Source organism: Candidatus Eisenbacteria bacterium (assembly GCA_035577985.1).
Taxonomy (GTDB): domain Bacteria; phylum Desulfobacterota; class Binatia; order DP-6; family DP-6; genus DATJZY01.
The window spans coordinates 1-55,756 of sequence record DATJZY010000026.1; the positions used below are offsets into that span (position 1 = coordinate 1).

Below are 55,756 nucleotides of genomic sequence, written 5' to 3' on the forward strand. Positions count from 1 at the left end.
TACGACCTCTGGTGCACTCGGGTCACGACGGCGCTCCCGCAATGGCTCGTCCAGGCGATCTTCCTGGGCGCCATGGCGACGCACGTGGGCGAGGCGCTGTACGCCGCCCGGCTCGCGCGCGACGCCGGGCTCGGGGATGCGGCCCCGGGCTGGTTCTGGCAGACGCTCGCGCTCGGCTTCCCCTCGCTGCGCCTCCTGCGGCAGAAGATCTCCTAGCGCAGGGTCTCGATCCACGCGCGCAGCTCGGGCAGCGTGCGGCGCGTCCAGCTCGCAGAGCCGCGGACGCGACAGAACTCGGCGTAGAGATGGTCGAGCAGCTCGACCGCGCTCTCCATGTCGGCGATGCGCAGGAAGAGGTCGTTCTCGAACGCCGCGCGCGGGTCGTCGTGGGCGCTCTTGTCGTGGTCGCCGAGCTGCGGGCAGCGCAGGCTGTCGTAGGTGAGCATGCCGCCGTCGAGCGACAGCTCCCAGCGCCGCTCGCCGCGCAGGATGACGATCTTCGCCTGGTCGAGGAGCTTGCCGCGCCGCAGTCCGGCGCCGATCTCGGCCCGGAGGTCCCCCGTCCCCGCCACGGTGAGCCGCGGCTTGTCGGGCCCCGTGCCGGCGAGCGTCACGCGGTCGCCGAGCTGCAGCTCGATCGTGTGGCCGTCGCGCTCCATCCGGCCGCCGCCCTCCTCGATCGTGTGCACGAGCCAGGTGAGGAACTCACGTCCGAGAAAGCGCTTCGACTCGACGACCGCGACGAAATCCTCGTTCATTCGCGCATCTCCTCTTCGTCCTCGTCCTCGTCGGCCTCGACCGGGGGGAGCGGGAGGCGCGGCACCTCGGAGGGCGGGGCGGCCGCCGTCCCCGTGAGGCTCGCCGGCTCGACGGCGCGGACCGCGTCGACGTGATGCGGCTCCAGACCCACGTGCTCGGCCGCGAGGTACGGGATCAGCGGGACCGGTGTCACGCCGAACGTGCGGCGGAAGCAGTCGCCGAACGCCTCGCGCGCGGCCCGGAGCTTGCCGCTGAAGTAGACCCGACCCGCCTCGAGATTCCACACGACGTCGAACAGGCGCGGCGTCGGCAGCGCCCGGGCCACCAGGCGCTGGGCGATCTCGTCCTTGATCTCACGGCGCTCGGCCGCCCCGAGCTTGCCCACGCCACGCTCCGCCTTGCGCTCGTTCTCGAGCCGCCGGCGCTCCAGCATGAGGAGCTTCGGCGGCACGAGCCGCTTGTCGTAGCGAAATCCCAGGACGAGGTAGTGGTGGAAGAAGAGGTCCGCGGCCGTGAACTCGACCAGCAACGGATCGTGGATCGTGACCCAGCCCCACGCCTGCCGCGCGTCGCCCACGCCGGGCTCGCTCTCGCGAAACGCGTGCTTCGTGACGGCGCGCGCGATCGCGTCGCGCTCGACGCGCGCCGGCTTCGCGGCGACGAAGCGGACGACACTCGTGCTGGCGGAGAGGAGTCCCACGGGGGCGGCGGTGGTAGCACCGACGTCCCGTCGCGTGCAACCTCAGCCGCCGTCGAGCGCGGCGTCCCACGCGCGCCGCTCGGCGGGATCGTCGGGCTCGGGCGGCGGCGTGTCGTCGTCGCGCGCCGCGAGGTAGCCGTGCGGCAGCGTCACGCGCTGCACCCGGTTGTCCTTCACCCGGTTGTGCCGGACCGTGCGCAGCGGAAACGGCTCGCTCGGATCGAGGCGGGCGAGGATGGCGTCCATCTCGCCCAGCGACCCGATGCGCATGAGCGCCGCGCGCGCCGCGGCCGAGTGCTGGAAGCCGGTCGTGTACCAGGCGCACCACTTGCGCATCTGGCGCATGCCGTTCGCCGTTCCGAAGAACTCGACCAGCATCTCCGCGTGGCGGCGCATGAGCGCGAGGATCGTGCCGAGGACGGGCTGCGGATCCGGCTCGACGCCGTCGAACACCTGCGCCAGCTCGCGGAAGAGCCACGGGCGGCGCAGGCACCCGCGGCCGACGATGACGCCGTCGCACCCGGTCTCGCGCATCATGCGGAGCGCGTCCCAGCACTCCCACACGTCGCCGTTGCCCAGCACGGGAATGCCGACGCTGCGCTTGAGGGCGGCCACGGCGTCCCAGTCGGCCGCCCCGGAGTAGAGCTGCGCCGCCGTGCGCGCGTGGAGGCCGATCGCCGCCGCGCCCTCGGCCTCGGCGACGCGCCCGGCGTCGACGTACGTGAGCAGCCCGTCGTCGATGCCCTTGCGCACCTTCACGGTGACCGGCACCCGCCCCGCGCCCCGCACCGCCGCCCGCACGATGCGCGCCAGCAGGCGCGGCTTCACGGGAATGGCCGCTCCGCCGCCGTGGCGCGTCACCTTGGGAACGGGGCAACCGAAGTTCATGTCGAGGTGGGCGACGCCGTCGTCCACGAGCGCGCGCGCCATCTCGCCGACCTCGTCCGGGTCGTGCCCGTAGATCTGCACCGAGCGCGGCGATTCGTCGGGGCGGCTCGAGGCGAGCAGGTGCGTGCGGTGGTTCCCCTCGAGGAACCCGCGTGCGTTGATCATCTCCGAGACGTAGAGCCCTGCGCCGAACTCGCGGCACAGGCGGCGGAAGGGGTAGTTCGTGACCCCGGCCATCGGCGCCAGCACGACCGGAGGCCACACCGAGAGGCCGGCGAGCCGCAGGGGCTGGAACTCACCGGGCCGGGCCGTGGGGACGGTCGTATTCTCGGGAAGCGCGGCGCGCATGAGGCGCCCGGCAGCGTAGACGCGGCGGAGTGCGCGGGCAAACCGCCGTTGACAGGCGCCGCCCGTCGCGTCACGACCCTCGCGTGGGCATCTCCTACGACGCGTTCGCGCCGCACTTCGACGCCTGGCAGCGCTCGTTCGGGTGCGCATACGACGACCTGATCCTGCCCCGCATCGTCGACGTCCTCGGGCGCCACGCGCCCGCCGCCCGGCGCATCGCCGACCTCGGCATCGGCACGGGCGACCTCGCGATCGCGCTGGCGCGTCGCGGCTACGATCTGGTCGGTGTCGACGTCGCGCCGGCGATGCTGGCCGTCGCGCGGGCGAAGGCGGCCCGGGCGGGCGTCCGGCTGACGCTCGTCGAGCAGGATCTCCGGGCGCTGCGCTTGGAGCCGCCGGCCGACGTCGTCCTCTGCGTGTACACGGTCGTGAACCAGCTCACGGCCGACGGCGATCTCGATCGCGCGCTCGCGTCGATCCATCGCAGCCTCGTGCCGCACGGACTCCTCGTGTTCGAGCTCAACCTCGCCGCGAGCTACGAGCGCTACTGGTCGGGCGAGGAGACGGTCGACGTCGGCGACGCCGTGGTCGTGCGGACGCACCGCCGCCGCGAGGGCTCTGCGGTGATCGAGGCCGACGTGTCGATCCGCCGGCGCTCGTGCGGCGGCTGGGACGAGGTGCGCGACCACATCGCGCAACGGCCGTACGGCGACGACGAGGTCGAGGCGGCCCTCGTCCGCGGGGGCTTCGATCGGGTCGCGTGCGAGCGCTACGACCCCTTCGACGAGAACGCGCAGCCGACGAAGGCCCTGTGGACCTGCCGGCGGGTCTAGGAGCCCACCAGACCGGTCACGGCCTTTCTCCGGGCGCCCATCATCTGCTATGCGCGCCGCCCATGAGTGAGATCCCATGAAGATCGCGGTTCCGAGGGAGATCGTCCCCGGTGAGCGCCGCGTCGCGCTGACGCCCGACGCGACTGCCGTGCTCGTGAAGGCCGGCCTCGAGGTGCTCGTCGAGGCAGGTGCGGGCGTCGGCGCGTTCCACGCCGACCCGGCGTTCGAGAAGGCCGGTGCCCGGATCGTTCCAGACGCGGCCACGCTCTACGGGCAGGCCGACGTCGTGCTGAAGGTCCAGAAGCCCAGTCTGGACGAGGTCGACCGGCTGCGCGAGGGCGCCGTGCTGGTCGCGTTCCTCCAGGCACTCGGCAGCCCGGACCTCGTGCAGCGGCTCGCCGCGCGGCGGATCACGAGCTTCGGCATGGAGGGCGTCCCGCGCATCAGTCGCGCGCAGAAGATGGACGCCCTCTCGTCGCAGGCGAACCTTGCGGGCTACAAGGCGGTCCTCATCGCGGCCGCATCCCTCGCGAAATTCTTCCCCATGCTGATGACGGCCGCGGGAACCATCTTCGCCGCTCGGGTGCTCGTGATCGGCGCCGGCGTAGCCGGGCTGCAGGCCATCGCGACCGCGCGCCGGCTCGGCGCGCAGGTGTGGGGCTACGACGTCCGGGCCGCGGTGAAGGAGCAGGTCGAGAGCCTCGGCGCCAAGTTCCTCGAGTTCGACCTCGGTATCGCCGACGCCGAGGACAAGGGCGGCTACGCGAAGGCGCTCTCGGCCGACGCGGCCCGCCGCCAGCAGGAGATGCTCGCGGAGCGGACGAAGGACTTCGACGTCGTCGTCACGACCGCGCTCGTGCCGGGGAGGCCCGCGCCGCGCCTCGTCACGAAGGAGACGGTCGCGGGCATGCGGCCCGGCTCGGTCATCGTCGACCTCGCGGCCGAAGCGGGTGGCAACTGCGAGCTGACGGAGGCCGACGCGGTCGTCGTCAAGCACGGCGTCACGATCCACGGTCCGACCAACCTTCCGGCGACGATGCCGGTGCACGCGAGCCAGCTGTACGCGCGCAACGTCACCGAGTTGCTGAACGAGTTCGTCAAGAAGGGCGAGCTGGCGCTCGACCTCGACGACGAGGTCATCAAGGGCACCTGCGTCACGCACGACGGCAGGATCGTCAACGACGCGGTCAAGGCCGCGGTGGCGGGGAAGACGGCATGACGACCGAGCTCGACGTCGGCCTCTACATCTTCATGCTGGCCGGGTTCCTCGGCTACCACATCATCACCCGGGTCCCGCCGCTCCTGCACACGCCGCTCATGTCGGCGACCAACGCGATCGCGGCGATCTCGCTGGTCGGCTCGCTCGTGGTCGCGGGCAGCGACTACAGCAACGTGCCGAACGGCTGGGTGTGCACGCTCCTGGGCTTCATCGCCGTCACCTGCTCGTCGACGAACGCGGTCGGCGGGTTCCTCATCACGGACCGGATGCTGCGGATGTTCAAGACCGCCGAGGACCGGGCGAAGGGTACGCGTCGGCCGGTCGAGCTGCAGGCGCTCGGTGTCGTGGTGGCTCTCGTCGGCAGCGTCGTCGCCGTTCTCTACGCAGCCAAGCCCGCGGGCATGGAGATGGGGGAGTTCGTCCGCGCACACGTGGCCGAGGCGGCGCTCCGCTATTGCTACATCGTCTCGGCGGCGATGTTCGTGCTCGGTCTCAAGGGCCTGAGCTCGCCCAAATGGGCGCGCCGGGGAATGGCGCTCGCAGCCCTCGGGATGTTCATCGCCGTCGTCGGCACGCTCTTCCACCCTCACATCGTCACCTACCGGTGGATCGCGCTCGGGTTCGCGATCGGGGCGGTGGTCGGGGGCACGATGGGGCTGCGCATCCCGATGACCGCCGTCCCCCAGCGAACCGCGATATCGCACTCGCTCGGCGCGCTGGCGGCGTGCCTCGTCGGTGTTTCCGAGTATTTCCGCTACCAGGGGCAGCTCGACCGTGTGACCCTGACGGCCCTCGACTTCGAGGTCGTCGTCGGCGGGCTCACGTTCACGGGAAGCCTGATCGCCGCCGCCAAGCTCCAGGAGCTGCTGCGCGGACGGCCGATCACGTACCGGGGGCAGAACGTCATCAGCCTCGCGCTCCTCGCAGTCATCGTTGCGTCCGGGGCCTACCTCGTCGTCACCCAGGCAGCGACGGTCTTCTTCTACGTGATGGTCGCGATGTCGTTCGTATTCGGGCTGCTCCTCGTCATCCCGATCGGCGCGGCGGACATGCCGGTGGTGATCGCGCTCTTGAACTCCTACGGCGGGCTCGCGGACGCGGCGATGGGCTTCGTCCTGATGAACAAGATCCAGATCATCACGGGCTCGCTCGACGGCACCTCGGGCTTCCTGCTGGCGCTCCTCATGTGTCGTGCGATGAACCGCTCGGCGGTGAACGTCCTCTTCGGCGCCTTCGGCACCGCGTCCGACGAGGACGTGGCTGCCGCCGCCGAGGCGAAGGGCACCGTGCGCAACATCACGGCCGAGGAGACGGCCGTCCTGTTCGAGACCGCGCGCAACCTCGTCATCGTGCCGGGCTACGGCATGGCCGTGGCGCAAGCGCAGCACGCGGTCGCCGAGCTGGGGAGCATCCTCAAGGAACGCGGCGTCGACGTGAAGTACGCGATCCATCCGGTCGCCGGGCGCATGCCGGGGCACATGAACGTGCTGCTGGCCGAGGCCAACGTCCCGTACGATCAGCTACACGAGATGGAGGCGATCAATCCATCCTTTCCCGACACCGACATCGTGCTCGTCGTCGGAGCCAACGACGTCACGAATCCGGCCGCCAAGCAGAACAAGTCGAGCCCGCTCTACGGAATGCCGATCCTGGAGGTCGATCGCGCCAAGTCGATCATCGTGCTCAAGCGCAGCATGCGACCGGGGTTCGCCGGCGTCGACAACGATCTCTACTACGACGAGAAGTGCATGATGCTCTTCGGCGACGCCAAGGCGAGCATCACGAAGCTCATCACCGAGATGAAGTCGCTGCTGTGACGCCGGCGCCGGCGAACGCCGGACCTGCGACGCCGGGCGGCGTCGATCCCCCTTGCGTATGCCGGCCCCGCCTGCTCCGATGCGCGCACACCGGAGCGGAGGGACGTCATGCTGAAGGTGCACCACCTCAACAACTCGCGCTCGCAACGCATCCTGTGGTTGCTCGAGGAGCTCGGCACGCCGTACGAGATCGTGAAGTACCAGCGCATGGCGCCGATGCCGCTGGCGCCGCCCGAGCTGAAGCAGGTCCATCCGCTCGGCAAGTCGCCCGTCATCACCGACGGCAACAAGACGATCGCCGAGTCCGGCGCGATCGTCGAGTACATCCTCGACACGTACGGAAACGGTCGCCTGCGCCCGCAACCCGGCACCGACGACCACTGGAAATACATCGAGTGGATGCACTACGCGGAAGGATCGGCGATGGGGCCTCTCCTGCTGGCACTCTTCACGAGCCTGCTCGGCGACGGCGCCGCGCCCCTGCGTCCGTACATCGACTCGCAGATCGAGAACCAGCTCTCCTACATGGAGAACGCGCTCGGGAGCCACGACTTCTTCGTCGGGAACGACCTCACCGGCGCCGACATCCAGCTCCTGTTCGTCCTCGAAGCCGCGGGCGAGCGTCTGACTCCCTATCCCAAGCTCGTGGCCTATCGCGACCGCATGCACGCGCGCCCGGCCTACAAGCGCGGCATCGAAAAGGGTGGTCCGTATCAGTTGATGGGTCGTTGACCACGCGGGACCAGCGGGTCCATAGTCCATCCCGTGTGGGCTTTCCGCTGGCGGCCGGTCACGCTACGCGACGCCGCGAGAATCCCTGCCGTGCGTGCTCTGCCTCTCGTGACCCTCGTGGCGCTCCTCTTCGTCGCCGCGCACGCGGCGGAAGCGGCGTTCTGCAAGAAGCGAAACGGGGCCGTCTTTTCGCGCGACGCGTGCAAGGCCAAGGAGACGGAGGTGGACCTCGCCGCGGTCGGCGGCGCCCCGAAAGGCGACCCCGGCGCACCGGGCAAGAGCCAACCCCGACTTCGCGCCGTGGACGCGAACGGCGTGCAGGTCCCCGGTACCTTCGACACGCTGCTCCAGTTCGTCTTCCGGCTGCCGGGACGGCGACCCTTCTCCTTCGCCTTCGGGCCGAACGGTTTGGTCGGCGGGATCGTGTGGTTCGACGGCCCGACCTGCACTGGTGGGCGTTGGATCTCGTCACAGCCCATCCTGTTGTACGACGTGGCGTTCATCGACGGCACGACGGCATACTACCCAGGCGATCCAGTCGAGATGCATGCCATCATGTCGTTCGGGCTCCGCACGGTTCCCGAGCAGTGCACCGGCGTTGGCAGGACGTACATCGCGGCGGCTGGCCTCTGCTGCACTGTAGCCTCGGGCTCTATCACCGCAGGGCCGCCGACGCCCGTCGACCTCGGGGGCTTCGTGCCACCGTTCCGCGTGGAGGTCGAGGAGTGACGGGTCGCGAGCGTCTGCTGCTCGTCGCCGTCGCCGCCGCGCTCGTGGCGACGCCGCTGCGCGCATACGCCGTTCTGTGCAGAGCGAAGAACGATGCGGTCTTCGTGCGCGAGGCGTGCAAGCGAAAGGAGACGGTCGTCGACTTGTCCAAGGGCGATCCCGGTCCGAATGCCGTCTCCACGCTTCGCGCCTACGCAGTCGACGCGACCGGCAAGCGGATCGGGTTCGTGAGCGCCACCGGCTACATCGTGATGACGCGCGGAAACGTCGGCATCCGTGCAATCGCGACCGTCGACGGGTTCCTGAAAGTCGGAGGGCTCTACTTCGAGGCGCCCGGCTGCGCCGGGACGCCGCTCGTGCCGGCGTCCAGCAGCGTGGTCTATCTGCCGCTCGTCATCGTGGGCGCGAGCGGCTACTACGGTGGCGGCTCCGTCGCGACACGAACTCTGCAGTCGGCCGCGGTGAGCACGACGGCGCAGGGCTGCATGAGCGCCGGCCAGACCTACGATCCCGCGAGCGGCGTGTGCTGCTCGAACTTCACGTCTCCCTCGCAGGTGTCGGCGGCCGTCGCGATCCCGATCGACATCAGCGAATTCGTGCCGCCCTTCGGCGTGGAGCTGGAGCGATGAGACGTACCTGGGCCGTCCTCCTCCTCGCAGTGAGCCTCGCGGCGTCGCCCGCCGCGGCGGAGATCTTGTGCAAGGCGCGCAGCGGACGACTCTTCATCCGGGCGAGCTGCAAGAAGCGCGAGACGCCCCTCGACCTGCCCAAGGGGCAAGCTGGCGATCCGGGAGCGCCGCCGGGGGCCCCTGTTCGCGTGGTGGACAATGCGGGCCTGCAGGTCGGAGAGTTCGCGGAGCCGGGGCGTGACGACGACGACACGAGCGTCGTCTTCGAGCACGACGGTCATCTGGTCCGGTTCATCACCAGACCCGCGGGCTTCCCTTCCTTCGGCAGCTTGTATCACCTCGTCGCCCAGTGCGCCGACGCGCCTTTCATGGGGGCCAGCAGCACCGTGGCATTGGTGCGGTTTGGATTCGTCATCGGCTCGGCTGGCTTCTATGCGGGCGATCCTGTGGAAATGAAGGCGATCGTCTCCCAGGAGTACACCCCCCCGAACGGGAGCTGCGGCATGGCCGAGACCCTGCCCAACGGCAACTGCTGCCAGAACAGCAGCATGCCGATCATGCAAATCGTTGGACCTGCGACGAAGGTGTTCGATCTTCCCTCGCTCGGCCTGACACCCCCGTTCCACCTGCAGCCCTGACCCGACCGCACGACTACCGGACGCGCGCGTAGCGCGTTCGATCCTCCACCCCGGCTTCACGGAACGCCTCCACCCGCTCACGGCACTTGTTGCAGTCGCCGCAGTGGAGCCCGTCGGTACCGGGCCGCGCGCACGAGAGCGTCAGCTCGAGCGGAAGCGAGCGGCCGCGCCGGATGACGTCGGTCTTCGAGAGGCCCCGGTAGGGCGTGACGATCGTGAGGCCCGCGCGGAGACCGTCCGACGCGACGCGGGCGAGCCCGGCGAAGAACTCCGCCGTCGCATCCGGAAACGGGTTGCCGGCGAGCGAGCCGAGGGCGAGCGTCGGCCACCCTTCGATCGCCGCGAGCACGAGCGCCTTCGCCAGGAGGATGAGATTCCGGCCGCGCAGCTCGACGGTGTCGTCCGGCGCGTCCCAGTCGGGCGTGCCGACGCCCGTCATGCTCCAGTGGGCGCCGTAGACGTCGCCCATCGGAAGATCGAGATCACGGATCGGCGCGATGCGCTCGTCGCCGACGGCCGCGATGAAGCGGGCGAGCGCCTCTCGCTCGGCCGTCTCCCAGGCATGACCCGCATGGACCACTATGGGGACGGCGCGGCCGGTCTTGTGCGCCATCTCCACGAGCAGGACCGCCGAGTCGAGGCCCCCGGACGAGAGGACCGCCACGGGACCTCGCACATCCGACATCGCGGGGCGATTATCGGCACGACCGGAGAGGGTCAAGGCGGGCATTCCCACTGCTCGGCGTTCGTGTATTCTTCCGCCCCCGTGACTGACCGTTCTCCGCAGTACGTGGTCGCGGTCGTGGGGGGAGCCACCGCCGGTGCCGAAGCCGCCGGCTTGCTCGCGGCCCGCGGCATCACCACGGTCGTCTTCGAGCAGAACCCCCGTCCCTACGGCAAGATCGAGGACGGCCTGCCGCGTTGGCACGTGAAGGTTCGCAAGAAGGAGTACGAGACCATCAACGCCCGTCTCGCACGCCCCGGCGTCCACTTCGTCCCCAACACGAAGATCGGACGGGACATCGATTTCGCGGAGCTCGCCAAGGGCTGGGGCTTCTCGGCCGTCGTGCTTGCGAACGGTGCCTGGCGCGATCGACCGTTCCCGATCGACGGTGCCGACCAGTACGTCGGCAAGGGCCTCGTCTACCAGAACCCGTTCATCCACTGGTTCAACCACTTCACCGAGCGTGACTATCGCGGGCCGCAGTACGAGATCATCGACGGAACGATCGTCGTGGGTGGCGGCCTCGCCTCGATCGACGTCATGAAGGTCCTGCAGCTCGAGGGCGTGCGCCGCGCGCTCGCCGAGCGCGGCATCGACGAGGACTTGAAGAAGCTCGAGGCCGAGGGCGTTCCCGCCGTCCTCGGCGAGCATGGGCTCTCCTGGGAGAAGCTCGGGCTCGCGGGCGCGACGCTCTTCTACCGCCGACGGATCGAGGACATGCCCCTCGCCGAGATCCCCGAAGGGGCGGATCCGGCGCGGATCCAGAAGTGCGAGGCGACCCGCCACAAGATCCTCAAGAAGGCGATGCAGAAGTACTGCTTCGCGGTGTCGCCGCTGCGCCAAGCGGTTGGCCTGCTGGTCGAAGGAGGACGGCTCGTGGGGCTGCGCTTCCAGCGCACGCGCGTCGAGGGCGGGAAGGCGATCCCCGTCGACGGCGCCATCGAGGACGTCCATGCGCCGCTCGTCGTGAGCTCGATCGGCAGCGTACCCGAGCCGATGCGGGGCATCCCCATGAAGGACGTCGTCTACCAGTGGGCCGACGAGCAGCTCGGCCGGCTGGCGGGCTACGAGACCGTCTTCAGCGTCGGGAACGTCCTCACGGGCAAGGGCAACATCATCGCCTCGCGTCGCCACAGCGCCTCGGTCAGCGCGCACGTGATCGAGCAGTTCCTCGGCGTCGGCAACGGCAAGCACAGGGAGGAAGAGGCCGTATTCGCAGCCGCGACGGCGGCGGTCGGCGCGCAGGCGAGCCGGATCGCCGACCACGTGACCGGCGGCAAGCCGCTCGAGCCCACTCTCGCCGACGCGATCATGGCCAAGGTGCGCGCGCGGCAGGAGGCCGTCGGGTACACCTGCTCGTACCGCGAGTGGCTCGAGCGCGTGACGCCGCCCGACCTCGCCTGAGTTGCCGATCGCCCCGAGCTACCGGCCCGCGCCGCACGTCCTGGAGCTGGGCGACGGCTTCTGGGACGTCGTCACGCCGGCGCGCTTCCCGCAGCACGTGCGCCGTCATCGCAGCCAGCGCTGGGCCGACCGGGTCGGCCTCGGCACGCTCGACGACGCGGAGTGGGAGGCGCACTTCGCCGGTTTCGCGTCGCTCCCCGACAACCTGACCGAGCGCCTCTCGCTGCGCTACCACGGCCACCAGTTCCGCGCCTACAATCCACACCTGGGCGACGGGCGTGGCTTCCTGTTCGCACAGCTCCTCGACGATGACGGCCGTCTCCTCGACCTCGGTACCAAGGGCAGCGGCCAGACGCCCTGGTCGCGCGGCGGCGACGGGCGGCTGACGCTGAAGGGCGGCGTGCGCGAGGTGCTCGCGACCGAGATGCTCGAGGCGCTCGGGGTCTACACCTCGAAGTCGCTCTCGTTGTTCGAGACCGGCGAGGCGCTCGAGCGGGGCGACGAGCCGTCGCCCACACGATCGTCGGTGCTGGTGCGCCTCTCGCACTCGCACGTGCGCTTCGGCAGCTTCCAGCGCCACGCCGCCCTGCGCGACGAGGCCCGCGTGGGCCGGCTCCTCGCGTACGCCGCGAGGCACCTCGTGCCGGAGGGTGGCGAGACCCCGCAAGGGTTTCTGCGCGCGGTCGTGCGGCGCAGCGCGCGTCTGGTCGCGAGCTGGACGGTCGCCGGCTTCGTCCACGGCGTGCTCAACACCGACAACATGAACGTCACCGGCGAGAGCTTCGACTACGGCCCGTATCGCTTCCTGCCCACCTTCGACCCGGAGTTCGTCGCCGCGTACTTCGATCACACGGGGCTCTACCGCTTCGGGCGGCAGCCGGCGATCGTGCTGTGGAACCTCGAGCGCCTGGCCGAAACCTTGACGCTCGTCTCGCCGGCGGAGCCGCTTCGCCGGGCGCTCGCGCACTACGAGACCGACGTCCACGAGGCGATGGCGGCGCAGCTCACCGCCCGGCTCGGGCTCGTCCCCCGCGGCCTCGACGACGACGGCGCCCTCGTCGCGGCGACCTTCGGGTGGCTGCGCGAGAGCGGCATCGTTTTCGACGCGTTCTTCTTCGACTGGTACGGCGGCGAGACGAGCGCGGGCCGGGCGCTCGCCGGGCCGCGCGCCGCGCGCTACGGCGAACCGGGGTTCGGGGCGTTGCGGCGCCGGCTCGCGACCTACGACCCCGCGCACCCCGCGAGCCTCGCGCTCCCCTACTACCGGCGCGACGAACCGTGTAGCCTCCTCTACGACGAGATCGAAGGGATCTGGGCGGCGATCGCGGAGCGCGACGACTGGTCGCGCTTCGACGCGAAGCTCGCGGCGATCGGCGAGCTGCGCGCGTCGAATCCGGATCTCGCGGAACGAGGACGAGCGACATGACCGAGCACGAATACCAGGAGCACGCCGCGGGTTGTCTCGCGACGGTGGCGCGCTGGATCGACCGGATCGACGACGACGCGCTCGACCGCGCGACCGGCGACGGCCTCGTCGCGATCGAGTTCGAGGACGGCACGAAGTACGTGCTGAACCGTCAGGGTGCCGCGCACCAGATGTGGTTCGCGGCCGGCGCGCGCGCCTGGCACTACGACTGGGACGGGGCCGCGTGGGTGGACGACCGCGACCGGCATCGCCTGTACGAGCGCATCGCCGAGGTCGTGGGTGCGAAGCTCGGCCGGACCGTTCCGCCCGTGGGGTGATGCTGGGCCTCGCATCGGAGACGTCGCCCGCGTGGGTCGCGCGGGCGCTGGCGCATCTGGACGAGATGCTGGTCGATCACGCGCATTGCGAGAAGAAGGCCGCCTCGACCGCGGTGAGCCTGCTCTTCCGCTATCCGGAGCGCAGCGAAATGCTGCCCGTGCTGTCTGCGCTCGCACGCGAGGAGCTGAGCCACTTCGAGCAGATGCTGGAGCTCCTCGCCGCACGGGGCATCGTGTACCGGCGTCTCGCCCCGGCGCCGTACGCGACCGATCTCCTCGCCGCCGTCCGTTCCGAAGAGCCGGAGCGTCTGCTCGACACGCTCCTCTGTCTCTCCCTCATCGAGGCCCGAAGCTGCGAGCGCATGAAGCTGCTGGCCGAGCACGTGCCGGACCCGGAGCTCGCGGTCTTCTACCGGGGTCTGCTCGCGAGCGAAGCGCGCCATCACCAGGGCTACGTCGAGCTCGCCGCCGGCGTCGCCGGCGACGCGGCTGCGCGCGCGCGGCTCGGCATGCTCGCCGCGCACGAGGCGAGCGTCATCGCCGCGGCGCCGCCGCTCGCGCGCATGCACGCGTGAGCGGTTGACTCCCCGCGGTCGACTCTCTAGGAAAACCGCCGCTCATGCCGACGCTCGTCACCGAAGGAGTCCGCGTCACGGTCGAGTCGACGTACCTCGCCGATCGCTCGCAGCCCGACCAGAACAGCTTCGCGTTCGCCTACATGGTGACGATCGCGAACGAGGGACACGCGCGCGTGCAGCTCATGCGGCGCCACTGGATCATCACCGACGGCAACGGCGAGGTGCGCGAGGTCGAAGGGCCGGGCGTCGTCGGCGAGCAGCCGGTCCTGGCCCGGGGCGAGGTGCACCAGTACACGAGCGGCGCCGTGCTGACGACGCCGGTCGGCACGATGGAGGGCACGTACGAGATGCACGAGCCGGGCGGGCGCGTCTTCAGGGCGGCGATCCCGCGCTTCGCGCTCCAGAAGCCCGGCGTGCTCCAGTGAGATAGTCGGCCCCCCGCTCCCAGAGCGCCTCGAAGCGGGCGAGGTCGAAGCCACTGCCCGTCACGAGCCAATCGAAGTGCGGGGGCTTCAGCGTCGTGTCGCCGAAGTGCCCGATGACGTCCAGGTGATCCCCGTGCGCGGCGTGCAGCAGCTCGCCGTGCACCTGCGAGAGCGTCGGCACGACACCGTCGCTGTCGGTCGGATCGGGGAGGGTCCCGTAGGCCGCCCGCAGGGTCTCGACCGCGGCGGAGGCGAGCGCGGGCAGGCACGCATCGGGATCGCTCGCGGCCGCGTGGAGCGCCCGATAGACCAGGTGCGAGACGTGCGCCGTCGGATCGAGGCCGGGCGTGAGCCATGATCCGAGGCTCGGCGGCGTCGCGCGCGAGGCGATCGACCCGTAGCGGACGCCCGGGCGGTCGCGCGTCGTCGCTTCGAACGTCTCCATGGCGTCGGGCATGAGCTGGGTCAGCAGCCCCTGGTCCGAACGCACGTCGGTGAAGAACTGCGTGATCGCCTGCCGGCGCTCGGGAGTGAACTCGTCGAGGAGGTCGCGGAAGAGCTGATCCAGGAGCGCACTGTTCGGCCCGAGGTTGTCCAGGCGTGCGTACGCCGCGCCGAGCCCGAGCAGCGCCGAGAGCGGCAGATGTCCCAGACGCAGCGCGCGGATCGTCCCGAGCGACAGCAGCTCGAGGAGGTTCGCGCCCAGGCGCGTCGCGAAGAACGCGGCGACCGGCGTACCGCGATGCGGAGTCGAGACGCACAGGACGGCGGTCACCCGCTGCGCCATCGCCTCGACGTCGTACTCGGTCGGCAGCACGACACCGGGCGCGAGCAGGAGCCGGCAGTCGAGGCCGCCGCTCGAATGGCCCACGAGATGGATCGGCGCCTGGTCGGCGACCTCGATGTGCAGCGTCTCGAGGAGCCGCGCGGCTCGCCTGGGCAGCGACGCCGTCGGGTGCGTGCGCACGACGTGGAGGATCGGCTCGAAGCCGCGCGCCACGTACGCGTCGTGCAGGTAGGTGTGGACGTGTCCGAAGTAGGCGAGGTCGCCGAGGTTCGCGAACCCGAAGAAGCCCGGCACGAGGACGACGTGGACGCGGCTCATCGCGATCCGACCAGGGCCTCTTCGGCCGAGAGCCCCGGAATGCCGACCGCCTGGACGTGGCGCGCGTTGTCGCCGTCCTCGTAGCGCGGCAGGCGTCCCTCGTCGTGCCAGAGGCGGTAGGCGAGGGCGGCGGTGAGCACCCGCACCGGGTAGTCGCGCGGCACGTTCTGCAGGTAGGGCTGCACGGTCACGAAGTCGTGCGCGCCGTACTGGCGCATGATGGTCGCGAGCCCGCCGTTGCGCGGCCCGATGTTGTACGCGAGCAGCGTGAGGAACGGCTCGCCGTGCATCTGGTCGTAGTACAGCCGCAGGGTCGCGGCCGCCAGATAGGCGTTGTGGCGATGGTCGCGCACGTCGAGCTCGGTCACGCCGAGCTGCCGTTTGACCTGCGCCACCGCCTCGGCGGGCGGCGCCGTGATCTGGAAGAGCCCGCGACCGCCGTCGGCGCTGTCGCGCGGATTGAACGACGACTCCGCGCCGGCGATGCCCATCAGCACCTCGGCGTCGACGGCGAACGCATCGGCCGCCTCGTGCACCACGGCGTCGACCTCGCGCGAGCGCTCGAGCATGTGCTCCCAGGCCTTCGGCTCGGTGCGGCGGTAGGCGGCGTACACCTGGTGCGCGAGCGTCGTGCGCTGCGCTTCGGTCGAGCCCCCGACGGCCTGGCGCAGGCTCGTCACGTCGGCGCGATACGCGGGATGGAACGTCCAGACGACGGCGGCGAGCGCCAGCCCCGACGCGACGGTGAGCGGCGCGCGGGGATCATGCGCGGCGAGCCAGCCTCGCGCCGCGAGCCAGCCGCGGAGCAGGAGGGCGACCGCGACCCCGATCGCGAGCACGGTGGCCGCGAACGGCAGCAGATGCGACCACAGCCGATCGCCGGCGAAGCGCGCCGACACGTGCCCCAGCGCCATGGTGACGACGATGAGCGCGGTCACCAGGATCGCCAGCGCTTCGCCCGCCCCGTGCAGGCCGATCTGCCAGACGGGACCCGTCGCACGACGCCGTCGCTTCCGCGCGCGTCGTCGCCGTCCCTTCACCGCCGCTCCCGCCACCCCGCCTCCGTGCCCGAGGGCGTCCCGCCCCTGGGCGCTCCTACGTTCGCGATGCCGCGAGCCGGAGGACGTCCGCGTAGCTCGTCGCCACGCACGCGTCGGCGAGGATGCCGCGCTCGCGCAGCATGCGGTGCATGCGCGGCAGGTTGTAGTGCGGGACGGTCGGCAGCAGGTGGTGCTCCAGGTGGTAGTTCACGCGGTTGGGCGCGATGAGCAGGCGCTCCCACCAGCGCGCGACGGTCGTGCGCGTGTTGTTCATCTCGTCGGCCGGATCGGGGATCATGGCGTGCTCGGCGATCGAGCGGATCCGCATGACGAGGCTGTAGCTCGTGAGCCACGCGCCGATCCACAGGAGGTAGAGCAGGGGATGGCCGCACGCGGTGAGGATCGCGAGCAGGACGGCGTTCGTGATGAGAACGCCGTGGAACGCGTCCAGGCCGGCGTCGAAGTTCCGCTTCACGCGGCCGCGGCTGAGCCCGAGATCGCGGCGGACGGTCGCCTTGAGCCGCTTCCAGCCCGTCTGTCCGGAGAGGTCGCGCCACACCTTGCGGCGCAGGCTCGCGGTCGTGATCGGGAACGGGTTCGCGAGCCCGAGGTCGGGATCCTCGTCCGTCCAGTTCTTCGCGTGATGCTGCAGGTGATAGGGCCGGTACGGGGAGAGATCGCTCCAGATCGGATATGCGCACAGCCAGTTGCCGACGAGATCGTTCGTGCGGCGATCCTTGAAGAGCGAGCGATGCGCGGCCTCGTGCATGAGGACGGCGAAGCCGAGCTGCCGTGCTCCGATGACGAGCAGGGCGACGACGACGGTCAGCGGATTCGGCCAGCGCGCGACCAGCGCGAACGCCACGGCGACGAGCCCCCAGTTGAGGGCGACCGACCCCCAGCTCCGCACGTCGCGCATGGCGAGGAGGTCCTTGATCTCCTCGCGGGAGAGCGCCTCGCGCCAGGCCGGCCGCTCGGGGTTCACGGTTCGATGATGACCCATGCCCTCGGACATCGTCAATCCTGCCGCCCGCGGAGCTGGATGAGCTCGATCTTGTAGCCGTCCGGATCTTCGACGAACGCGATCTCCGAGCCGCCGTGCTTCATCGGACCCGGCTCGCGGACGATCTTGGCGCCCTTGGCGCGCAGGTCGGCACACGCCGTGTAGATGTCCTCGACCCCGAGGGCGACGTGCCCGAACGCGTTGCCCAGGTCGTAGCGCTCGGTGTCCCAGTTGTGGGTGAGCTCGATCACGGTGCTCCGGTCCTCGTCGCCGTACCCGACGAAGGCGAGGGTGAACCGGCCGTCGGGGTAGTCCTTGCGGCGCAGGAGCCGCATCCCCAGCACCTCGCAGTAGAAGCGCAAGGAGCGTTCCAGGTTCCCCACGCGCAGCATGGTGTGGAGCATGCGCACGACTCCCGGTTACCAGAGCGGACCGTGTGACACCACCGCGTCCCGTGGTAAGCTGCGGCGCGTCAATCGCACACCGCCCCGAGGAGAGACCCGGCCATGGCGACTGATTTCTTCAACGATGACATGCGCTTGTTCATCGACCACCGAGTCGATTGGGCGCGCCACTTCCGGCTGAAGCGCGGCGGCGACGTCGACGTCGCGGCCGAGGTCGACACCTACAAGACGATCCTCCAGACGACGGGCGACATCTGCGCCGAGATCGCCGCGGGGGCCCGCGAGCACTGGCACGAGGAGGTGGGGCTCCAGAACGGGAAGGTCATCCGGCCGCCGCACATCGACGCTGGCTACGAGAAGCTGCGGAAGGCGGGGCTCATCTGCCTCACGCTCGATCCCAAGTACGGCGGCTACGCGCTGCCGGCGATCGTCAACTGCGCGTATCTCGAGATGGTGTCGCGCGCCGACACGAGCCTCATGACCATCATCGGTCTCCAGGCCGGCGTCGCGCTCGACATCGAGAAGTACGGCAGCGACGAGATCAAGGACCGCTATCTGCCGAAGTTCGTCGCCGGCGAGTACCAGGGCTCGATGGACCTGACCGAGCCGCAGGCGGGATCGGACCTCGGCAACATCGCGACCAAGGTGCGCAAGGAAGGCGAGCGCTACTTCATCGACGGCGAGAAGATCTTCATCACGAACGGCGGCTCCGAGATCCACCTGGTGCTCGCCCGCGACGCGGCGACCGCCGACCAGTCGAAGGGCACGACCAACGGGCTCAACCTGATGCTCTGTCCGCGCGTCCTCCCCGACGGGAAGGTGAACGGCCTGCGGACGTCGCGCGTCGAGAAGAAGATGGGCATCCACGGCTCGCCCACCTGCGTGATCGAGCTCGACCACGCCGAGGCCTTCCTGCTCGGCAAGCCGGGCCAGGGCTTCAAGGCGATGCTCGACCTCATGAACAACGCGCGCCTCGGCGTCGCCGCGCAGGCGCTCGGCGTCGCGCAGGGCGCCTACCACGAGGCGCGCGCCTACGCCGAGACCCGCGTGCAGTTCGGGCAGCCGATCATCGAGCAGCCGCTCGTGAAGTCGATGCTGACCCTCATGGTGATCAACATCCAGGCCGCGCGGGCGCTGCTCTATCACACCTCGGCGATCATCGATCAGGCCGACGCGTTGAAGACCTACCTCGAGTCCGATCGCTGCAAGGGCGATCCGGATCGCGCCAGGCTCCAGCAGGAGCTCGAGCACAAGCTGGCGCTCATCCGCTTCTACACGCCGCTCACGAAGTACTTCTCGACCGAGATCTCGAACAACGTGACGCGCGCCGGCATCCAGGTGCACGGCGGCATCGGCTACATGGCCGAGTCGCCGGCGGGGCACTACCACTCGGACTCGATCATCACGACGATCTACGAGGGCACGTCCGAGATCCAGGCCAGCTTCGCGCTGAAGGAGATGGCCAAGGGTGCGCTCTTCACCGCCCTCGACGAGACGCGCGACGAGCTCGAGTGCCTGCGCGCGAAGTTCCCCGAGCTGGTGCAGCAGGTGTTCGACGGCATGCGCTTCATCACCGAGGCGTCGACCGCTCTCATGGGCGATCCGCAGTACGCCCTCCTCAACGCCAAGCGCGTCTCCGACATGGTCGTCGACGTCGTCACGAGCGCCGAGCTGCTGCTGCAGGCGCAGTACGCCGACGTGAAGATCGACGTCGCCGGCAGCTTCATCCGCCGGCACATCCCCGCCGTCGAGATGAACGCGCGCCGGATCCGCGGCGGCGATGCGACCCGCATCAAGCGCTACGACCGCATCCTCGGCATCGCCGGATGAGGCGCTCGCGCCGCGGGCGGCGAGGTGGTAGCAGTCGATCACCGGTGACGGAGGTGGGGGCGATGAGGATGCGGAGCGCGATCCGGGTCGCCGTGGCGCTGGTCGTCGCGGCGGCCACGACGGCCGACGCCGCGGTGATCTGCCAGAAGAAGTCCGGCGCGATGTTCGTGCGCGACGCCTGCAAGAAGAAGGAGACGCAGGTCGACCTCGCGACCTTCGGCGCCGTGGGGCCGCCCGGACCTCCCGGCAAGCCGACCGCCATCTCGTTCGCCGCCCCGGCGAATACGCCGGCGGCCACGATCTTCGACAGCGGCAAGCTGAGCCTCGTCGCCTCGTGCTCGGCGATGGGGCTCGTGACGCTCGTGGCGACGACCGCGGTCGACAACGCGAGCCTCCGCTCGTACGGAAACTCGTTCGATGCGGTGACGAACGACTTCGACGCCGCGGCGCCGCTCACGATCGGCGACGACGTGACCGAGCATCGCTCGCTCGTCTACACGGAGCCGGGCGGGCAAGTCGTGACGGTACAGTACCAGATCAGCGACTCGAACCCGGCGAACATGTCGACGCCGCTCGGCGGGACGGTCGCGTGCCTCGTCTCCGGCATCGCCTTCCAGTCGCCCTGACGGCGGCACGTCTCAGCGCCAGTCGCCGCGGAGCGCGAGCACCTGCGCTTCCAGCGCCGGCGCCGTCGCCAGCTCGGGGGCGACGGGGGCGCCGCACACGACCTCGATCCGCGACCAGACGCGGCGGAAGGGCCGTCGCATGGCGGCACCGCCGAAGCGGCTGAAGAAGCTGCCCCAGAGCCCACGCAAGGCCATCGGGATCACCGGCACGGGCGTGCGCGCGACGATGCGCTCGATCCCCGGCCGGAAGGGATTCATGTCGCCGGTCGTCGTGAGCTTGCCCTCCGGGAAGATGCACACGAGGTCGCCCTCCTCGAGCGCGTGTGCGACCTCGTCGTAGGCCCGCTCGAGCCGCGCCGGGTCCTCCTTGCGGGGGGCGATCGGGATTGCGCGCCCGGTGCGGAAGACGAAGTGCAGGATCGGCAGCCTGAAGATCGCGTGGTCCATGACGAAGCGCATCGGCCGGCGCGACGCCGCCGCGATGACGAGGGCGTCGACGAAGCTCACGTGGTTCGCCACCACGACGGCGGGGCCGCTCTGTGGCAGGTGCTCCAGGCCGCGCTGCTCGACTCGATAGACCGTGTGGACGAGCAGCCAGATGATGAAGCGCATGAGGAACTCGGGGATCACGGTGAAGATGTAGATCGCCACCAGCGCGTTCACGATCGCCGTGAACAGGAAGAGCTGCGGGATCGTGAAGCCGTTCGTGCGCAGCACGATCCCGACGCCCGCCGCCACGACCATGAAGAAGGCGCTCACGATGTTGTTGGCGGCGATGATGCGCGAGCGATGCCTCGGCTCGCTGCGATGCTGCACGAACGCGAGCAGCGGTACGATGAAGAAGCCGCCGAAGACGCCGATCAGGAGGAGGTCGGCGGCGACCCGCCAGTGGCGCGGGCTGGCGAGGAACCCGGCGACGTCGAGCGGCGTCGTGCGGGCGGCGGCGAGGTGGGTCGCCCACGCCAGGTCGAGGGCGAAGAGCGTCAAGCCGATCGATCCGAAGGGGACCAGGCCCAGCTCGATGACGCCCGACGACAGGCGCTCGCACAGCATGCAGCCGAGGCCGATGCCGATCGAGAAGACGGTGAGGAGGAGCGTCACGACGTGCTCGTCGCCGCCCAGGAGATCGCGCCCGAGCCCCGGGAACTGGGCGAGGAAGAGCGCGCCGTAGAACCAGAACCACGAGATGCCGAGGATCGACAGGAAGACGCTGTGCACCTCGCGGGCGAACCCGACCATGCGCCACGTCTCGGTGACGGGGTTCCAGCGGATGCGCAGCGACGGATCGTCGGCGGATGCGGCCGGTACGCCGCGGCTCACGAGCCAGCCGGCGACCGCGGTCCCGATCGTCGCGACCGAGACGACGATCGGGCCCCAGCCGGCGATCGCGACCAGCACGCCGCCGAGGATCGTCCCCACGAGGATCGCGACGAACGTGCCCATCTCGACGAGGGCGTTGCCGCCGACGAGCTCGTCCTCGCGCAGGTGCTGCGGTAGGATGCTGTATTTGACGGGCCCGAAGAGGGTCGAGTGGACGCCCATGGCGAACAGGGCGACCAGCAGCACGGGAACGCTGCGGAGCTGGAACCCGATCGCCCCCACGCACATGATGCCGATCTCGAGCAGCTTCACGGCGCGGATGATGCGCGACTTCTCGAGCTTGTCGGCGAGCTGCCCCGACGTCGCGGAGAACACGAAGAACGGGAAGATGAACACGCCCGCCGCGAGATTCACGAGCACGTCGGTCGAGAGCGCGCTCTCGGCGGCGCCGAAGGCGAACAGGATGACGAGCGCGTTCTTGAAGAGGTTGTCGTTGAGCGCGCCCAGGAACTGCGTCCAGAAGAACGGCGCGAACCGGCGCGTGCGAAGCAGCTCTCCCTGGCTCATCCTCCCCCCGGCAGGCCCGTTACAACGGCGGTCGGGGTCGGATGCAAGCCGCCGGACGGGGCCGCCGTCGCGCGGGGCGGCCCCGTCCGGATGTGCTCAGCCCTTGCCTTCGTACTTGAACGACACCTTCACCTTCGCGCGATAGGCGCGCACCTTGCCGCCTTCGAGCTGCATGTCGAGCTCGGAGACCTCGGCGATGCGGAGATCGCGCAGCGACTTCGACGCACGGTTCACGGCCGCCAACGCAGCCTTCTCCCACGACTCGGTGCTGGTGCCCACCAGCTCGATCACCTTGTATACGCTCTCGGCCATGGTTCCCTCCATGGGAGCTTGGCGCCCGGGATTGAGCGCTGTAGTGACGCCGCCCTCATAGTCCCACTGCGGGTCGCTCGCCAAGTATGTAGACTCGGGTCGTGCACGACATTTTCCGCGCGCGCTTCGGCCACGAGCCGGCGGTGGTCGCGAGCGCTCCCGGGCGCGTGAACCTCATGGGCGAGCACACCGACTACAACGGTGGCCAGGTGCTCCCGACGGCGATCCCGCAGCGGACCACGATCGCGCTCGCGCCGCGCCGCGATCGCCGGGCGATCCTCCACACGGCGCTGGGGGACCGATCGCACGCGTTCGGGCTGGGCGAGGAGACCCGGCGCAACGCCTGGAGCGACTACGTCGAGGGATGCACGTGGGCGCTCGGGCGCGGCGGGTTCGCGATCGCGGGGTTCGAGGCCACGATCGTCTCGACCGTGCCGGCCGGCAGCGGCCTTTCCTCGAGCGCCGCGCTCGAAGTGGGCCTGCTGCGCGCGCTGCGCGAGGCGTTCGCGCTTCCGCTCGACGACGTCGCGCTGGCGCGCCTCGCGCACGACGCCGAGTCGATCTTCGTGGGCGCGCGCGTCGGCACCATGGACCAGATGGCGGCGAGCCTCGCCGACGAGCGGACGGCGCTCTTCCTCGACAGCCGGACGCTCGCGTTCGAGCGGGCGGCGATCCCGCCGTCCGTCGAGCTCGTCGTGCTCGACTCGGGCGTCCGCCATGCGATCGCGGGCGGCGACTACAATGCACGCCGCGCCGAGTGCGAGGACGCGGCCCGCCGGCTGGGGGTGTCCGCGCTCTGCGACCTCGCGCTCGCCGATCTGGATCGGCTCGCGACGCTGCCGACGTCCCTCGGGCGGCGGGTCCGGCACGTCGTCACCGAGCACGCACGCGTGCGCGACGCCGTGACCGCGCTGCGCGCCGGCGACGCGGAACGACTGGGCCAGCTCTTCCTCGCGTCGCACGCTTCGCAGCGCGACGACTATCAGGTGTCGGTGCCCGAGGTGGACTGTCTGGTCGAGCTCGGCTGGGAGGATCCCGACGTCTACGGCGCGCGGCTCACCGGCGGCGGGTTCGGCGGCGCGGTCGTCCTGCTGGCGCGTCCGGGGACGGCCACGCGCGTCGCGGCGCGCGTCGGCGCGGCCTACGCGCGCGCCATGGGCCGGACGGCGACGGCGCTCGTACCGCTCACCAGCTGACGCGAAGGTCGCGCGCTTCCTCGACCAGCGCCAGGTACTCGGCGCGCGGGATCTCGATCGCGCCCAGCGAGCGGAGGTGCGGCGTGGCGAGCTGCACGTCGAGGAGCTGGAAGCCGCGGGTGCGCAGATGCTCCACCAGCTCGGCGAGCGCCACCTTCGAGGCGTCGCGCGCCAGGTGGAACATCGACTCCGCCGCGAACAGGCCGCCCATGGCGACGCCGTACACGCCGCCGACGAGCTCGCCCTGCCGCCACACCTCGACGCTGTGCGCCCATCCCATCTCGTGCAGGCGGACGTAGGCGGCGAGCATCTCGGGCGTGATCCAGGTGGGGCCGTGCGACGTCGCGCAGCCACGAATGACGTCGGCGCACGCGGTGTCGCGCGTGACGGCGTAGCGCCCGCGCCGTCGCAGGCGGCGCAGGCTGGTCGAGGCGTGGAAGCCGGAGAGGGGAATGATCGCGCGCGGGTCGGGCGACCACCACAGGAGGCGCCCGCTCTGGTCGGGCCAGGGGAAGATCCCGGCGCGGTACGCGGCGAGGATCGTCCCGGGCTCGAGGTCCGCGCCGGCGCCGAGGATGCCGATGGACGGCGCCTCCTCGGCCGGCGGAAACGCCCAGCGGCTCGGCGGGGGAACGATCGGCACGGCCCGCCCGGCTACGACGCGAGCAGGCTCCGCGCGATCTGCGACACCTGGATCTCGTCGGTGCCGGCGTAGATCTGCAGGACCTTGGCGTCGCGGCAGAGCTGCTCGACGCGGTACTCGGCCATGTAGCCGTTGCCGCCGAAGAGCTGCACCGCTTCGAGCGCCACCTCCATCGCCGCCTGCGCCGAGTAGAGCTTCACCGCCGACGCCTCGGCGAACTCCATCTGCTTGCCCTGCACCGACATCTCGATCTGGCGGAACACGATGTTCTGGAGGTTCATGCGGACGACCTCCATCTTGGCGAGCTTCAGCTGGATCAGCTGGAACTCGCCGATCGGCTTGCCGAACGAGAGGCGCGTCTTGGCGTAGTCGAGGCAGAGCTTCAGGCACTCCTCGACGATCCCGAGCGCCATCGCGGCGACACCGGTGCGCTCCATCGTGAACGTCGCCTTGGCGCCCTGCCGGCCCGGCACGTCCTCGGTCTCGCCGAGCAGGCGATCCTTCTCGCAGAACACGTCCTCCAGGAAGAGCTCCCCGGTCGGCGAGGAGTGGAGGCCCATCTTGCGCAGCGGCTTCGACTGCGTGAGCCCCGGCATACCCTTCTCGACGACGAAGTGCAGCACCTTGCGATGCTTCGCCTCGGTCGCGCCGTCGTCGAGCTTGCAGATGAACACGATCGTGTCGGCGTACGGCCCGTTCGTGATGAACGTCTTGTTGCCGTTCAGCACGTAGCCGTCGCCGTGCCGCTTGGCGCTCGCCTTCATGCCGCCGAAGGCGTCCGAGCCCGACCCGGGCTCGGTGATCGCCCACGCGCCGACCTTGTCGAGCGTGAGCAGATCGAGCGCCCAGCGCTCCTTCTGCCGGATCGTGCCCTTGGAGAGGACCGACTGCGCCGCGAGGCCCACCGAGACGCCGAGCGCCGTCACCATGCCCGGGCAGTAGCGGCAGAGCTCGATGACCGGGATGACCTGCATGGCGGGGTCGTGGCCGCCGTCGGCGTCGGCCCGCCGCTCCTTCTTCTTGCCCGCCTTCTCGGCCGCGATCTGCGACTGGAAGCGCATGCGCGCCGCCTCGTCGAGACCGAACGTCTTCATCATCTTGCGCAGGATGTCGTACGGCGGGAGGTCGCCGTGCTCGAGCTCCTCCAGGTGCGGGACGATCTCGGCCTCGATGAACCGCCGGATCATGTCGCGGATCATCACGTGGCTCTCGTTCCACTCGATCATGTGCGCACCCTCCCGAACCGAGGATCATGCTTCGGTTGCGAGGGAGATGCCAGCGCCGTAAGTCTGCGGGATGCCCTACCGTGGCGTCATCTTCGATCTGGGCGGGGTCGTGTGCGGGTCACCGCTCCACGCCATCGCCGCCTACGAGCAGGCGCGGGGGATCCCGGCCGGGTTCGTGAACCACGTCGTCGTCACGACCGCGCCCCGCGGCGCGTGGTCGCGCCTCGAGCGCGGCGAGCTCGACCTGGCGGGCTTCTTCCCCGCCTTCGAGGCGGACTGCACCGCGGCGGGCCAGCAGGTCGACGCGCGCGCCATGATGCTGATGGTGGCGGAGGCCGCGACACCGCGCCCGGCGATGCTGGAGGCGATCCGCCGGCTGCGCGCCAAGGGCTTTCGCGTCGCCGCGCTCACCAACAACTGGCGCACCGAAGGCGACGACACCTCGCAGCTGCGCCCGCACTTCGACGTCGTGGTCGAGTCCGCCGTGGAAGGGCTCCGCAAGCCCGATCCGCGCATCTACCACCTCGCCTGCGAGCGGCTCGGCGTCGCGCCCGAAGAGGCCGTCTTCCTCGACGACATCGGCCTCAACCTGAAATCGGCGAAAGCGATCGGCATGACGACGATCAAGGTCGCCGATCCCGACGACGCGCTCGCCGAGCTGGAGGAGATCCTCGGCTTCGAGCTGCGCAGCGCCGGCGGCCCCGTGCAGCGCGTGACGTATCGCACGCCCGACGGGATCGTGCTGGTCGGCGAGGCGCACGGCGATCCGACCGCGCCGCCGGTGGTGATGCTCCACGGCGGCGGGCAGACGCGGTACGCCTGGGGCGGGACGGCGGCGGCGCTCGCGGCGGCGGGCCGCCACGTCGTCAACATCGATCTGCGGGGGCATGGCGACAGCGGGTGGGCGCCGGACGCCGACTATTCGCTCGACGCCTTCGTGCGCGACCTGGTCCTCGTCGCGCGCGAGCTGAACCATCCGCCCGCGGTCGTGGGCGCGTCGCTGGGCGGGCTCACGGCGCTCCTCACGGCGGGGGAGATCGCACCGGACCTCGTCTCGGCGCTCGTGCTGGTCGACATTGCGCCGCGCATGGATCCGGTCGGCGTCGACCGCATCATCAGCTTCATGACCGGGAACCCCGATGGGTTCACATCGCTCGAGGAGGCGGCCGACGCGGTCGCGAGCTACCTCACGCACCGCCCGCGGCCGCGCGATCTGCGCGGTCTCCAGAAGAACCTCCGGCTCGGTGCGGACGGACGCTGGCGCTGGCACTGGGATCCCAAGTTCATCACCGGCGATCGGCGTCCCGGCGCCACGCGCGACCCCGAGCGGCTCGAGCGCGCCGCCAAGACGCTCGGCATCCCCGTGCTGCTCGTACGCGGACGCCTGAGCGACATCGTGAGCGAGGAGGGCGCACGCGCCTTCCTCGGGATCGTGCCGCACGCCGAGTTCGTCGACGTGTCGGACGCCGGGCACATGGTCGCCGGCGACAAGAACGACGTCTTCACCGAGGCGGTGGTGCGGTTCCTGGTGCGGGAGCCGGCTCCGACCGCGGCGTGATCGTGACCGGTACGCGCACCGGGTTGTCGGGTCCCGACAGGTCGGTCCCGTCGACCTGGCGTAGCGCCACTTCGAGGACATAGGCGCCCGGACGCTTCGGCGTCACCAGGCGCGCCGTCTGCGCCAGCCACTCCCCCGCCGGCACGTCGCGGCGAAGCTCGATGGGGTGCGGCGCCTCCACGTCGCCGTCGTCGCCGACGCGTCGCCACGCGAGCTCGAAACGGACCGAGAAGGGACGCCCAGGGTGGCCAGGAAGGGCGGCGGGCAAGCCCGCGGCCCCGAGGTTCATCGCCCGGAGCGTCACCGGGACCAGTCGCTCCGCCTCCGCCGAGGGCACGAGGGTTGCCGACACGCCGATCGTCGCCGGTACCCGTGGCAGCGCGCGCAGCGGCGTTCCGAGCGGGGTCAGGTTGCGCTGCGGCGTCGCGGCGAGATGCGCGAACCAATCGGGGTGGTGGGACGTCGGGTCGAGCTGGACGAGCACGAAATCGCCGTAGCGCGTGACCTCGCGAACGCGAGGATGGCGAGTCAGCTCCGCCAATGCTTGGTCGTGTCGATCCGGCCACTCGCTGGCGGGCCGCACGAGGATCCAGCGGAGGCCGGTCGCGTCGACGAGGTCATCGAGCGCCGCCGGGGCGGGGAGCTGCTTCACGAGCGCTTCGACGAGGTCCAGATGCGCCGGCACGTAGCCGGTGTAGAAGTCGATGCTGGGCTGACGGTGCACCATCTGTCCGACGACCGCGGACCCCTGGTCCGCCGCGCTCGGCCATTCGAGGAGGGGACCCGGTGCCACGCGCTGCACATGGGCGGCGATGCTTCGATACGTCTCGCGATCGCGGTCGAGCGTCGGCGCGCGCTGGTAGGCGATCGGCGCGAAGCGCGATCGGCGAGAGACGAGGTCGTTCGCGCGCTCGACGTCCTTTCGGAGCCCCGCGTCGCCCGGCGGTGGGCCGACGCGTAGGATGGTGGTCGCGACGACGAGCGCCGTGGCGAGCCGGCCCCATGCGCGCGATCGGCGGCGGCTTGCATCGAGCCCGTACGCGACCAGCACCGTGCTGGCGAAGAACGTGAGGGCGAGCGAGCGGACGCGCTCGCGGATGAAACGCGCGGGCGTCCACTGGAGCCACGTCGCGGGCAGCGGGATCGCCATCCCACCGACCCTGGCGTACTCCGGGCCCGCCAGAAGGAAGCCGACGCCACCGATCGCGAGCGCGGCGACCGCAACGGTGCGCGCGGAGGGGCTGCCGCGGATCGCAGTCACCACCCCGAGCACGACGAGCGGAATCACCACGAAGACGTACGGCGGGGAGATGAGACAGAGAACCCAGAGCTTCCGCGGATCGACCCTGGCGACGTCTCTGGCATCGAGGCAGAGCACCCGATCGCCCGAGAGTATCAGGCAGAGCGCGGTCTGCGCCGCGACGTCGAGCGCACCCGCCGGGACGCCCGCGGGGCCGGCGGTGTCGGTCTCGAGGTGCTTGGTGCCCCAGCGGCTCGCCGTCAGCTCCAGGTCCCCCGCCGCCTCGGGTCGCGCGAGATACGGCGCGGAGACCACGAGCAGGAACACGGCCCCGACGCCCCATGCGGTCGCCGCTGCGAGCCCATAGCGACCTCGTCCCGACCGCTTGCGCAGCAGCTCGCCGGCTCCCCACAGGGCAGCCGCCACGGTCAGGTACACCGCCATGTGGTACGAGCTGAAGAGGCCGGCCACGAAGACGGCGCTCGCCGCCATCCAGCTGCGCCAGGTTTCGCGTTCCCGGAGGCGGCGGAGCACGAGCGCCGCGAGCGGGAAGTAGAGGTACTGCATCTGGAGGACGTGCAGTCGGCCGGGCGACGGTTGTCCGAGCGCGTAGAGGAGCCCGACCGTGAACGCCGCGGCTCGCGCGACGCCGAGCTTGAGCGCCAACGCCTCCATGGCGATGGCCGCGAGGGGATAGGAGAGGAACGCGGTCAGATTCGCCGCGACGATCGAATCACCGGTCGCCCATCGCAGCGGACCGAAGACGAGCTGGCTCGACAGGAAGTGCTCGGATCCCGCGAGCTGCGCCGGCGCGGGGTAGTTCACCGGCGGGTCGAAGAGCGTCCCCGGGGCCGAGGTCAGCGCGTGCCAGCACCAGTCGAGCACCCACGCGATCAGCCAGCCGTCCTGCGCGTAGTCGGCGGGCACCGCGTCGCGGAGCCGCAGCAGCCACGGCAGGCCGAGCGCGGCGAACACGACGGCATAGACGACCGCGTCCTTGCCGAGAACCGCCGCCGGCGCAGGGGAACCGGCGCGCCCGTCGGAGGCGGCTCCCGCGCCGGACACCGGCTACTCTTTGACCTTCAGCCGGCTCTCGTTGTCGCGGATGAAGGCGCGGATGTCGTCCGCCATGTCGAGCAGCCGCAGCCACTGCTCCTTGTAGAGCGTCACCGGGAATCGCCCGAGCCCGTAGACCGAGACGCCGCCCTTCTCCGAGACGCGCAGCGAGCCGCCCCGGCCCTGCGCCTTTTTCAGACGCTCGTTCTCGGCCCGCAACCGCTCGAGCTCCGCCTGTGCGTCCTCCGCCATGCCGCCGCAATAGCAACCGGCGGGCTCGCGAGCCAGCCCGGGCCGTCCGGCCCGGTCAGATCGTCATCACGTGGACGAGATTCGTCGGGCCGGGGCCACCGAACGGCCAGCTGCCGGTGAACACGACCTGTCTCCCGGCGGGGACGAGACCCGTGGCACGGACCACGTCGCCGTATTGCGTGAACACGGTCGCCGCGTCGCCGAACCGTGGCGACGGACACGCCACGACCCCCCACGCGAGCGAGAGGCGACGGCGGACGTCCTCGTCCGGCGTCAGCGCCAGGATCGGCACGGGCGGGCGATGCGAGGCCACGCGACGCGCCGTCGTGCCCGAGCGGGTGGGGACCACGATCGCGTGCGCGCCGATGCGCGCCGCCATCTCGCACGCCGCCCCCGCGAGCATGCTCGCGACGTCGGTGGCGACGGCGCCCGTGCGCGGCGTGAGAATGCGCTCCGCCTCGCCGAGGATCCGCCGCATCACGCCGACCGCCTCGACGGGATGGCGTCCGATCGCCGTCTCTTCGCTCAGCATGACGACGTCGGTGCCGTCCAGGACGGCGTTCGCGACGTCGGTCGCCTCGGCGCGGGTCGGGAGCACGCTCTCCACCATCGAGCGGAGCATCTGCGTCGCCGTGATGACGGGCTTGGCCGCCCGGTTGGCCGCGGTGATCAGCTCCTTCTGTACGATGGGGACCCGCTCGATCGGGATCTCCACGCCGAGGTCGCCGCGCGCCACCATGACGGCGTCGGCGGCGTCGACGATCTCCGCCATGTGCTCGACCGCCTGAGCCTTTTCGAACTTCGCGATGGTGGGGATGCCGCTGGCGCGCACCTCGTCCAGATCCGAGGCACGGCGCACGAACGAGAGCGCGACCCAGTCGACGCCTTGCGAGACGCCGAAGCGCAGGTCGTCGCGGTCCTTGGCCGTGAGCGCGGGCACGTCGTCCAGGCGCGAGGACGGGAGGTTGATGCCCTTGCCGGCCGGGACCTCGCCCCCCACGACCACCCGCGCATGGCCGGCGTCGATCACCTGGAGCTGGGCCATGCCGTCGGCGAGCAGCACGGGGTCGCCGGGGCGAACGCTCGCGGGGAGGGCGATCTCGACGACGTCGCCGGGATTCCCCTTCACGGGACGGGTGAGGCGCAGCTTCGGCCCCGCCAGATCCTGCACGATGGCGACGGGCCGGGCGCCGGCGACGCGGCGGATGGTCGCGATGGACGCGCCGTGCTCGGCGTGCGTGCCGTGCGAGAAGTTCAGGCGGAACGCGTCGACGCCGGCGTCGACGAGCGCGCGTATCGCCGTCTCGGTGGTGGTCGCCGGCCCGAGTGTCGCGAGGATGCGGGTGCGCACGAGGCGGCTCGCCGCCTCAGAGCGGTCCGCGGACCTCGGTCTCCTCGGCGCCGCCTTCCTCGCGCTGCTCGATCGGCACGTAGCGACGCGAGTCGGCGCCCGTGTAGATCTGCTTCGGGCGCGCGATGCGTTGCTCCTCGTCGGTGAGGAGCTCCGCCCATTGCGCCATCCACCCGGCCGTCCGGGGGATGGCGAACAGGACGGGGAACATCTCGACCGGGAAGCCCATCGCCTCGTAGATGATGCCCGAGTAGAAGTCGACGTTCGGGTAGAGCTTGCGCTTGACGAAGTAGTCGTCCTGCAGCGCGATGCGCTCGAGCTCGATGGCGATGTCGATGAGCGGGTTCTTGCCCGTCACCTCGAACACCTCGTAGGCGATCTGGCGGACGATCTTCGCGCGCGGATCGTAGTTCTTGTAGACGCGATGGCCGAAGCCCATGAGGCGGCGCTCGCCGGCCTTCACCTGCTTGATCAGCTCGGGGATCTTGGCGACCGAGCCGATCTCGTGGAGCATGTGGACGACCTCCTCGTTGGCGCCGCCGTGCCGCGGACCCGAGAGCGCCGCCGCGGCGGCCGAGACGCACGAGTAGGGATCGGCGAGCGCCGAGCCGACCACGCGCATGGTGCTGGTCGAGCAGTTCTGCTCGTGGTCGGCGTGCAGGATGAAGAGCACGTCGAGCGCGCGCTCGAGGATGGGGTTCGGTTTGTAGCGCAGCTCCGTCATCTTGAAGAGCATCGACAGGAAGTTCCCGGTGTACGAGAGCTCGTTGTCGGGATACACGTACGGGAGCCCGCGGTTGTGACGGTACGCGAACGCCGCGATGGTCGGCATCTTGCCGATCAGGCGCCGCGTCTGCATGCGGCGCGACTCGACGTCGGTCACCTTGCGCGCCTCGGGGTAGAACGTGGAGAGCGCGCCGACCGTCGCGATGAGCATGCCCATGGGGTGCGCGTCGTACCGGAAGCCCTCCATGAAGCGTTTCAGGTTCTCGTGCACGAGCGTGTGCACCTTGATGTTGTGCTGCCACATGGCGAAGCGGGACGCCGACGGCAGCTCGCCCTTCACGATGAGGTAGGCGACCTCGAGGTGGCTCGACTTCTCCGCCAGCTCCTCGATCGGGTAGCCGCGGTAGCGCAGGATGCCCCGGTCGCCGTCGATGTAGCTCACGCGCGACTTGCAGGCGGCCGTGTTGCCGTACGAGGCGTCGTAGCTGACGAGCCCGCCGTCCTCCGGGCCGGTCTTGATCTGCGAGAGGTCGGTCGCCCGTATCGCTCCCTGCTCGATCGGGATCGTGTACGACTTCCCGGTCCGGTTGTCGGTGACGGTGAGCGTGTTCTCGGCCATGCGCCTCTTATAGCGCCGGCCGACAGCCTAGACGAGCGCCCCCCGGGACGGAAGCGACCGCCCGGTCCGTCGCGCTACGACGCGACCGCGCGCCGGCGCATGCCGGTGGCGACGTCGACGATGGTGCGGGTGTCGAGCGGGAACTCGAGGAAGACGTGCGCGATCGAGAGGAAGAAGAGCGCCATGAGCCCGATCCGGTAGTCCGCCGCGTAGACGGCGAGCGAGGCCGCGTAGACGACGCCGATCACGGCCATGCGGGCGCGGCTCATCTCGTGCCAGCGGATGATGCCGGTCTTCGAGAACCAGTTGAGGTAATGGTACGTGTACGCGAAGGCCAGGAAGCGGCCGATCGCGACCACGGCCGGCCACTCGCCGCGCCCCGGCACGAGGAGCGCCATGGCGTCGATCAGGCCGCCGAAGGGCTCGACGCCGGCGCGCGTGTACGGGCTCGGGTCGTACCCGGCGGCGGCCGGCTGCACGAGGAGAAGCGCGGCGCCGCACACGACGTACACGGCGAACGACGCGTACCCGGAGCGGCTGTGCGCCTTCATGCTCCCCGCCAGGATGAAGACGCCGGTGAAGACGTAGACGTGGACGACGGTGGTCAGCAGGAAGAGGAAGAGGATCCCGGCGGGTGGCCAGGACAGGACCGGGACGGCGAGGGCGACGGCGGTGACGAGCGCCGACGCCTTCGCAATGGGGTTCCGCACGTACGCCGCCGCGACGCCGCTGCCGAGCGCCGCGAAGGGCGCGCCGTCCCACGGCAGCCACGTCGTGTACGCGGCGACGAAGGCGACGACACCGAGCGCCGCGAGTGGAATCCAGTCGTGGCGGCCGGTCGTGTAGAAGCCGCGATCGTGCAGCCAGGAGATCTGCGTCAGATAGTGCAGGGGTCCCAGGACCGCGTAGGCGAGCAGGAACATCTCGAACGGCAGCGTGCAGGCGAGGGCCGCCGAGCCGAGCATGAGGCCGATGTTGGTGTAGTTGATCCGATCGAGGTTCGGGTGGGCGACCACGCGACGCTCACGGCCCGGCGGGCCCGTCGTCGACGATGAGGACAGGGGCGGCATCCTCGCCGGCGACCGCCGCGCGCAAGGCATAGTCGGCACGGGCCGCCGACGCGCATCCCGCGGCGCAGGTGTGGACGGTGGCGACACAGCTCCCATCGCTCGTCGCGACGCCGCGCACGTCCGGGCAGCGGTAGGACGGCGGTCCGAACGTGCACGCGGTCTCGTCGTCGCCGGCGAGGTGGAGGTCGCCGCACGCGACCTCGGCGCAGAGGTCGGCCGCGGTCGTCGCATCCGTCGTGTCGACGCGCACCTCGACGGTGGCGCCGGCGCGGGCGTCGAACCGCCACACGTCGGCCCGTCCGGCACAGGGCTCGAGCGTCTCGGCGGCCGGGCGCGGCGGATTCTTCTCGGCGACCAGACACAGCTCGCGCGGGCGCCCGAGGTCGACGACCGTCGCGCCGAGCCCGTCGCGGACGTGGATCCGTCCCGAGCGGACGGCCGGGGGTCGTGCGACGTCGAAGCAGAGGAGGTGGCGCGTCGCGATCAGGACCGGCGTGCCGTCGACGGCCACCGGGCTGCACAGGCGCCGCGGCTTCTTCACGACCAGCGTACGGCTGGACAGGAAGCGATCGCTCACGGCGACCTCGTCGGCGTGTGCCGCTTTGCGCGCGGTGCGGCTCGTCTTCACGCGGAAGCACGCGAACCGGTCGACCGAGTGGTGGCCGGCCACCGGCGCCGGGGGATCGGCGACCGCGTCGGTCGCGCCGGGGCCCGCGAAGCCGTCGGGCCGCAGCACGTCGAGCGCGGTCTCGCCGAGCTGGGTCACGATGCGGACGCCGCGCACGGGCGTGAACCGCGCCGGGTCGACCGCGGCGTAGGCGCGCAGGTGCGTCGTCGCGTCGGTCATCGGGCTCGTGCCCGCGACCGCTGGCGTACAGAGCTCGCGTGAGCGGGTGACGCGCATGTCGAAGGCCCCGAAGCTGCCGAGCAGCCCCACCGTCGGCGCCGGCGCGAGGCGCGGCTCGGGCCGCCCGCCCACGCGCGTTCCGTAGCAGAGGAAGGAGCCGGGCGTACAGGCCGGCAGGAGCTCGGGCGAGGTCACGCAATCGCGCGTGAGCGGCACCTCGACCACGTTGTTGGTCTCGTCGGATTCCGCGAGGCGATTGTCGGGGTCGACCGTGACGCGCAGCACGTAGTCGCCCGGCGTGAGCGTGATGCCCGTGAGGTCGATGTACTGGCAGGGCAGATCCGCGAGGTAGACGTCCGCGCAGCCGGCCGTCAGCCCCTGGAAGCTGCAGCTGTACTTCGGGGTCGCGCACTCGAGGTCGAGCAGACAGAAGCCGATCTTGCGCCCGGTCGCGACGAGACCCGTGTCGACCGAGACCAGCTCCGCTCTCGCGTAGCCGTTGAAGTGGGCGTGGCCGTGCGCGGTCGAGCAGACGTAGTACGGGTTCGTGCACGGCGCGCCGGGGTTCGCCCGGCAGTCGGGGCAGCCGGGATCACCGAGGAAGAGATCGCCGGCGCCGATGTTGCGCGCCCGCATGCTGAAGCGCAGCAGCGTGAGCCCGGTCTCGGCGCTCGCGCAGCCCTCGATCACGTCACCCGCATTGACGCTCGTCCCCTGCCGGATGTCGATGTCGAACGCCTCGGGGACCAGGTCGGGGAGCTGGGCGCTCGCGACGCGCGCGGCCGCGAGGGTCGCGGCGACCACCAGCCTCCACATGACGGCCCAGCTTACCCGGCGGCGAGCGTGCGGGCGAGCAGAACGATCGACGCCGGGGCGGAACCCTCGGCCTTGTTGTTGACGACGACGAAGGCGCGGCGCCCCGCTGCGAGGGCGCTGCGGCATTGCGCGCCGATCGCCTCGCGCGTCGCCGGATCGGGATCGACGACGCGGTCGAAGGGCCGATAGCGCTCGCGCGCCGCTTCGTATTCCTGCCCGGCGCCGAGCATCCAGCGCACGACGAGCGTGGGCGCATGATCGCTCCCGAGCTGCCGCGCCTGCTCGCCGAGCGGTGGCATGGTCGGGTGCACGGTGAGGCACGGCACGGCGCCGGTGTCGGCGAGCGCGCTGGCGACGTCGGCGGACAGGAGCTCGCGATTGCGCAGCTCGACGGCGTAGGTCGGCCCGGCGGGGAGCCCGCGCAGGAACGCCCGCAGGCGCATCGCGAAGCGTGCCGGGCCGCCGAGGTTCGCCGGCGGCTGCGGCGGAAGCTGGAAGACGATCGGGCCGAGCGCCGTCGCGAGGCCCGCAACGAGGGGCCGCAGCAGCGCCGCCGCCACCTGCTCGGCGTCGAGGAAGGCGGGGTTCGGTCGTCCGGCCTGCGACCCGTAGCGCTCGTGACGCGGGAAGACGGCGAGCGTGGAGGTCTCGAGCGCCTTCACGAGGAAGCGGAACGCAGCCGGCACCTGGCGCGCGAGATCCTCCAGCGCCTCGCGCGTCATGGGCGCGTAGAAGGTGCGATCGAGCCCGACGGTGCGCAGCAGCGGATGCTGCGCGTAGGCGGCGAGGCCGTGTCGGGCCAGCGTCGGCGCGGTAACCTCGCGGTCGTAGACGAGGCCGCGCCATCCGGGGAACGACCAGGACGAGGTGCCGAGGTAGAGCTGCTCGGGGAGGCGCCGCGCGAGGTCCACGAGCTCGGGATCGATCGGCGCCGGTCCGATCGGCCCCGGTCGCGGCGTGCGCGGCGGGGCGCCGCCGAAGAGATCGAGCTGCGACCTCTCCGCCACTACCGGTCGAGGACGTCGAGCTTCTCGGCGGCGGCGAACTCGGCGCGCAGCTTCGCATAGTCGGCCGCTCCGAGCGGCCGGTAGGCGGCGTCGCCGCGCGTCCGGAAGAAGAGCGGCGCATCGCCGAGACGCCCGCGATCGAAGTGGACGGCCTTCAGGTTGCGCACCAGGATCTTCTCGGTCTGCGTGTACTCGAACTCGTCCACGATGCGGACGAAGTCGGGGAACCACTTGCGGTCCATGCCGCCGTTCGTGACCAGGTCCTCGCAGTAGTCGAAGAAGCCCTTGGGATCGAAGCGCACGCCGGGACGGAGCTTCAACGCCACCATGACGAGCTCGTCGGAGACCGCGCAGGGGACACCGTACGCGGCGGCGAGCACGATGTCGGGGTGCTCCTGGACGAGGCGCGCCACCTGGAGCGCCGAGAAGTTCTCGCCGTCCTTCCGGATCCAGTCGTCCGTGCGGCCGTCGAAGAAGAGGAAGCGCTGGCCGTCGCGCTCGACGACGTGACCGAGGTCCCCCGAGTGGTACACGCCGTCGCGGTACTTCGAGCGGTTCGCCTCGGGATTGTCGAAGTACCCCTGGAAGAGCGACGTGTCGGGCGCGACGCGACAGATCTCGCCGACCGCGTCGGCGTAGTTGAGGATCTTGCCGTCGGAGCCGAGGCGGGCGGGCGGGCATTCCTCGCCGCGCTCGTTCAGGATCTTCACGGCCGCGTCGGTGATCTCGCCGACCGAGCCGCGGGGGTCCGTCTTCTTGCGGAAGGTGCTGATCGCGGCCTCGGTCGAGCCGTAGAGCTCGAACATCTCCTCGAGCCCGAGCCACTTCATGAAGCGCTCGATGTCGGGCGCGGCGGCGCCGTTGCCGAGGGCGTAGCGGAGCTTGTTCTCGGGGTTGTTCGTCACCTCGGCGGCGATGCGGGCTTCGTCGCCGCCGTAATGCTTCTCGATCGCGCCCAGCACGTAGTGCACCGGCTCGCCGACGTAGTTCCAGTACGTGACGCCGTGGCGCAGGCAGTCGGGGACGAAGCTCGACGCGCTGAAGCGCTCGCGGAGCGCGAGCTTGCCGCCGACGTGGAAGGCCGGATGGAAGCCGAGATAGAGCGCGTTCGAGTGGAAGAGCGGCATGCAGGCGTAGCCGGTGTCGTTCTCGTCGAGGCCGAGGTTCCCGGACACCACCATGCCGATGGCGAGCATCTTCATATGGTTGTTGACGATGCCCTTCGGGAGTCCGGTCGTGCCGGAGGTGTAGATGACGATGAGGGGCTGCTGCATGTCGACGTCGACGCCGGGCGTGTCGAGCGACTTCGATCCGTCGCCGACCTCGCGCGCGACGGCGGCCATGAGGTCGTTCTCGGGCGCGTCGGCCTGCGTGCGCAGGACGAGCACGTTCTCCGGCGCGACGTGGCGGAGCTGGCCGCGCACCTTCTCGAGCTCGGAGACGAGACGCTGGTCGACGACCACGAGGCGCGCCCGCGACTGGTTCAGCACGCCCGCGAGCGTGTCGCCGCGCAGCCCGGTGTTGACGCCGAAGAGGGTGCAGCCGAGGTAGCCGCAGCCGCCGTAGAGGGCGAGCAGCTCGAGGTGGTTCTCGAGCACCATCGCGACGTGCCCGGGACGGGCGTCGTCGATGGGGCCGAGGCGGCGCCGCAGGAAGTGCGCGAGGCGCACCGATTCGTCGCGATAGCGCGCGTACGTCCAGGTGCGATCGCCCTGGTGCAGCAGGTCGCGGCCACCGAGCTCGGGGTGCGCGGCCCGCGCGTCCGTCTGGACGCCCAGGGTGAAGGGTGGGGGAAAGCTGAAACGCGGCATGGCGATCGGATCCTATAGCAGCGTCGCGTGCCGGCGTGCTACGGACGCCCCCATGGGCACGAAGCACTCCCGGGACGAGATCGAGTCGGCGTTCGTCCACTACTGGCAGTGCGGGGCCGTGGGCGAGGACTGGGACGCGTGGGCCGACTGCTTCACCGAGGACGTCGTCTACGTCGAGCACGTGCTCGGTTCGATGCACGGGCGCGAGGCGGTGCGGGCCTGGATCAAGCCGATCATGGCGCAGTTCGGCGAGCTCTACACGGCCTACGAGTGGCACATGGTCGATCCGGGCACGGGTCGCGTCTGCGTCTACATGCAGAACCGCCGCGACCATCCGAGCGGCGAGGGGACGATCGACTTCCCGGGCATCACGATCCTGCACTACGCCGGCGACGGGCGCTTCGACATGGAAGAGGACTTCTGGGCGGTGCCGCAGGCGCAGAAGTCGAGCGAGGACTACAAGGCCGCCTGCGCGAAGTACGACCCGGCGCATGCGAAGAAGCAGACCCGCCGGCACTGGGGCAACGGTCCCGGGTGGACGCGCGGCGGCCCGTCGTTCGCCGAGCGACACCGGCGCTAGGAAACCGACCCAAGACTACGTCTTGGGTCGGGGTGGGACGCGAGGGTGTCGCGTGGGTGGCACGCGCGACCGGCGTGCCGCGGCCAGCAAGGCTGGCGCGGCAGACGGGGTACGCCCAAGACGAGAAGGGCGGCGATCTCGCGCTCGGCCGTCGCAGGTCTCACGCTCCCGAACGCAAATTCCGGAGACGGGTGGCAGGTGATCAAAGCGAGGCACTCCCACATTCTCGCATGTGCGCGAACCCTCGCGACGGATCGCCGTGTCGCCCACACGTGCCGAGGAGCCACGCAGTCATCTTGCATCACCCCTTCGCGCGTTCCTGATCTGCCGCGCCAGCTTCGCTGGCCGCGGCATGCCGGGCGCGCGTGCCACGAGGTCCCATACTCGGCCCCGACCCAAGACGTAGTCTTGGGTCGGTGTCTTGGGTCAGGCGTGCTGCCAGATCGTCAGCAGGAACCCGATCAGGCAGCCGAGCTGGACGAGGAAGAACGTGAAGCGCACGTTGATCGCGACCACGCCGCCGGACGCGACGTGCGTCACCGACTGCCCGACGCGCGCCCCGAGGTAGACGCGCGCGAGCGTGTCGAGCGCGGGGACCTTCACACCGGCGACCGTGGCGACGAGGACGACGCTCGCGAACAGCGGCAGGTTCTCGAGGCAGTTCAAATGCGCGCGGTTGAGACGCCAGTAGCGGTCGCCGCCGTGCGGGACGCCCGACGGGAAGTCGCCGGGCTTCGCCCGGCCGCCCAGCACCGCGCCCACGCGGGCACAGGCGATGCCGACCAGCAGCACGAGCGTCCAGAGAACGAACCCGAGCAGGCACGAGAGGGGCGTCGTCATGGCGCGCCTCCTAGCGCACGGCCGAGCGGGTGCGCCAGGGCGGCCGAGAAGGTGGGCGATCCGTCCGGCGCGTGCGACGGCGCGCCCGGCGCGATATAGGACGACCCTCATGCAGCGCCTGATCCCGCTCGAAGGCTGCCTCAACTTCCGCGACCTGGGGGGCTACCCCACCCACGACGGGCGCGTCGTGCGCTGGCGTCGCATGTTTCGCAGCGACGCGCTCCACCTCCTCAGCGCGAGCGACATCGAGCGGCTGCGCGACGAGATCGGGCTCACCACCGTCGTCGACCTGCGCTCGACCGCCGAGCTGCGCGCGGACGGCGACGGGCGGCTGCGGCGCGAGCGCGTGGCGCACCACCACCTGCCGCTCTTCGACGGCGAGTCGATGCGCTCGGAGGAGGCCGCCGCGACGATCACCCTCGCGGACCGGTACTGGCTCCTCGCCGAGTACGCCAAGGGGAAGATCGCGCGCGTCGTGTCGACGCTCGCGGGCGCCCCCGGCCCGGCGGTGTATCACTGTGCCGCAGGGAAGGACCGCACCGGCGTCATCTCGGCGGTGCTGCTCGGCGTCCTCGGCGTGCCGGACGAGGTGATCGTGGCCGACTACGCGGCCACCAAGGAGAACCTCGACGCCATCATCGAGCGGCTGATGGCGACCAGGAGCTACGAGACCGTGCTCTCGAATCTCCCGCCCGACACCCTCCACGCCGAGGCGGAGACGATGGTCGCGTTCCTCGCGCGCATCCGGGCCGAGTACGGCGACATGCGCGCGTATGCGCGCGCCGCCGGCGTCGAACCGGATGCGCTCGAGGCGCTCGAGGTACGGCTGCTGGGCTCGGACTAGAAGCGGGAACGCCCGCCGCCGCCGAAGCCGCCGCGGCGCTCGCGGCCCATGCCGCCGCCACCGCCGCCGCCGAATCCACCGCGCGGCCGGGCATCGCGTGGTGCCCGCTCCCGCGCCTCGCTCACGTTGATCGTACGTCCCTGGAGCTCGCGGCCGTTGAGCTCCTGGATGGCGCGCTCGGCGTCGCCCGCCGAGGCCATCTCCACGAATCCGAAGCCGCGCGACCGGCCCGTCTCGCGGTCGGTGACCACCTGAGCCGAAGTCGTCTCGCCGATCTGGCGGAAATGCGCTTCGAGATCCTGGCTCGTGGTCTGGTACGAAAGATTACCTACGAATAGCTTGGTCCCCACTTCTCGCTCCTGAGCCCGCTCCTGGCGGGCATGTTATTGTCTCGGTTGCCTGAGCGAGAGGGCCCGTCACCCACGAGTTGGTGCGGGCATGATCGCGCGCAAACACAGAGAACGGGTTGCCCTATGGCATCATTGCCGCCGTGGCGCAATGGCCCTCCCGTCCGTTGACTCGGAGACGAATCCGGCGCATCACGGCCGGCCAATGCGGATTTTGCGGGGAATCGGGGTGGCGTTCCTGTGGCTGTTCGGCTGGCGCCTGGAGGGCGAGATCCCGCCCGGGCTCGAAAAGAGTGTCGCGATCGCGGCCCCGCACACGACCAACTGGGACCTGCCGTTCATGCTCGCCGTCTCCTGGGCGCTCGGCGTCCACCCGGCCTGGCTCGGCAAGCGGGAGCTCTTCCGCTGGCCGTTCGGCTGGCTCATGCGCGGTCTGGGTGGCGTCCCGGTCGACCGCGACCGCCGCACGAATCTGGTCGACCAGGCGATCCAGCGCCTGGCCGAGGCCGACCGACTCTTCCTCGTGATCCCCCCGTCGGGGACCCGCAGCCGCGCCTCCCACTGGAAGTCGGGCTTCTACCACATCGCCCGCGGCGCCCGCGTCCCGATCGTCTGCGCGTTCCTCGACTACAGCCGCAAAGTCGGCGGCGTGGGCCTGATCTTCACCCCGACGGCCGACCTCGGCGCCGACATGGACCGTCTGCGCGTCTTCTACCGCGACATCCGCGGGCGGTATCCTTCTCTCGAGACGCCGGTGCGCCTCTCGGAAGAGGACGCTGCGGCGTGACGGTCTTCGCCTGATCCGCTCGCGGAGGGGGCGGGGTCACCCTCTTCGCTCGCGGTCCTCGGCCCGTGCGCGCGGCGTAGGCCGCGGCGCCGGTAACGCAAACCGTTGCGCGCGCATGGGCCTGCGGGCTCGCTCCGAGGGTGGCCCCGCCCCCTCTGCGAGGGCGCAGTCGGGAACGTCATAGGCAGCGGTCATCGCCGGAGGATCGGTCGCTCGCGAGCGGGACCTTCGGCGGCTGTCGCAGCGGCGCTTTGCGAAGCGGATGGCGGGCGGCGGGGTGTCGCTCGGAGCGAGCCCGCAGGGCCTTGCGCGCGCAACGATTGGCGGCAGGGTGTGTCGGCCTACGCGGCGCGCATGGCCCGAGGACCGCGAGCGAAGAGCGACACCCCGCCGCCCGCGACCGCCATCACAGGAAACCGGGCTCCCGCGGCGAGTCCCCGAAGAGCTCGGCCTTGCGCCGAATCAGATCCTCCGCGGTGATCGCGCCCCCGTCCTTGGTGATCTGGTTCACGATGTGCCAGCCGCGCACGAGGACGACCTGGCCACCCCAGACGACGAAGCCCTGGCCGTTGAAGTCGCTCGCGTGCTCGCTCGCGAGGAAGACGACCAGCTCCGCGGGCCACGCCGGGTGGAACATGTCGAAGCCGGACTCGGGCTCGTCGAACATCGCGTGGTTGGGCATCGAGAGGGTCATGCGCGTGCGCGCCCGCGGCGCGATGAAGTTCGCCCGCACGCCATACTTCCCCATCTCGCGCGCGGTGCTGATCGTGAGCGCGGCGATGGCGGCCTTGGCCATGGCGTAGTTCGCATTGCCGGCCGAGCCCATGAGGCCGGCCTCGGACGACGTGTTGATCACGCGCCCATAGGCCGTGCCGTCGCGCTTGGCGAGCTCGCGCCAGCGCTCGCAGGCGTGGCGGATCATCGCGAAGTGGCCCTTGCAGTGGACCCGCATCACCAGGTCGAACTCCTCCTCGGACATGTTGAAGCTCATCCGATCGCGGAGGACGCCCGCGTTGTTGACGACGATGTCCAGGCGGCCGTGCTGATCGTACGCCTGCTCGACGGTCCGCCGCGCGCCGTTCCAGTCCGAGATGTCCTCGCGGTTCGCGCTCGCGCTGCCGCCGGCGGCCTCGATCGCGCCCACGACCTCGTCGGCAGGCGACACGTCCTTGCCCTCGCCCGAGAGCGACGCGCCGATGTCGTTCACGATGACCTTCGCGCCGTGCCGCGCGAGCGCGAGCGCCTCCTCGCGGCCGAGGCCACGCCCCGCGCCGGTCACGATCGCCACTTTTCCGTCGAGCAGACCCATGCGGCTCGCGTAGCCCACGCGCGGGGCGAGGGTCAAGGATTGCGCGACGGCGGGAAAAGATGCGAGGGTCGGCCCCCGATGCAGGACGGCCGGACCGCGATCGCGACGCTCGTCTTCACCTACGCCGAATGCATCGACACGGGCGATCTCGACGGTCTCGCGGGCCTCTTCGAGCGCGCCGTCTTCCGTTCGGATCGCGGCGGGCACTACGAGGGATCGGCGGCGGTGCGCGAGGTGATGGGTCGTCTCGTCATCCTGCACGCGGATGGCACGCCGCGCACCAAGCACGTGACGACCAACCTCGTCGTCGACGTCGACGAGGCGGCGGGGACGGCGACGGCCCGCTCGTACTTCACGGTCTTCCAGGCGACGCCGTCCGTTCCGCTGCAGCCGATCGTCGCGGGGCGCTACCACGATCGCTTCGTGCGCGACGACGGCCGCTGGCGGTTCGCCGATCGCCTCGTCTTCATGGACCTCGTGGGCAATCTCAGCGATCATCTACGCACCTGAGGGAGGAGCACGATGGGCAAGTACGGCCGCGACGAGCTCGAGCGCGCGTTCATCCACTACTGGCGCACCGGCGCCGCGGGCGAGGATTGGGACGCCTGGGCCGACCTCTTCACCGAGGACTGCACGTACTTCGAGCACTGGTACGGCCTCATGCACGGCCGCGAGACGGTGCGGAAGTGGATCGTGCCGGTGATGGACAAGTACCGCGAGATCTACACCGGCTACGAGTGGCACGTCGTCGACGACGCGCGCGGCCAGGTCGTGTTCTACGTGCAGAACCGGCGCGACCATCCGAGCGGGAAAGGCACCTGCGACTTCCCGGGCGTCTCCATCATCACCTATGCGGGCAACGGCACGTGGAGCCGCGAGGAGGACTACTGGGCCGTCAAGGGTCGCGAGACGGCGATGAAGGAGTACGAGGAGGCGTGCAAGAAGTACGACCCCGATCACCCGAAGAAGGCGACCCGCAGCTTCTGGGGCGTCGGGCCGGACTGGATCCACGGCGGAACGACGTACGCGACGCGTCCGAAGGCGCCGGTCTGGAAGGGATGATCGCGACGCGCCCCGCGTGATCAGCGCTCGGGCTCGAAGAGCGCGAGGCCGTCGAGCGGCGTGCGCGTGAGCCCGGGCGGCGCCGCGGGCGGCGCGTGCTCGGCCCACACGACGACGCCGAGGCCCCCGAGCGGGCCCGGACGCCACGGCGGCACGCGGAGCCCGAGGAGACGGCGCACGATCGGGAGCTGATCGAACGGATCCTCGATCCCGAGGAGCTTCGTGAAGGCCATCGGTGCGACGGCACGGCGGCAGCTCGCCATCCCGCACGTGCGCGCGACGCGGCGGAGCGTGCCGGGCACGTCGGTGAAGCCGCGCAGCGCGACGCGATCGGCGATCCCGTAGGCTTCGAGGTAGAAGTCGAGGACGGGATTCGCGAGGTGGCCGGGCCGGTTGCGCTCGGCGAGCAGCAGCAGCGTCTGGTCCGGCGCGAACCCCGCGACGCGCGCCGCGAGCCGGCGCGTGAGGCCGGCGAAGTCGCGGTAGGTCTTGGTCTGCTGGAAGAACGGAATCGGGTTCGCGACGTAGGCCTGGACCCGGGAGACGCCCGGAGCGAGGGCGAGGACGGCCCCTACCAGCAGTGCCGGGGCGCCACGGATCGCAACCCGCTCGAGGAGCCCCGCCGCTGCGAGACCGCTCGCGAGGTGCAGCATCGGCAGCAGGAAGATCGCGTGCCGCGGATGATAGTAGTAGCGCTTCCACTGCGCGATCGTGACGATGAGCGGCACCGCCGCGATCGCGAGCGCGATCACCGCCAGCAACGGCGTGGTCGTGCGATCGCGCGCGACCACGAAGGCGACCGGCACGGCGAGGCCGAGCGCGAACGCGAAGGGGAGGTTGCTCGCGGCGAAGAAGTCGATCGTCCCCGTGAGCGCACCGAACGGGCGGAGCCAGACCGGCGCGCCGCGCGGATACACGGTCGTGATGGCGCCGGGCGCGAGGTAGGCGAGGACGACGGCCGCGAGCGCGCCGCCGCTCGCGAGGAACGCGACGAGCGGCCCGGCGCCCTCGCCACGCCGCCACCGGCGGACGAGCGCCACCGCCAGCACCACGCACTCGGCGGCGATCGGAAACAGGCCGTAGAGCCCCGACATGACGTAGGCGACGTTCACGGCGGCGAACAGCGCCCAGCGTCCCGGACGATCGGGTCCGCGCACGACGCGCACGAACGCGCCGAGGTTCGCGATCGTCATCAAGACGTAGAGCGAGTAGAAGCGCGCCTCGGCGGCGTAGAGGACGTGCGGCATCGACGTCGCGAGGAGCGCGAGCGCGACGATGCCGGCGACCGGCCCGCCGACCGAGCGGGCGACGAGCCACAGGGCGGGCAGGGCGGCGCAGCTGAGCATGGCGGACGGCACGCGGTAGTAGCGCTCGAGCCCGGCCGGCTCGGGTCGCGCGGTCGTGCGGAGCCATGCGTGCAGGACGAGGTAGTCGAGCGGCACCGCGGCTGCGTTGCCGGTCCCGGGCGCGACGCCGTCGCGGACCTCGTGCCAGACCGTGCCGATGTCGTCGGCGTCGGCGGTGCGGATGTGCACGAGCTCGTCCCACCACAGGCTCGGCGTGCCGAGGTGATGGACACGCAGCCACGCGCCGCCCGTGACGAGCAGGAACGCGAGCACGAGCTCCAGGGGTCGCAGCGGGCGGCGCATGCGGCGTCGGGCTCGCATAGCACGCCCGGGTGGCCGCTCGCACGGCGGCGGCGGAGCGGAGTAGAACCTCGCCCACCATGAAGATCGAGGGCGCGCTCACCCCGGCCGACGTGACCCGGACCGGCGCCGCGGCGCGCGCGCTCGAGGCGCAGGGCTTCGACGGCATCCTGTCGTTCGAGGGCGCCCATGATCCGTTCCTTCCGCTCGCCGTCGCCGCCGAGCACACGACGCGCGTCGAGCTCACGACCGCCATCGCGATCGCCTTCGCGCGCAACCCCATGGTGTGCGCGTACACGGCGAACGACCTGCAGCTCCTCTCGAAGGGTCGCTTCGTGCTCGGGCTCGGCACCCAGATCCGCCCGCACATCGAGAAGCGGTTCGGCGAGACGTGGTCGCGCCCGAACCGGCGCATGCGCGAGTTCGTGCGCGCGATCCGCGCCATCTGGCGCGCCTGGGACACGGGCGAGCGGCTCGACTTCCGCGGCGAGCTCTACACCCACACGCTCATGACGCCGTTCTTCAGCCCGGGGCCGAATCCGTACGGCCGGCCCCGCATCTTCCTCGCCGGCTTCGGCCCCGCCATGATCGGCGTCGCGGGCGAGGTCGCCGACGGGTGGATCGTGCACCCGCTGAACTCGCCCGGCTACGTCGCCGCCGTCGGGCTGCCCGCGCTCGAGCGCGGCCTCGCCGCGTCGGGGCGCTCGCGCGAGCAGGTCGAGATCGCGTGCCAGACGATCACGATGATCGGCTCGACCGACGAGGAGATCGCCGCCGCTCGCGGCAAAGCGAAGGGGCAGATCGCGTTCTACGGCTCGACGCCCGCGTATCGCGTCCTGCTCGAGCACCACGGCTGGGGCGATCTGCAGCCCGAGCTCAACCGGATGTCCAAGCAGGGACAGTGGTTCGAGATGATGCGGCTCGTGACCGACGACATGCTCGACACGATCGGCGTCTCGGGTCGCCCGGCGGAGGTCGGGCGTGCGCTCCGCCGCCGCAACGCGTGGGCGTCGCGCACGAGCCTCGTCCTCTACAACGAGACCGAGCCGGATGCCGTGGTCGATCTCGTGCGGGCGTTCAAGGCGGGCTGAGGCGCTCAGCGCCCGAGCGCGCGGCGGAGGCTTCCCACCAGGCGCTCGTGCTCCGCGATCGGCAGCACGAACCGGCGCTCGGAGAGCGGGCGCACCCAGATCGGATGGAGCGGCTCGGGGTCGTCCGCGTAGCGCGGGATCACGTGCCAGTGGACGTGGCCGACGAAGTTGCCGAGGCAGGCGTAGTTGAGGCGCGCCGGCTGGGTCTCGCGCCGCAGCGCCGTCGCCACGCGCGTGACGTCGTCCCACAGGCGTCGCTGCCGTTCGATCGGGAGCGCGTCCAGGTGCTCTTGGTGATCCTTGAGGAGCAGGATGCAGTAGCCGCGATAGCGTTGCTCGTCGGCGAGCGTGACGTGCGATTCGGAGAGCGTCGCGACGAAATCGCGATTGGTCCCTTCACCGATGGCGGCGATGCGGGCACACGCGGAGCACTCCATCGGGCGTGGTCGTAGCGCACTCCGGGAGCCGGGTCACCCGGCCGGGCCCCGCCCCTCGACGGCACGGCGAATGCTGCCGGCGTCGAGGCCGAGGGCGGCGCACACGTTCTCGAAGCTGAACGGCCATTGCTCGTCGATGGCGCGGAACCAGGCGCGCGCCGGCTCGCGCGGGTAGGCAGGACGGCCGCGCCGCCGCACGACCACGAGCCGGCGCGTCTCGCGCTCGAGGTCGGCGAGGGCCTGCTCGAGGACGGCGGCGGCGAGGCGCCGCTCCGGGGCGCACGCCACCGGGACGAACGCCGGCACGTCGACGGCGATGCGAGCCGGGAGATCGTCAAGCAGCATGCAGCTCCCCTCGTCCCCGGGCGGCCGGCGTCGACACGACCCGGGTGGACAGCAGCGGGTCGCGGGGGGCGGCGCCCGCCTCGAACACGATCCGGTGCGTCACCTCGTAGTGGGCGCGCAGCACGACGTCCTCGCACGAGGGCGACAGGCGCGACCCGACGATCCGCTCCCACAGACACAGTCGACAGGCCAGACGCTTGCTTCCCATGCGCGCCCTCCTCACGCCCGAGCGTAGTCGAGCTTCGTGACGGGGAGGTCGCTATCGCGGTGACGATTCGATGATGATGGCGTTGTGGGCACTTCCGGACGGGAGGAGCGGCGCCGCACATTCCGCGCCCGAGTCGCGCACTCGCTGGTTCTCGGCGCAGCGCTTCTTGTCGTGCGTATCTGTTCTGTCGCGCCGGCTTTGCCGGCCGCGACACCCCGGTCGCGCGTGCCACGACCGCGACACCCTCGCGTTCCCCCCGCCCCAAGACGTAGTCTTGGGGCGGAGGCCTAGGCTCCGGCGGCTTCCACCTCGGCCACCCACGACCGGATGTGCGCGTCGATCTGGTCACGCAACTGTCGAAAGGCCTCGAGACGATCGCCGGTCGCGTCGTCGCTCTCGAGCGGATCGGCGCACGGCCATCGCAGCGTCTTGCCGGCGAACGGATAGAGTCGGGGCGCGCTGGCCTTCGCGGCCTGCGTCAGGATGATCGCGTAGTGGACGGGAACGCGCGCGAGGAACTCCTTGATCCGCTTCGAGCGCAGCCGCGTCGCTTCGATGCCGACCTCTTCCAGGACCTGGCGCGTGAGCGCGGTCACCTCACGCGGCTCGAGGCCCGCGCTCGCGACCTCGAAGCGCTCGCCCGCATGCCGGTGCAGGAGCGCCTCCGCGATCAAGCTGCCGGCCGCATTCGAGCCGTCGAGGAAGAGTACGTGGGGCTTGTCTCGCGGCATTCACCACCTCGTGTAGTGATTCGTGAAAGGCCCATTTGGTAGGCCCGACGCCGGACCTGGGTCAAGCCCCTACCGGTCAGGTCCGAGAAAGTGGCCGACTTCCGGGACCTTCTGGTAGGAGGCCGCATGGCCTACGAGCACCTTCGGGTCGAGATCGACGACGGCGTCGCGCTGCTGACGCTCGATCGTCCCGAGCACATGAACGCGTTCTCCGGCCCGATGGGGGCGTCGCTCGCGGCGGCGTATCGCGAGTGCGACGGGCGGGACGACGTCCGCGCCGTCGTGCTCACCGGCGCCGGCCGCGCCTTCTGCGTGGGCGCCGACCTGTCGGCGGGGGGCGAGACCTTCGCCAAACGCGACGAGCCGGAGTTCAGCGCCGATCCGGTCGCGTTCCCGGCCTGGGACGTGCGCAAGCCCGTCATCGCGGCGGTGAACGGCCACGCGATCGGCATCGGTCTCACGCTCGCCATGCAGTGCGACATCCGTCTCGTGGCGCGCGAGGCGAAGCTCGCCTTCGCGCACGTGCGCCGCGGTGTGCTGCCCGACGCCCACTCGCACTGGACCGTCCCGCGCGCGATCGGCTTCGCCCGCACCGCCGAGCTCTTCCTCACCGGCCGCCACGTGACGGGTGAGGAAGCCGCCACGATCGGGCTCGCCAGCCGCGCCCTTGCGGCGGCCGAGGTGCTGGTGGCCGCTCGCGAGATGGCGCGCGACGTCGCCGTCAACTGCGCACCGCTGTCGGTGGCGCTCTCGAAGCGCCTCCTGTGGGAGAGCCGGGGGCTCACGCGCGACGAGGTCGGGCAGCGCGAGACGGCATACCACCATCTCGTCATGGGACGTCCCGACGCGCTCGAGGGCGTGATGGCGTTCCTCGAGCGCCGCGCGCCGCGCTGGCAGCTCGCGGTCCCGCGCGACTACCCAGAGCCGGCCCAAGAGTGCGTCTTGGGCCGGGGGCGAGATTGATGCGCTCGTGGTACGCGCGACCGGCATGTCGCGGCCGGCGAAGCCGGCGCGACACACTAGATACGCGCGCTACCCAGGCGCGCCGCTCGTTGCGCACAGAGGGACACCGGCATGGACGGCAGTCCGCTGATCTGCCCCGCGTCGACCTAGAGGGGCGCGTACCTGCGTTGTCGCGCCGGCTTTGCCGGCCGCGACATGCCGGTCGCGCGTGCCACCGACGCCACACTCTCGCCCCCGAGCCAAGACGTAGTCTTGGCTCGGATTGCTATCCTGTCGCGCGCAGCGCCAGGGTGGCGGGCACGCGGACGACGAAGGTCGAGCCGGCTCCCGGCTTGCTCGAGACGTCGACCATGCCGCCCAGCAGCGTCGTCAGGCGCTTCACGATGTGGAGCCCGAGGCCGACGCCCCCGAAGCGGCGCGTGTCCGAGCCGTCCACCTGACGGAACATCTCGAAGATCACCGGCAGCGCCTCGGCGGGGATGCCGATGCCGGTGTCGGCGACGGTGAGGGCCAGGAGGTCGTCCTCCCACGTGGCCACGACCCGCACGTGCCCCGCGTTCGTGAACTTGAGCGCGTTGCCGACGAGGTTCTTGAGGATCGTCTTCACCTTCGCCCGATCGGTGACAATCGCGGGGCGCATCGCGCTCTCCCACGAGAGCTCGACGGCGTCCGGAACGAGAGGCTCGAGCTCGATCGCGAGCTCCGCGAACAGGGAGTCGAGCACGACCGGCGCGCGGTCGACCGTCTCGCGTCCGGCCTCGAGGCGGCCCACGTCGAGCGTGGCCGTCACCAGCTCGAAGAGCTCCGCGGAGCTGCGCTGCACCCGGTCGAGCATCTCGCGCTGCGGGAGCGTGAGCGCGCCGGCGGCGCCCTCGAGCAGCATGTCCGTGTAGCCGGTGATGACGTTGAGGGGCGTGCGCAGCTCGTGCGACATGGTCGCGACGAACTCGGACTTGAGGCGGCTCGCGGCTTTGAGATCGGCGATCAGGCGGGCGTTCTCGATCGCGATCGCGGTGGCATGTGCGATCCCGAGCGCGAGGCGTCGCTGGCGCGCGCTGAACGGCCCCGTGCGGTGGACGTAGCCGTGGATCTGGGTGCCGAGGGCTTTGCCGCCGGCCGCGATCGGCGCGCAGAGCACGGACGACGTGTCCATGCGCCGGAGCAGATCGGCCGGCATGAACGCCTGGTGGGCCGCGTCGGGCATCTCGAGCAGCTCGCCGGGGCGCACGGCGCCGACCATCGGCACGCTCGAGATCGGCCACTCGATCTCCCGCAGCTCGGCGACGAGCTCCGCACGCGAGCCCGCGTTCGCCACCAGGCGCGTCGCCTTGTGCACGTCGTCCCAGATGTACGTGCTGCTCCAGTCGCAGCCGAGCGCGTCGCGGGCGAGCGCGCACACGGTGTCCAGCATGTCGCTCTGGCCCAGGTGCTCGCCGAGCGCTTCGCCGATGCGCACCAGCGTCGAGGCGACGTGCGCCTCTTCTTCCGCGAGCGCCTTCGAGGCGGCGAGCGCCGCGTCGGCACGGAAGCGGTCGAAGCGCGCGCGCTCGAGCGCGTGCGCGATCAGGGCCGACGCCCCGGCGGTGGCGTAGAACCCGACCGCGAGGTGCGCCACGGCGGTGAGCGAGCCGTAGATCACCGCGAGCGACGTCACGCCGGCGCTCGTCATCGCGAAGGCCGTGACGGCCTGGGGCAGCGCGCCCCACGGCAGGAACGCCGACGTGATGAGGCAGCCGAGGACGCTCATCGTCGAGGTCGCGTAGACGTTGTGCGAGAGCACGTCGGAGAGCGCGCCCGTCCCGAACACGAGGGTCATGACACCGATCAGGACCAGCGTGGCGCGCCGCCGCACCGGCGTCCCGCGGAGCGCAAAGATGCCCGCGCCGGCGACGGCGATCTGGAAGAGCGCGATCGCAAGCAGCGGCCCGAAGACGTGCCGGTTGGCGACGAAGTCCGCGACCGTGAACGCGGAGACGGCCGCGATGATGAGGGCGCAGCCCGCGCGGCCTTGCTCGGCGAGCTGCGGGAGCGACGCGTCTCGGAGTCGGGAACGATCTGGAGCGGTCTCGGTCATTGATTTGTCAGCGACGCAACGGTGACGCACCGCCACGCGCCCGACGGACCCGGGCTAGCCGGGACGAGTCGCTGCGCGCGAGCAGCCAGCACCACGATCTGAAAGCAACCGCCATGCCGCCTGCATTGACGCCGCGGGGGCGCCGCCGCTAGAACCCGCGCCGATGCCCGCCATGGTCGGTCTGCGTTTCGATCTCCGCGTGCCGCCGTTCGCGGCGACCACCCACGCTCGCCAGTACGAGGCGTGCCTCGACATCTGCGAATGGGCCGATCGCCTCGGCTTGGACGTCGTCGCGATCTCCGAGCACCACGGCGTCGAGGACGGCTACATGTCGTCGCCGATCACGCTCGCCGCCGCGATCGCGGCGCGCACGAAGCGCCTGCGCATCAGCATCGCCGCGGTCCTGGTCCCGCTCCACGATCCGATCCGTCTCGCCGAGCAGCTCGCCACGGCGGCGCTCACGAGCGACGGCCGCATCAGCATCGTCGCCGGCATGGGCTACCGTCCCGAGGAGTTCGAGATGGCCGGCGTCGACCGCACGCAACGCGGCAAGCTGTTCGACGAGTACGTCGGTGTCCTGCAGCAGGCATGGACGGGCGAGCCGTTCACGTGGCGCGGGCGGCGCGTGCGCGTGACGCCGAAGCCGGCGGCGCCGCCGATGATCCTGGTCGGCGGCTCGACGGCCAAGGCGGCCAAGCGTGCGGCGCGGCTGCGCTGCGGGTTCTTTCCGGCGATCGGCGACCAGGAGCTGGCGCGCATCTATCACGAGGCGTGCGCGGCCGAGGGATTCGCCGGCGGCTTCGTCGCCCTGCCGGGCGGGCCGGGCTTCGTCCACGTGACCGACGATCCCGAGCGCGATTGGGCGCGCATCGCGCCGCACGCGCTCTACGATGCGCGCACCTATCACGACTGGCAGACGCCGGGGCAGCGCTCGGAGGTCCACGTCGACGCGACCACCGAGGCGGGGGTTCGCGCGAGCGGCGTCTACCGCGTCGTCACACCCGAGCAGTGCGTCGGCATCGCGAAGGAGTACGGGCGCGTGATCCTGCATCCGCTGATGGGCGGCATGGACCCCGATCTCGGCTGGGCGGGCTTGCGCCTGTTCGCGGACAAGGTCCTGCCACACATTCGATGAGCTGGCTCGTGAACACCCCGGTGGTCCGCACGCTCGGCGACGCGCTCGCGCTGCGGCCGGATCTCCTTGCGGGCTATCGCGCCTTCGAGGCGACGGCCGCCGACCCGACGGTGATCGATCCCGCGCTCCGCGCGGCGTATCGCCGGCGCATCGCGGTGCTCGTCGGCGGACGCCCCGACCCCGAGGCGACGAGCCGCACCCCATCCCCTGCCCACGCCGTCGTGAGCGAGCTCGTCGAGCAGATCGTGCTCGACCCGCACGGCGTGACGGACGACCTCGTGGACCGGGTACGCGCGCACTACACGCCGCGCGAGATCGTCGCCATCGCGCAGGATGCCGCCGTGTGCGAGGGGCTGGCGCGCCTCGCGCGTCTGCTCGACGTCCGTCCGGAGCTCTGAGATGGCGCGCGTGCCGCTTCCGGATGCCGCGACGGCCGACGTCCAGCGCACCGGCGTCCTCGGCCACGAGCCGCGCCTGCTGCGGCGGTTCATGGAGCTGTACGGCCGTCTGTGGCGCGACGGGATCGTCGATCATCCCACCAAGGAGGTCGTCCGCCTCCGCAACGCGCGCGTCACGGGCTGTGGCTACTGCCGCAACGTGCGCTTCTCGATCGCGCGCGAGCACGGGCTCGACGAGGGGCAGGTGGCGCTCATCGCCGACGACTACGCCGGCTCGGCGCTGTCGCCCCGGCACCAGGCGGCGATCGCGCTGACGGACGTGCTCCTCGGCCGCCGCGCCGGGGTCGACGCCGCGCTCGCCGCCGAGCTGCACGGGATCTTCACCCCCGCGGAGCTGGTCGAGCTCGGCGTGACGGCGGCCCTCTGCATGGGCTTCTCCAAGATCGCCGTCACGCTCGGATCGGCGCCGGCGGACATGCCGGTCACGATCGTACCGACGCCCATGCCGCCCGAGTGAGCCCATGACCTTCGACGCGTTCCTCCACGCCGCCCATCCCCACATCCCGATCGCGGCCGCGCAGGCGGTGCTGGCGCTGGTCGCCGAGGGCGCGACGCTCCCGTTCATCGCGCGCTACCGCAAGGAGCGCACGCAGAACCTCGCCGAGCGAGACGTCATGGCGGTCGCCGACGCGAAGGAGCGGTACGACGCGCTCCTGCTCCGCCAGCGCTTCGTGTGCGAGGAGATCGCGCGCCAGGGCAAGCTGACGCCGGCGCTCCGCGCCGAGGTCGAGGCCACCTTCGACCGCGACGCGCTCGAGGACCTCTACGTGCCCTTCAAGCGCAAGCGCCGCACCCCGGCCGTCGCCGCCGCCGAGGCCGGCCTGGGGCCGCTCGCCGACTGGATCTGGAACTGCGGGCACGGGCTCGACACGCCGCTGCCCGGACAGACGCTCGACCTCTGGGCGTTCACCTTCCGGAGCGAGGAGCACGGCATCGCCGACGCGGCGCAGGCGATCGCCGGCGCCGAGGACATCCTCGTCGAGCGGATCGCGGAGATCGTGCCGCTGCGCACGCGCGTGCGCGAGGCGCTGGCGCGCGAGGCGTGGCTGCACGTGTCGCGCGGCGAGCGGGGCAAGGAGGGCGGGCGCTTCGCGGCCTACTTCGACGTGCACGAGCCCGTGGGCGCGATGCTCGATCCGGCGAACGCCCAGCGCTACCTCGCCATCCGTCGCGGCGTGAACGAAGGCGAGCTGCGGGTGGAGCTCGGCGGCGCGAGCGACGATGCCGATCTCACGGCGCGGCTGCGCGCACTGGTCGAGGCCGAGGCGTGCACGGTGGCCGACGCGCCCGGTGCGGACGTCCTCGGGCGAGCCGCGCGCCGCGCCTTCGACGCGCACGTTCTCCCCGCCGCCGAGACGGCCGTGCAGAAGGCCCTGCGTGCCGCCGCCGACGACATCGCCGTCGACGAGATCGCGGCGGGCGCTCGCGCGCTCCTCATGGCCGCGCCCTTCGGCCCGCGCGTCGTCATCGGCATCGACCTCGCGCCGCGCGGCGGTAGCAAGGTCGCCGTCGTCGGCGGGAACGGCCGGCCGATCGGCCAGGGCGTCATCCACGCCGGCGACGCCGAGAAGCGCGCCCGCGCGGGCGACCTCCTCGCCGAGCTGGTGACGGCGCACGGCGCCCAGGCGATCGCGATCGGCGACGGCCTCGCGAGCAAGGACGTCGTGCGCGGCGTGCGCGCGCTCGTGCGCGAGCGCGGCGCCGGCGTTCCGGTCCTCGTCGTCTCCGAGATCGGCGCCGGGGCGTGGGCGGCGAGCGAAGCGGGGCATGCGGACCTGCCCGACCTCGATCAGGCGACGCGGGCGGCCGTCACGATCGCGCGCCGCCTGCAGGATCCGCTGGCCGAGCTCGTCCGGCTCGAGCCGCGACAGCTCGCGGTCGGCATGCACGTGCACGACGTCTCGCAGCCGCGGCTCGAGCGCGGCCTCGACGCGACCGTCGCAGCCTGCGTCGCCGACGTCGGCGTCGACGTCAACACGGCGCCCGAGCATCTGCTCGCGCGCGTCCCGGGCCTCACGCCCGGGCTCGCGCGGGCGATCGTCGAGCAGCGCGGCGCGCAGGGACCCTTCGCGTCGCGCGCCGCCGTGCGCGCGGTGCCGCTCCTCGACCACCGCGCGTTCGAGCAGGCCGCGGGCTTCCTGCGCGTGCACGGGGGTCCCCACGCGCTCGACGCGACGGGCATCCATCCCGAGCGCTACGAGACGCTCGAGCGTCTGGCGGTGACGCACGGCACGGACGCCGCCGGCCTGTGCGGCGACGGTGCGAAGCTCGTGGCCGCCGCCGCGGCCGAGCTCGAGCCCGAGATCGGTCCCTACACCTTCGCCGACGTCGTGCGTGCGCTCGAGCAGGCGGGGCGCGATCCGCGCGGCGCCCTCGCGCCGGCCGATTTCGCGCCCGCGGTGCGGACGCTCGACGAGCTGACGCCCGGCCTCACGTGTCCCGGGATCGTGACCAGCGTCACCACCTTCGGCGCGTTCGTCGACATCGGCCTCGCGCAGGACGGGCTCGTCCACGTGTCGCGGCTCGCGGATCAGTTCGTGAAGGATCCGCACGCGGTCGTGAAACCGGGCGATCGGGTCGAGGTGCGCGTCGTGGGCGTCGATCGCGACAAGCAGCAGATCGCTCTCAGCATGCGGCGCGAGGCGCCCGCCGCGCCGGCCTCCCGCCCGGCGCCGTCGGTCTCGGCTCCGCGCCGCCCGCAGGAGCCGCCGCGTCGCGGCGGCGATCGCCCGAAGCCGCGTGAGCCGCGCCCCGCGTTCAACAACCCCTTCGCCGACCTCGCCTCGCAGCTCCGCGGCGGCGGCGGAAAATCGTCGGACCCGTCGAAAGGGCGATCATCCTGAAGCGGCTCGGCCGCCGGCCGAGGAACTCCTCGACGTCGCGCGCGATGCCGGCCGCGAGCGAGCCGCCCCGCGCGCCCTTCCGCGTCCACGTGATGGCGCCGCGTCGCCACTGGCGCTCGGGCCCGAGCCCCAGCACGTCGAGCATCCACGCCGCGGCGCGCGCGCGCGTGACGAGGGCGACCTCGCGCGGGCCGAGGCGCACCCCGGTCGCGTGCGCGAGCTCGCCCTGGCCGCCGTAGAACGTGATCGAGAGCCCGGCGTCGCG

58 protein-coding genes (1 of these 58 cut by a window edge) are annotated in these 55,756 nt (G+C 71.1%); 28 read left to right on the forward strand and 30 right to left on the reverse strand.

Annotation, left to right across the window (positions count from 1 at the left end; all coding sequences use genetic code 11):
* Positions 1-216 (forward strand): DUF4499 domain-containing protein (locus tag VMS22_03900; protein ID HXJ33160.1); only part of this gene is annotated, 216 nt, incomplete at its 5' end.
* Here the strand turns inward: VMS22_03900 and VMS22_03905 are convergent.
* From VMS22_03905 to dusB, 3 genes are read right to left on the reverse strand one after another with little or no spacing between them, the layout of a single operon-like run.
* Positions 213-758 carry a hypothetical protein gene (locus tag VMS22_03905; protein ID HXJ33161.1) on the reverse strand — a complete coding sequence of 182 codons (546 nt, stop codon included), beginning with the start codon at positions 756-758 and terminating at the stop codon, positions 213-215. The genes VMS22_03900 and VMS22_03905 overlap by 4 nt on opposite strands.
* On the reverse strand, positions 755-1,459 hold the full coding sequence (gene rdgC, locus VMS22_03910) for a recombination-associated protein RdgC (protein ID HXJ33162.1): 705 nt from the start codon (positions 1,457-1,459) through the stop codon (positions 755-757). Before rdgC ends, VMS22_03905 begins: the two co-directional genes overlap by 4 nt.
* A gap of 42 nt (positions 1,460-1,501) precedes the next feature.
* Positions 1,502-2,695: a tRNA dihydrouridine synthase DusB gene (dusB, locus tag VMS22_03915; GenBank protein HXJ33163.1), complete on the reverse strand. Its 1,194-nt coding sequence runs from the start codon at positions 2,693-2,695 to the stop codon at positions 1,502-1,504.
* A gap of 83 nt (positions 2,696-2,778) precedes the next feature.
* Between dusB and VMS22_03920 the strand changes: the two genes are divergently transcribed.
* From VMS22_03920 to VMS22_03950, 7 genes are all read left to right on the forward strand, one after another.
* Positions 2,779-3,528: a class I SAM-dependent methyltransferase gene (locus tag VMS22_03920; GenBank protein ID HXJ33164.1), complete on the forward strand. Its 750-nt coding sequence runs from the start codon at positions 2,779-2,781 to the stop codon at positions 3,526-3,528.
* Positions 3,529-3,604: 76 nt separating this feature from the next.
* Positions 3,605-4,747: a Re/Si-specific NAD(P)(+) transhydrogenase subunit alpha gene (locus VMS22_03925; GenBank protein HXJ33165.1), complete on the forward strand. Its 1,143-nt coding sequence runs from the start codon at positions 3,605-3,607 to the stop codon at positions 4,745-4,747.
* Entirely contained in the window at positions 4,744-6,564 is a 1,821-nt protein-coding gene (locus tag VMS22_03930) for an NAD(P)(+) transhydrogenase (Re/Si-specific) subunit beta (protein HXJ33166.1), read from the forward strand. The genes VMS22_03925 and VMS22_03930 overlap by 4 nt, the downstream gene beginning before the upstream one ends.
* A gap of 108 nt (positions 6,565-6,672) precedes the next feature.
* Positions 6,673-7,296: a glutathione S-transferase family protein gene (locus VMS22_03935; GenBank protein ID HXJ33167.1), complete on the forward strand. Its 624-nt coding sequence runs from the start codon at positions 6,673-6,675 to the stop codon at positions 7,294-7,296.
* 90 nt (positions 7,297-7,386) lie between these two features.
* Positions 7,387-8,025, forward strand: coding sequence for a hypothetical protein (locus VMS22_03940; GenBank protein ID HXJ33168.1), 639 nt, complete (start codon positions 7,387-7,389; stop codon positions 8,023-8,025).
* Complete coding sequence (locus VMS22_03945; GenBank protein ID HXJ33169.1) at positions 8,022-8,654, forward strand: hypothetical protein; 633 nt, start codon at positions 8,022-8,024, stop codon at positions 8,652-8,654. The genes VMS22_03940 and VMS22_03945 overlap by 4 nt, the downstream gene beginning before the upstream one ends.
* Positions 8,655-8,683: 29 nt before the next feature.
* On the forward strand, positions 8,684-9,292 hold the full coding sequence (locus VMS22_03950; protein HXJ33170.1) for a hypothetical protein: 609 nt from the start codon (positions 8,684-8,686) through the stop codon (positions 9,290-9,292).
* A gap of 13 nt (positions 9,293-9,305) precedes the next feature.
* Here VMS22_03950 and VMS22_03955 read toward each other — a convergent pair whose 3' ends face one another.
* Entirely contained in the window at positions 9,306-9,956 is a 651-nt protein-coding gene (locus VMS22_03955; GenBank protein ID HXJ33171.1) for a 7-cyano-7-deazaguanine synthase, read from the reverse strand.
* 102 nt (positions 9,957-10,058) lie between these two features.
* On the opposite strand from VMS22_03955, the gene VMS22_03960 reads away from it, so the two are divergent.
* The 5 genes from VMS22_03960 to apaG are packed head-to-tail and all read left to right on the forward strand — an operon-like array spanning position 10,059 to position 14,166.
* A complete protein-coding gene (locus tag VMS22_03960; protein HXJ33172.1) occupies positions 10,059-11,420 on the forward strand; it encodes a hypothetical protein in 1,362 nt (453 codons plus the stop codon).
* 1 nt (position 11,421) lies between these two features.
* Complete coding sequence (locus VMS22_03965; protein ID HXJ33173.1) at positions 11,422-12,846, forward strand: YdiU family protein; 1,425 nt, start codon at positions 11,422-11,424, stop codon at positions 12,844-12,846.
* A complete protein-coding gene (gene cyaY, locus VMS22_03970; protein HXJ33174.1) occupies positions 12,843-13,163 on the forward strand; it encodes an iron donor protein CyaY in 321 nt (106 codons plus the stop codon). Before VMS22_03965 ends, cyaY begins: the two co-directional genes overlap by 4 nt.
* Positions 13,163-13,738: a tRNA-(ms[2]io[6]A)-hydroxylase gene (locus VMS22_03975; GenBank protein HXJ33175.1), complete on the forward strand. Its 576-nt coding sequence runs from the start codon at positions 13,163-13,165 to the stop codon at positions 13,736-13,738. Before cyaY ends, VMS22_03975 begins: the two co-directional genes overlap by 1 nt.
* Before the next feature lie 44 nt (positions 13,739-13,782).
* Entirely contained in the window at positions 13,783-14,166 is a 384-nt protein-coding gene (gene apaG, locus VMS22_03980; protein HXJ33176.1) for a Co2+/Mg2+ efflux protein ApaG, read from the forward strand.
* On the opposite strand, the gene VMS22_03985 is transcribed toward apaG, so the two are convergent.
* The 4 genes from VMS22_03985 to gloA are packed head-to-tail and all read right to left on the reverse strand — an operon-like array spanning position 14,114 to position 17,724.
* Entirely contained in the window at positions 14,114-15,271 is a 1,158-nt protein-coding gene (locus VMS22_03985; GenBank protein HXJ33177.1) for a hypothetical protein, read from the reverse strand. The two genes, apaG and VMS22_03985, sit on opposite strands and share 53 nt — an antisense overlap.
* A complete protein-coding gene (locus VMS22_03990) occupies positions 15,268-16,326 on the reverse strand; it encodes a transglycosylase SLT domain-containing protein (protein ID HXJ33178.1) in 1,059 nt (352 codons plus the stop codon). The genes VMS22_03985 and VMS22_03990 overlap by 4 nt, the downstream gene beginning before the upstream one ends.
* A gap of 40 nt (positions 16,327-16,366) precedes the next feature.
* Complete coding sequence (locus VMS22_03995; GenBank protein HXJ33179.1) at positions 16,367-17,314, reverse strand: fatty acid desaturase family protein; 948 nt, start codon at positions 17,312-17,314, stop codon at positions 16,367-16,369.
* A gap of 14 nt (positions 17,315-17,328) precedes the next feature.
* Positions 17,329-17,724 (reverse strand): lactoylglutathione lyase, encoded by a 396-nt coding sequence (gloA, locus tag VMS22_04000; GenBank protein ID HXJ33180.1) that lies wholly within the window; start codon positions 17,722-17,724, stop codon positions 17,329-17,331.
* Between the two features lie 96 nt (positions 17,725-17,820).
* Between gloA and VMS22_04005 the strand changes: the two genes are divergently transcribed.
* Positions 17,821-19,548 (forward strand): acyl-CoA dehydrogenase family protein, encoded by a 1,728-nt coding sequence (locus tag VMS22_04005; GenBank protein HXJ33181.1) that lies wholly within the window; start codon positions 17,821-17,823, stop codon positions 19,546-19,548.
* A gap of 62 nt (positions 19,549-19,610) precedes the next feature.
* A complete protein-coding gene (locus tag VMS22_04010; protein ID HXJ33182.1) occupies positions 19,611-20,174 on the forward strand; it encodes a hypothetical protein in 564 nt (187 codons plus the stop codon).
* Between the two features lie 12 nt (positions 20,175-20,186).
* On the opposite strand, the gene VMS22_04015 is transcribed toward VMS22_04010, so the two are convergent.
* On the reverse strand, positions 20,187-22,061 hold the full coding sequence (locus VMS22_04015; GenBank protein ID HXJ33183.1) for an MFS transporter: 1,875 nt from the start codon (positions 22,059-22,061) through the stop codon (positions 20,187-20,189).
* A gap of 96 nt (positions 22,062-22,157) precedes the next feature.
* On the reverse strand, positions 22,158-22,373 hold the full coding sequence (locus VMS22_04020; GenBank protein HXJ33184.1) for a dodecin family protein: 216 nt from the start codon (positions 22,371-22,373) through the stop codon (positions 22,158-22,160).
* 101 nt (positions 22,374-22,474) lie between these two features.
* Here VMS22_04020 and galK point away from each other — a divergent pair, with 101 nt between their 5' ends.
* The gene (gene galK / locus VMS22_04025) at positions 22,475-23,569 is read left to right on the forward strand and encodes a galactokinase (protein HXJ33185.1); all 1,095 of its coding nucleotides are present in this window, start codon (positions 22,475-22,477) and stop codon (positions 23,567-23,569) included.
* Here galK and aat read toward each other — a convergent pair.
* Positions 23,559-24,212: a leucyl/phenylalanyl-tRNA--protein transferase gene (gene aat, locus VMS22_04030; GenBank protein ID HXJ33186.1), complete on the reverse strand. Its 654-nt coding sequence runs from the start codon at positions 24,210-24,212 to the stop codon at positions 23,559-23,561. The two genes, galK and aat, sit on opposite strands and share 11 nt — an antisense overlap.
* An 11-nt stretch (positions 24,213-24,223) precedes the next feature.
* On the reverse strand, positions 24,224-25,438 hold the full coding sequence (locus VMS22_04035) for an acyl-CoA dehydrogenase family protein (protein ID HXJ33187.1): 1,215 nt from the start codon (positions 25,436-25,438) through the stop codon (positions 24,224-24,226).
* Between the two features lie 70 nt (positions 25,439-25,508).
* Here VMS22_04035 and VMS22_04040 point away from each other — a divergent pair, with 70 nt between their 5' ends.
* Positions 25,509-26,996: an alpha/beta fold hydrolase gene (locus VMS22_04040; GenBank protein HXJ33188.1), complete on the forward strand. Its 1,488-nt coding sequence runs from the start codon at positions 25,509-25,511 to the stop codon at positions 26,994-26,996.
* On the opposite strand, the gene VMS22_04045 is transcribed toward VMS22_04040, so the two are convergent.
* The 8 genes from VMS22_04045 to VMS22_04080 all read right to left on the reverse strand — a co-directional run bounded on the left by VMS22_04045 (position 26,941) and on the right by VMS22_04080 (position 37,791).
* A complete protein-coding gene (locus VMS22_04045; protein ID HXJ33189.1) occupies positions 26,941-29,301 on the reverse strand; it encodes a hypothetical protein in 2,361 nt (786 codons plus the stop codon). The two genes, VMS22_04040 and VMS22_04045, sit on opposite strands and share 56 nt — an antisense overlap.
* A gap of 3 nt (positions 29,302-29,304) precedes the next feature.
* Entirely contained in the window at positions 29,305-29,544 is a 240-nt protein-coding gene (locus VMS22_04050; GenBank protein ID HXJ33190.1) for a hypothetical protein, read from the reverse strand.
* 55 nt (positions 29,545-29,599) lie between these two features.
* A complete protein-coding gene (gene pyk / locus VMS22_04055; GenBank protein HXJ33191.1) occupies positions 29,600-30,895 on the reverse strand; it encodes a pyruvate kinase in 1,296 nt (431 codons plus the stop codon).
* A gap of 16 nt (positions 30,896-30,911) precedes the next feature.
* Entirely contained in the window at positions 30,912-32,240 is a 1,329-nt protein-coding gene (locus VMS22_04060; protein ID HXJ33192.1) for a citrate synthase, read from the reverse strand.
* Positions 32,241-32,314: 74 nt separating this feature from the next.
* Positions 32,315-33,256 (reverse strand): hypothetical protein, encoded by a 942-nt coding sequence (locus tag VMS22_04065; GenBank protein HXJ33193.1) that lies wholly within the window; start codon positions 33,254-33,256, stop codon positions 32,315-32,317.
* Between the two features lie 7 nt (positions 33,257-33,263).
* Positions 33,264-34,973: a lysyl oxidase family protein gene (locus tag VMS22_04070; protein HXJ33194.1), complete on the reverse strand. Its 1,710-nt coding sequence runs from the start codon at positions 34,971-34,973 to the stop codon at positions 33,264-33,266.
* A gap of 11 nt (positions 34,974-34,984) precedes the next feature.
* Positions 34,985-35,980 carry a DUF72 domain-containing protein gene (locus VMS22_04075; GenBank protein HXJ33195.1) on the reverse strand — a complete coding sequence of 332 codons (996 nt, stop codon included), beginning with the start codon at positions 35,978-35,980 and terminating at the stop codon, positions 34,985-34,987.
* Entirely contained in the window at positions 35,980-37,791 is a 1,812-nt protein-coding gene (locus VMS22_04080; protein HXJ33196.1) for an AMP-binding protein, read from the reverse strand. The genes VMS22_04075 and VMS22_04080 overlap by 1 nt, the downstream gene beginning before the upstream one ends.
* A 52-nt stretch (positions 37,792-37,843) precedes the next feature.
* Here VMS22_04080 and VMS22_04085 point away from each other — a divergent pair, with 52 nt between their 5' ends.
* Positions 37,844-38,371, forward strand: a complete 528-nt coding sequence (locus VMS22_04085) for a nuclear transport factor 2 family protein (protein HXJ33197.1) — start codon at positions 37,844-37,846, stop codon at positions 38,369-38,371.
* A 426-nt stretch (positions 38,372-38,797) separates the two neighbouring features.
* Here the strand turns inward: VMS22_04085 and VMS22_04090 are convergent, their stop codons facing one another.
* Positions 38,798-39,211: an MAPEG family protein gene (locus VMS22_04090; protein ID HXJ33198.1), complete on the reverse strand. Its 414-nt coding sequence runs from the start codon at positions 39,209-39,211 to the stop codon at positions 38,798-38,800.
* Between the two features lie 109 nt (positions 39,212-39,320).
* Here VMS22_04090 and VMS22_04095 point away from each other — a divergent pair, with 109 nt between their 5' ends.
* Complete coding sequence (locus VMS22_04095; GenBank protein ID HXJ33199.1) at positions 39,321-40,055, forward strand: tyrosine-protein phosphatase; 735 nt, start codon at positions 39,321-39,323, stop codon at positions 40,053-40,055.
* Here the strand turns inward: VMS22_04095 and VMS22_04100 are convergent.
* The gene (locus tag VMS22_04100; protein HXJ33200.1) at positions 40,052-40,405 is read right to left on the reverse strand and encodes an RNA-binding protein; all 354 of its coding nucleotides are present in this window, start codon (positions 40,403-40,405) and stop codon (positions 40,052-40,054) included. The two genes, VMS22_04095 and VMS22_04100, sit on opposite strands and share 4 nt — an antisense overlap.
* Before the next feature lie 202 nt (positions 40,406-40,607).
* Here VMS22_04100 and VMS22_04105 point away from each other — a divergent pair, with 202 nt between their 5' ends.
* Positions 40,608-41,189: a lysophospholipid acyltransferase family protein gene (locus VMS22_04105; GenBank protein HXJ33201.1), complete on the forward strand. Its 582-nt coding sequence runs from the start codon at positions 40,608-40,610 to the stop codon at positions 41,187-41,189.
* Between the two features lie 406 nt (positions 41,190-41,595).
* Here the strand turns inward: VMS22_04105 and VMS22_04110 are convergent, their stop codons facing one another.
* Entirely contained in the window at positions 41,596-42,498 is a 903-nt protein-coding gene (locus VMS22_04110) for an SDR family NAD(P)-dependent oxidoreductase (protein ID HXJ33202.1), read from the reverse strand.
* Between the two features lie 78 nt (positions 42,499-42,576).
* Between VMS22_04110 and VMS22_04115 the strand changes: the two genes are divergently transcribed.
* Positions 42,577-43,008, forward strand: a complete 432-nt coding sequence (locus VMS22_04115; protein HXJ33203.1) for a nuclear transport factor 2 family protein — start codon at positions 42,577-42,579, stop codon at positions 43,006-43,008.
* Positions 43,009-43,020: 12 nt separating this feature from the next.
* Positions 43,021-43,560: a nuclear transport factor 2 family protein gene (locus VMS22_04120; protein ID HXJ33204.1), complete on the forward strand. Its 540-nt coding sequence runs from the start codon at positions 43,021-43,023 to the stop codon at positions 43,558-43,560.
* Between the two features lie 20 nt (positions 43,561-43,580).
* Here VMS22_04120 and VMS22_04125 read toward each other — a convergent pair whose 3' ends face one another.
* The gene (locus tag VMS22_04125) at positions 43,581-45,209 is read right to left on the reverse strand and encodes a hypothetical protein (GenBank protein HXJ33205.1); all 1,629 of its coding nucleotides are present in this window, start codon (positions 45,207-45,209) and stop codon (positions 43,581-43,583) included.
* Positions 45,210-45,286: 77 nt separating this feature from the next.
* Here VMS22_04125 and VMS22_04130 point away from each other — a divergent pair, with 77 nt between their 5' ends.
* Positions 45,287-46,297 carry a TIGR03617 family F420-dependent LLM class oxidoreductase gene (locus VMS22_04130; GenBank protein HXJ33206.1) on the forward strand — a complete coding sequence of 337 codons (1,011 nt, stop codon included), beginning with the start codon at positions 45,287-45,289 and terminating at the stop codon, positions 46,295-46,297.
* Between the two features lie 5 nt (positions 46,298-46,302).
* Here the strand turns inward: VMS22_04130 and VMS22_04135 are convergent, their stop codons facing one another.
* From VMS22_04135 to VMS22_04150, 4 genes are all read right to left on the reverse strand, one after another.
* Complete coding sequence (locus VMS22_04135) at positions 46,303-46,734, reverse strand: HIT family protein (GenBank protein HXJ33207.1); 432 nt, start codon at positions 46,732-46,734, stop codon at positions 46,303-46,305.
* Positions 46,735-46,767: 33 nt separating this feature from the next.
* Complete coding sequence (locus VMS22_04140; protein HXJ33208.1) at positions 46,768-47,079, reverse strand: hypothetical protein; 312 nt, start codon at positions 47,077-47,079, stop codon at positions 46,768-46,770.
* The gene (locus VMS22_04145; protein ID HXJ33209.1) at positions 47,069-47,287 is read right to left on the reverse strand and encodes a hypothetical protein; all 219 of its coding nucleotides are present in this window, start codon (positions 47,285-47,287) and stop codon (positions 47,069-47,071) included. Before VMS22_04145 ends, VMS22_04140 begins: the two co-directional genes overlap by 11 nt.
* A gap of 287 nt (positions 47,288-47,574) precedes the next feature.
* Positions 47,575-48,018: an arsenate reductase ArsC gene (locus VMS22_04150; protein ID HXJ33210.1), complete on the reverse strand. Its 444-nt coding sequence runs from the start codon at positions 48,016-48,018 to the stop codon at positions 47,575-47,577.
* Between the two features lie 126 nt (positions 48,019-48,144).
* Between VMS22_04150 and VMS22_04155 the strand changes: the two genes are divergently transcribed.
* Positions 48,145-48,981, forward strand: a complete 837-nt coding sequence (locus VMS22_04155; protein ID HXJ33211.1) for an enoyl-CoA hydratase-related protein — start codon at positions 48,145-48,147, stop codon at positions 48,979-48,981.
* Between the two features lie 265 nt (positions 48,982-49,246).
* Here VMS22_04155 and VMS22_04160 read toward each other — a convergent pair whose 3' ends face one another.
* Positions 49,247-51,055 carry a HAMP domain-containing sensor histidine kinase gene (locus VMS22_04160; protein ID HXJ33212.1) on the reverse strand — a complete coding sequence of 603 codons (1,809 nt, stop codon included), beginning with the start codon at positions 51,053-51,055 and terminating at the stop codon, positions 49,247-49,249.
* A gap of 163 nt (positions 51,056-51,218) precedes the next feature.
* Here VMS22_04160 and VMS22_04165 point away from each other — a divergent pair, with 163 nt between their 5' ends.
* The 4 genes from VMS22_04165 to VMS22_04180 are packed head-to-tail and all read left to right on the forward strand — an operon-like array spanning position 51,219 to position 55,491.
* On the forward strand, positions 51,219-52,190 hold the full coding sequence (locus VMS22_04165; protein ID HXJ33213.1) for an LLM class flavin-dependent oxidoreductase: 972 nt from the start codon (positions 51,219-51,221) through the stop codon (positions 52,188-52,190).
* The gene (locus VMS22_04170) at positions 52,187-52,588 is read left to right on the forward strand and encodes a hypothetical protein (GenBank protein ID HXJ33214.1); all 402 of its coding nucleotides are present in this window, start codon (positions 52,187-52,189) and stop codon (positions 52,586-52,588) included. Before VMS22_04165 ends, VMS22_04170 begins: the two co-directional genes overlap by 4 nt.
* A 1-nt stretch (position 52,589) precedes the next feature.
* Entirely contained in the window at positions 52,590-53,105 is a 516-nt protein-coding gene (locus VMS22_04175; protein HXJ33215.1) for a carboxymuconolactone decarboxylase family protein, read from the forward strand.
* Positions 53,106-53,109: 4 nt separating this feature from the next.
* A complete protein-coding gene (locus tag VMS22_04180; protein ID HXJ33216.1) occupies positions 53,110-55,491 on the forward strand; it encodes a Tex-like N-terminal domain-containing protein in 2,382 nt (793 codons plus the stop codon).
* Here VMS22_04180 and VMS22_04185 read toward each other — a convergent pair.
* Positions 55,406-55,756, reverse strand: partial view of an SAM-dependent methyltransferase gene (locus tag VMS22_04185; protein ID HXJ33217.1) — the 3' portion only. 966 nt of this gene lie beyond the right edge of the window; the window shows 351 of its 1,317 coding nt (coding positions 967-1,317); its start codon lies off the right edge, out of view; its stop codon occupies positions 55,406-55,408. The two genes, VMS22_04180 and VMS22_04185, sit on opposite strands and share 86 nt — an antisense overlap.

Bases quoted from the DNA above. Each gene is read 5' to 3' on its own strand.
- VMS22_03905 (HXJ33161.1), bottom strand. From the start codon at position 758: ATGAACGAGGATTTCGTCGCGGTCGTCGAGTCGAAGCGCTTTCTCGGA.
- dusB (HXJ33163.1), bottom strand. From the start codon at position 2,695: ATGCGCGCCGCGCTTCCCGAGAATACGACCGTCCCCACGGCCCGGCCC.
- VMS22_03925 (HXJ33165.1), top strand. From the start codon at position 3,605: ATGAAGATCGCGGTTCCGAGGGAGATCGTCCCCGGTGAGCGCCGCGTC.
- VMS22_03930 (HXJ33166.1), top strand. From the start codon at position 4,744: ATGACGACCGAGCTCGACGTCGGCCTCTACATCTTCATGCTGGCCGGG.
- VMS22_03935 (HXJ33167.1), top strand. From the start codon at position 6,673: ATGCTGAAGGTGCACCACCTCAACAACTCGCGCTCGCAACGCATCCTG.
- cyaY (HXJ33174.1), top strand. From the start codon at position 12,843: ATGACCGAGCACGAATACCAGGAGCACGCCGCGGGTTGTCTCGCGACG.
- VMS22_03975 (HXJ33175.1), top strand. From the start codon at position 13,163: ATGCTGGGCCTCGCATCGGAGACGTCGCCCGCGTGGGTCGCGCGGGCG.
- apaG (HXJ33176.1), top strand. From the start codon at position 13,783: ATGCCGACGCTCGTCACCGAAGGAGTCCGCGTCACGGTCGAGTCGACG.
- VMS22_03985 (HXJ33177.1), bottom strand. From the start codon at position 15,271: ATGAGCCGCGTCCACGTCGTCCTCGTGCCGGGCTTCTTCGGGTTCGCG.
- VMS22_03995 (HXJ33179.1), bottom strand. From the start codon at position 17,314: ATGGGTCATCATCGAACCGTGAACCCCGAGCGGCCGGCCTGGCGCGAG.
- VMS22_04005 (HXJ33181.1), top strand. From the start codon at position 17,821: ATGGCGACTGATTTCTTCAACGATGACATGCGCTTGTTCATCGACCAC.
- VMS22_04010 (HXJ33182.1), top strand. From the start codon at position 19,611: ATGAGGATGCGGAGCGCGATCCGGGTCGCCGTGGCGCTGGTCGTCGCG.
- VMS22_04015 (HXJ33183.1), bottom strand. From the start codon at position 22,061: ATGAGCCAGGGAGAGCTGCTTCGCACGCGCCGGTTCGCGCCGTTCTTC.
- VMS22_04020 (HXJ33184.1), bottom strand. From the start codon at position 22,373: ATGGCCGAGAGCGTATACAAGGTGATCGAGCTGGTGGGCACCAGCACC.
- VMS22_04035 (HXJ33187.1), bottom strand. From the start codon at position 25,438: ATGATCGAGTGGAACGAGAGCCACGTGATGATCCGCGACATGATCCGG.
- VMS22_04040 (HXJ33188.1), top strand. From the start codon at position 25,509: ATGCCCTACCGTGGCGTCATCTTCGATCTGGGCGGGGTCGTGTGCGGG.
- VMS22_04050 (HXJ33190.1), bottom strand. From the start codon at position 29,544: ATGGCGGAGGACGCACAGGCGGAGCTCGAGCGGTTGCGGGCCGAGAAC.
- VMS22_04060 (HXJ33192.1), bottom strand. From the start codon at position 32,240: ATGGCCGAGAACACGCTCACCGTCACCGACAACCGGACCGGGAAGTCG.
- VMS22_04070 (HXJ33194.1), bottom strand. From the start codon at position 34,973: ATGTGGAGGCTGGTGGTCGCCGCGACCCTCGCGGCCGCGCGCGTCGCG.
- VMS22_04080 (HXJ33196.1), bottom strand. From the start codon at position 37,791: ATGCCGCGTTTCAGCTTTCCCCCACCCTTCACCCTGGGCGTCCAGACG.
- VMS22_04085 (HXJ33197.1), top strand. From the start codon at position 37,844: ATGGGCACGAAGCACTCCCGGGACGAGATCGAGTCGGCGTTCGTCCAC.
- VMS22_04090 (HXJ33198.1), bottom strand. From the start codon at position 39,211: ATGACGACGCCCCTCTCGTGCCTGCTCGGGTTCGTTCTCTGGACGCTC.
- VMS22_04095 (HXJ33199.1), top strand. From the start codon at position 39,321: ATGCAGCGCCTGATCCCGCTCGAAGGCTGCCTCAACTTCCGCGACCTG.
- VMS22_04105 (HXJ33201.1), top strand. From the start codon at position 40,608: ATGCGGATTTTGCGGGGAATCGGGGTGGCGTTCCTGTGGCTGTTCGGC.
- VMS22_04110 (HXJ33202.1), bottom strand. From the start codon at position 42,498: ATGGGTCTGCTCGACGGAAAAGTGGCGATCGTGACCGGCGCGGGGCGT.
- VMS22_04115 (HXJ33203.1), top strand. From the start codon at position 42,577: ATGCAGGACGGCCGGACCGCGATCGCGACGCTCGTCTTCACCTACGCC.
- VMS22_04120 (HXJ33204.1), top strand. From the start codon at position 43,021: ATGGGCAAGTACGGCCGCGACGAGCTCGAGCGCGCGTTCATCCACTAC.
- VMS22_04125 (HXJ33205.1), bottom strand. From the start codon at position 45,209: ATGCGCCGCCCGCTGCGACCCCTGGAGCTCGTGCTCGCGTTCCTGCTC.
- VMS22_04130 (HXJ33206.1), top strand. From the start codon at position 45,287: ATGAAGATCGAGGGCGCGCTCACCCCGGCCGACGTGACCCGGACCGGC.
- VMS22_04135 (HXJ33207.1), bottom strand. From the start codon at position 46,734: ATGGAGTGCTCCGCGTGTGCCCGCATCGCCGCCATCGGTGAAGGGACC.
- VMS22_04140 (HXJ33208.1), bottom strand. From the start codon at position 47,079: ATGCTGCTTGACGATCTCCCGGCTCGCATCGCCGTCGACGTGCCGGCG.
- VMS22_04145 (HXJ33209.1), bottom strand. From the start codon at position 47,287: ATGGGAAGCAAGCGTCTGGCCTGTCGACTGTGTCTGTGGGAGCGGATC.
- VMS22_04150 (HXJ33210.1), bottom strand. From the start codon at position 48,018: ATGCCGCGAGACAAGCCCCACGTACTCTTCCTCGACGGCTCGAATGCG.
- VMS22_04155 (HXJ33211.1), top strand. From the start codon at position 48,145: ATGGCCTACGAGCACCTTCGGGTCGAGATCGACGACGGCGTCGCGCTG.
- VMS22_04160 (HXJ33212.1), bottom strand. From the start codon at position 51,055: ATGACCGAGACCGCTCCAGATCGTTCCCGACTCCGAGACGCGTCGCTC.
- VMS22_04165 (HXJ33213.1), top strand. From the start codon at position 51,219: ATGCCCGCCATGGTCGGTCTGCGTTTCGATCTCCGCGTGCCGCCGTTC.
- VMS22_04170 (HXJ33214.1), top strand. From the start codon at position 52,187: ATGAGCTGGCTCGTGAACACCCCGGTGGTCCGCACGCTCGGCGACGCG.
- VMS22_04175 (HXJ33215.1), top strand. From the start codon at position 52,590: ATGGCGCGCGTGCCGCTTCCGGATGCCGCGACGGCCGACGTCCAGCGC.
- VMS22_04180 (HXJ33216.1), top strand. From the start codon at position 53,110: ATGACCTTCGACGCGTTCCTCCACGCCGCCCATCCCCACATCCCGATC.